This is a genomic window from Desulfotomaculum defluvii (genome assembly GCF_054657375.1).
Genome location: NZ_BAAHYV010000007.1, coordinates 1,557,133 through 1,614,803, shown reverse-complemented (window position 1 = coordinate 1,614,803; position 57,671 = coordinate 1,557,133). Strand labels below are relative to the sequence as shown.

The following is a 57,671-nucleotide window of genomic DNA, read 5'->3' as shown; positions in this document are numbered from 1 at the left end:
ATAGGGAGGACGATCAAGGGAAAATTGTCATTATAGATGGACCTCCAGGAAGTTCTTGTCCAGTGATGGCTGCGGTGGAAAAAACAGACTATTGTGTTTTGGTTACTGAGCCAACTCCTTTTGGTTTAAATGATCTGGCCTTGGCAGCGGAAATGCTAAAGGTACTGGGAGTACCTTGCGGGGTTGTGATTAACCGTGATGTACCCCATAACGATATTATTGATCAATACTGTATGGAAAAGGGTTTGCAAATATTACTACGCATTCCCTATGAGTTGGAAATAGCCAAGGCCTATGCTAAGGGGATACCCTTGGTGGAAATGAGTCCCCAATATAAGGATAAATTTTATCTTCTTTACCAACAGTTGTACCAGGAGGTGCAGCAATGAAAGAGTTAACTATAGTCAGTGGTAAAGGTGGAACTGGGAAGACCAGCATATTGGGTGCTTTTGCCACCCTAACAGGGCATGCTGTAATTTGTGACTGTGATGTTGATGCAGCTAATCTTCATATTTTACTCCAGCCCAAGGTATTAGAAACCTATGAGTATTATGGCGAAAAAAAGGCTGAGATAAATTCGGAACTATGTAATCGTTGCGGAGTATGCGAAGAACTTTGCAGATTTAAGGCAATCAATGGAGGAGTAGTGAATTCCTATACCTGTGAAGGATGCTCCCTATGCTTCCATGTTTGCGATCAGGGAGCAGTCAGACTAAATCAACAGCTTTCGGGTCATTGGTATATATCGGACACAAAATGGGGTCCTATGGTTCATGCAAAACTGGGGATTGCCCAAGGAAACTCAGGTCTCTTAGTTAATGTAGTAAGGAAAAAAGCCCGGGAAACTGCCAAATCACAAAATATCCCCTTAATAATTAGCGACGGGCCTCCGGGAGTGGGTTGTCCAGTAATCTCTTCGTTGGCTGGTACCGATATGGCATTAATTGTTACTGAACCAACGCTTTCTGGAATTCATGACTTGGAAAGAATCGTGAGGGTAACTGCGAATTTTGGCTGTATAACAGCAGTTTGTATTAACAAATATGATTTAGATAAAAATAATTGCAAATATATCGAAGATTTGGCCGCAAAATTAAATATACCGATTCTGGGTAAAATTCCCTATGACCAAAAGATGATTGATGCAGTCCTTCAAGGAACCCCCATTACTACCTTAGGTAAAGGAGAAGCACAAACAGCCATACAAGAGCTTTGGCAGCAGACCAGTAAATTGTTAGAAATAGGTTAGGTTTACCGTCAACCATTGGTTTTACTAATTCTACATTCCGTTCAAGGTTCCACAAGGGGTCTGGCTCACCAGATGAAAGTCCCTAAGAGGGCCAGACCCCTTCTAATTTAATACCAAAACTAAAGAATGACTTAGATAAAATAGAAAATATAGGGTAGCACCGTTCGAGTATGTGAAAAATGGAACTTTACTATCCAAACATATTAAAGTAAACTATGTATACAGGATACAATAGTAGGGAGGGGTGCCCTATGATAGGTAGAGAATATGAACAGTACCTAATTTCAGAGGCATCGTCTAAACAAGAAAGTTTTAGTTTTGGTTTCTTGTTTGTCATAATGGGGATAGGGTTTATTTTTCCACTAATTGGTTTCATACTCAACAATTAAAGATGTGCTCAAACTCGTTCAAAAGGGGACTAGGTTACGACCTAATCCCCTTATTTTATTGCCCTGGCTTAGTTTTGTTCTATCTCAAAATCCTAATCTTAAGCTAACAGTTAATCCAGGTTACTATTTCAAACAGGAAATTAACTACACATAACCTTGATAAGATTAAAAAGTAAAACTATTTTCGCAACTAATAATTATGCCAGCGAAAATAGTTTTAGCGAAAAAACAATAATTTTCCAATATAAAGTAGTATAATAGAAGGAATTAAACGATGCAATGTAGAACAAGAAATCCTTATAAATCAAGGGATTACCCAAATAAGTCATGCCCATAATTAAGCTGACTAAAGTAATGGCGTGAAATAAAATGAATCATAGCGAAACAAGTCGAGAAATGAAGATATTCCCAATAATTTGTCGATTTTGGGACTTGGTCGAAAAATGCAGTAGTTTATTCTAACTATAGCCTATGATAAACTAAACTAAAGTAAAATCGTAATACCAAGGGGGTGGACCTGTGTATATTATAACCGATGATGGTCCGAAGGCACTAGACCTAAATTTCACAAATGAAATAAGTGAGAAAAGTGGTCAAGATATTAAGGCTTGTTTTCAGTGCCAAAAATGTGCCTCGGGTTGTCCCATTGCTGAGTACGGAGAGATGGATACCAACCAGATACTCCGGATGATTCAGTTTGGATTAAAGGATGAATTACTAAAGAGTAAGGCCATCTGGATATGTGTAGGATGCGAGACCTGTGGTGCTCGTTGTCCCAATGGTATTCGTATAGCTGCTGTCACGGATGCCTTAAGGGAGATGGCTATTGAAGAGGGAGTAGCACCGGCTGAAAAAGATGTTTATTTATTCCACCAGTGCTTTTTGGAATCTGCAAAATCCCTTGGTAGAGTACATGAAGCAACTATGTTAATGAAGTACAAGCTAAAAAGTGGTCACTTAATGGATGATATGGGAGTAGGTCTTAAAATGTTCCTTAAAGGAAAGCTAGCCTTATTCCCACATAGTGTTTCAAGCAAAACGGAAGTTCGGAAAATTTTCGAATGGTCTAAGGAAAAAAGAAATGGACATTAGGATATGGTTTAACGGAAAGTAGGGGATAATTTTGAAAGTGTCATATTACCCTGGATGTTCTTTAGAAGCGACAGCCAAAGAGTTCGATAGCTCAGTTCGGGCAGTAAGTAAAGCGTTGGATCTTGAGTTGGTAGAAATACCTGATTGGACCTGTTGTGGTGCTACTTCGGCCCATGCCACTAATCATAGACTTTCAGTTGGTCTGCCGGCTCTAACCATTAAACAAATACAAAAAATGGGTCTGGATTGCGTAGTCCCCTGTTCTGCATGTTTCAATCGTCTTAAAACAACAGAGTATCAAATGATACATAATGCTGAGATGCGTCAGGAAATGGAAAAAACATTAGCTTTTCAATTTGATCAACAACCTAGAGTTTATGACTTGTTGGCCTATATGGTTGAAAAAATTGGCTTAAAAGCTATTAGCCAAAAGGTTCAGAAACCTCTAAAAAATCTGAAGCTTGCCTGCTACTATGGTTGCCTATCTGTGCGGCCTGCTGAGATAACTGGCATTGACAGCACTGAAAACCCTATGCAGTTGGATAATTTAATGAAAACTTTAGGGGCTACACCAGTTAGTTGGTCATATAAAGTTGATTGCTGTGGAGCGGGTCATTCAATAGCTAAATCAGCCATGGTAACGAACTTATCCGGGAAGATATTAGCCAAGGCCCGGGAAGCTGGTGCAGATGCTGTGGTCAATTCTTGCCCCCTATGTCAGACGAACCTTGAAATGCGTCGTCCTCAGGGTGAAGATATCCCAGTATTTTTCTTCACTGAACTAATGGGTCTAGCTTTAGGTATTGCAGAAGCTCGTGAATGGTGGAATAAGCATTTAGTCGATCCTGAAAAAATTGTTAATTCCATTCAAGCTGAGTAATCGTAAAGGGATGGAGGTTTAGTTAAATGAGCAACGTCCAAACCGATAAGAAATTAACCGGTGCGGCAATGGTGGTGGGTGGCGGAATATCCGGCATGCAATCTGCCCTAGATCTGGCTGAGTCAGGTTTTAAAGTTTATTTGTTGGATGAAAAGCCTGCTATCGGTGGTACTATGGCAAGGTTGGATAAAACCTTTCCCACCAATGACTGTGCTATGTGTATTATGTCCCCCAAGTTGGTAGATACTGGACGTCATAAAAACATCGAAATTATTACCGGTGCTAAGGTAAAAGAAGTTACCGGTGAACCTGGTAATTTTAAAGTCAAGGTACACCAAAGTGCTCGCTATATTGATATTGCTAAATGTACAGGTTGTGGAGATTGTGCTAGGGTTTGTCCAGTAGAATTACCAAATGAGTTTAACGGTGAAATTGACACCCGTAAGGCAACCTATAAATTGTATGCCCAAGCTACCCCAAATGCCTTTGCTATTGATAAAAGAGGTGTTGCACCTTGTAAAGCAACCTGTCCGGCTGGCATCAATGTACAGGGGTATGTTCAATTAATAAAGTCAGGCAAATTTATCGATGCTTGGAAAATGATTTACGAGGAAATGCCTTTTCCTGCAATCTGTGGTCGTATATGTGCCCATCCCTGTCAAACTGCTTGCAATAGAGCTAAAGTAGATGAGCCTATTCAAATTGCCACCTTGAAACGACTTGCTGCGGATATAGCTTATCAGAAAGATATTAATGAATTACCACTACCTGAAAAAGAAGTAGAGAGGGATGAAAGGGTTGCAGTTATCGGCTCTGGTCCCGCAGGTCTAGCCTGTGCACACTTTTTAGCCCTAAAGGGGTATAAAGTTACAATATTTGAAGCACTGCCGGTTACTGGCGGTATGATGCGTGTAGGTATTCCCGAATACCGTTTACCTAAAAAATGGGTAGATTTTGAAATTGAATTAATCAAGCGTCTTGGCGTTGAAATTAAAGTTAATACTGCCTTAGGAAAAGATATCACCATCGATGGTTTATTTAAGGAAGGATACAAATCCATTTTTCTGGGTGTTGGTTGCCAAAAGGGTACCAGCATGAGAACTCCTGGGGAAAATTTAGATGGAGTTATTTCTGCCGTAGACATGCTGCGTAAAATTGGTTTAGGGGAAAAAGTAGATGTAGGTCAGAAAGTTCTGGTTGTCGGTGGCGGTAACGTAGCTATGGATGCTGCCCGCAGTGCCCGTCGTGCCGGGGCAGAAGTACATGTATTGTATCGTCGTACCCGGGGTGAAATGCCTGCTGCCCCTGAAGAAGTCGAAGAAGCCATTGAAGAAGGTGTAAAATTCCATTTTAGAACCCTTATTAAAGAAATAAAGGATAACAAAGGAAAAGTTGGTATTGTTGATACCATAGAAGTTGTTAGGATGGAAAAGGATGAGAAGGGTAAATGGATACCTGTATATGGTGATAAGGTGACCCAGTGGCAGGATGTTGACACAGTTATTTCAGCCATCGGGCAAACGGCTGATTTGTCTTTTACGGGTGACAAGCCTCTGACTAATCAGTGGGGCGACCGTATTGTAGCAGATCCAGATACCTTAGCCACCAACGTGCCTGGTATTTTTACCGGTGGTGATGTGTTTACAGGACCGGCCCTACTTATCGATGCAGTTGGAGCTGGTAAACGTGCTGCCGAAAGTATTCATCGTTACATACAGGGTGAGGACATGAAGGCGGGTCGTCAATTTAAGGTGCCAGAAGAGAAAGTCTCACCGATTCCTCGCAAGGTTGAGTCCTATACTCAACAAGCAAAGGTAAAACAGTCCCATGCACCTGCTGAAAGAAGGGCCACCAATACGGAAGAGGTGTGTTTGGGCTTTACACCGGAACAAGCTCAGGAAGAGGCAGCCCGCTGCTTAAATTGTGCCATCTGCTCTGAATGTATGCAATGTGTGGATGCCTGCTTGCCAAAGGCCATTGATCATCAGATGCAGGACCGGGAATTTGAGCTTGAAGTGGGTGCCATGGTGATGAACCCTGGCTTTAAACCCTATGATCCGGAAGATCTAAAACTTTATGGTTATGGTAAGCTACCCAACGTAGTTACCAGTATTCAGTTTGAACGTATCCTCTCAGCCAGTGGTCCCTATGCGGGGCATATGGTTCGCCCTTCTGACCATAAAGAACCAACCAAGATTGCCTGGATTCAGTGTGTAGGATCTCGAAACGAAAGAATAGGTAAAGGTTATTGCTCGTCGGTATGCTGCATGTACGCCATTAAGCAAGCCATTATTGCCAAGGAACATAGTCACGATCCATTGTCTGCTAAGCTATTCTATATGGATATGCGGACACCGGGTAAGGACTTTGAACGGTACCTTAACCGGGCTAAGGACGAGCAAGGAGTAGAGTTTATCCGCTCCCGTATCTATGGAATTGACCCGGCCAAGGATGGCAGTGATGATGTGATGATTCGTTATGCCGACGAAGATGGAAATGTATATACAGAAAACTTTGACATGGTAGTTTTATCCGTAGGTCTTTCGGCACCGGATAGTGCTAAAGAACTGGGGCAAGCCTGTGGTATTGACCTTGATAAATATGGTTTTTGTCGTACCGAGACATTTACCCCAGGCTGTAGCTCCAAAGAGGGTATTTATGTCAGTGGTGCCTTCGGTGAACCAAAGGACATCCCAGATACAGCCGTCGATGCCAGTGCTGCTGCAGCCATGGTTTCTCGTCTGTTAGCACCTGCCCGTGGCACCATGACCGAAGTTCAGGAATTTCCACCTGAAAAGGATATTACCAATCAAATACCCAGAGTAGGTGTGTTTGTTTGTAACTGTGGTATTAATATTGGCAGTATTGTCAGAGTGCCTGAAGTTGCAGAATTTGCCAAGACACTACCTGGCGTTGTTCATACAGAAGAATTCCTGTTTAGTTGTTCTCAGGATAATATTATTAAAATTAAAAACCGCATTCAGGAGCACAGTCTCAACAGGGTGGTAGTGGCCTCCTGTACACCCAGAACTCACGCCCCACTGTTCCAGAGCAGCTTGAAGGAAGCTGGGTTAAATCCCTATCTTTATGAGCATGCCAACATCCGTGAACAGTCCTCTTGGGTACACAGAGAACAACCAGAAGATGCTACGGAAAAGGCCAAGGATCTGGTAAAAATGGCAGTAGCCAAAGTAAGACTGCTGAAACCTGTACAAACATCCTTTATTGATGTCAATCAGAGAACCCTTGTGGTGGGTGGCGGTGTAGCAGGTATGACCAATGCACTGTCCCTGGCGGAACAGGGCTATCCAGTTACTCTGGTAGAAAAATCAGACCAAATGGGTGGCAGAGCCACAGAGTTGCGTTACAGCCTGAAAGGGGAAGATATCCCTAGCTTTATTGCCAAACTTAAGGCTGATATCGAAGCTAACCCCTTGATTGAAGTTGTTCTAACTGCGCGGGTGGAACAAGTTTCTGGCTACCTAGGTAATTACAGAACCACCCTTGTTAAAGCTGATGCAAATAAACTAGAAATAGATCATGGTGCGGTAGTGATTGCCACTGGTGCTGACGAAACTTCACCAACTGAATATTTGTATGGCAGTCATCCTGCAGTACTTACCCAGACTCAACTGGAGCAAAAAATTGCCGATCATGGAATGGGTGACGCTAAAAACTATGTCATGATTAACTGTGTGGGTTCCCGTATTCCTGAAAGACCCTACTGTAGTAGAGTTTGTTGTACCCATGCCATAAAAAATGCCCTGAAGGTAAAAGAAATGAATCCCGCTGCCAATGTAATTATCCTTTATCGAGATATTCGTACTTACGGCTTTAAAGAGGAATATTACACCGAGGCAAGACGTAAGGGTGTTATTTTTATCCGTTATAGCGTGGATGATAAACCACAAGTAGTGGCCAATGGAGATAAGGTCACAGTAACAGTCACTGACCATGTGTTAAAACAACCGATAAAAATCGATGCAGATATATTGGCCTTGGCCAACGGCATTAAGCCCAGACCAGATACTGAAGCTCTTAGCCAACTCTTTAAGGTACCTCTAAATGCTGATGGCTTCTACCTGGAAGCCCATATGAAGCTGAGACCCGTTGATTTTGCAGCGGATGGACTATATCTCTGCGGATTGGCCCATGGACCTAAGAATATCACTGAAACCATTGCCCAGGCCAATGCAGCTTCGGTTCGTGCAGTTACCCTTCTTTCTAAAGGAAGATTAGAGTCTTTGGGTAATACTGCTGAGGTAGACCTGGAACTTTGTAAGGGTTGTGGAATCTGCGTAAGTGCCTGTGCCTATGGGGCTAGGGTTTTTGACGAACGCAGAGGAGTAGCCTATGTTCGGGAAGTGCTCTGTCAGGGTTGTGGTGCTTGTGTGGCCGCATGCCCCAGCGGTGCTACTCAACAGAAGGGTTTCGAGAAAGAACAGCTGCTGGCCATGATGGATGCGGCTCTGGGATAGGAGGTTGGAAAACCTATGACGGATAAAAAACAAATTGGAGCTGTTTTGGTTGTGGGTGGTGGCATCTCAGGGATGCAGTCTGCCCTGGACTTGGCCGAGTCCGGCTACCGGGTCTATTTGGTGGAGAAGAAACCCGCCATCGGTGGTACTATGGCCAGACTGGACAAAACTTTTCCCACTAATGACTGTGCTATGTGTACCATGTCCCCAAAATTGGTAGATGTGGGCCGCCACCTGAACATTGAAATAATTACAGGCGCAGAGCTCATTGATTTGGTAGGGGAGCCGGGTAATTTTAAGGCAAAAGTGCTGCAACATGCTAGATATGTTAGCCTGGAAAAATGTATTGGTTGTGGTGCCTGTGCTGAACAATGCCCGGTGAAAGTGGATGATGAGTTTAATGGTGGTTTAGGGAAAAGAAAGGCTGTTTACAAGCTATACGCCCAGGCAACTCCTAATGCCTACGCCATAGACAAGGACAAGTGTTTAAAACTTAAAAATCCTAAGGCCTGCGGCAAATGCCTCAAGGCTTGCCCGGCTGGTGCCATAGATCACAGTATGCCTGATACCACCTTGGAATTAGAGGTGGGAGCAGTGGTATTGAGTCCCGGCTTTGAGCCTATGGAGGGTAATCTAAGAGAAGAATTTGGCTGGGGACGTTATCAAAACGTGGTAACTAGTTTGCAATTTGAACGACTTTTGTCTGCCAGTGGACCCACCATGGGTCATCTGGTACGCCCTTCGGATCATGTTGAACCAAAGAAAATCGCCTTTATCCAATGTGCCGGGTCCCGGGACAGTGCCAAAGGAAATCCTTATTGTTCAGCAGTATGTTGCATGTATGCAACAAAACATGCCATCATTGCCCAGGAACACGAACCAGGTCTGGAGACGAAAATATTCTACATGGATATTAGGGCCTATGGTAAAGACTTTGAAAAGTATTATGACCGGGCCAGAATTCAACATGGTGTAAAATACGAAAAAGCTATGGTATCTTCTGTGAAAGAAGATCCCGAAACGAAAAATATAATTGTTCGCTATCGCAATACAGATGGCTCCTTTAATGAAGAAGAATATGAAATGTTAATCCTCTCCGTTGGTTTAAAACCATCCTCGGGTAATGCAGACCTTGCCAAGGCTACGGGGATTGAATTAGATCAGTTTGGGTTTTGTAAGACTTCTGAATTTATTCCTGGTCAGACCACCAGAGAGGGAGTCTTTGCTGGCGGTGCCTTCTGTGGACCTAAGGATATTCCTGAAACTGTCATGGATGCCAGTGCAGCAGCAGCCAACGCTGCACGGTTCTTGAGTGATGTTAGGGGCACCATGAGTAAGGTTAAAGAATTTCCGCCGGAAAGGGATATTACCCAGGAAGAACCAAGAGTTGGCGTATTTGTTTGTAACTGCGGAATTAATATCGGTAGCGTAGTTCGGGTGCCAGAAGTGGCCGAATTTGCCAGAACAATTCCTGGTGTTGTTCACTCTGAGGAATTCCTCTTTAGTTGTTCCCAGGATAGCATTGAGAAAATAAAGGAACGTATTAATGAGCATCAACTAAACAGGGTGGTAGTGGCCTCATGTACACCGAGAACTCACGCACCTTTATTCCAGAGTAGTTTAAAGGAAGCGGGATTAAACCCCTATCTCTTTGAACAAGCCAACATCCGTGAACATTCATCCTGGGTACATAGAGATTACCCCGATGCTGCAACAGAAAAAGCTAAAGACCTGGTAAGCATGGCAGTTGCTAAGGTTAAGTTGTTAAAACCAGTTTACACCTCCTTTATGGATATCAATCGGCAGGCACTGGTTATTGGCGGTGGTGTCGCTGGTATGACTAATGCTCTAAACCTGGCAGGTCAAGGCTTTAAAGTAATCTTGGTGGAACGGACTGAAAAACTTGGCGGTAATGCCCTGGAAATTAAATATACCATGAAGGGTAATAATCCTGCTGAGTTAGTTGATCAACTTATCAATGATGTCAATAATAACCCTAATATTGACCTGAATTTAAATTCCTCAGTGAAAGAAGTTGCTGGTTACCTGGGCAATTACAAAACTACCTTGACTACCCCTGGGGGGGATAAAAAGATAGAGCATGGTGTAGTAATTATTGCCACCGGTGCTGAGGCAGCCACTACCACAGAGTATTTGTATGGACAGCATAGTGCGGTATTAACCCAAAGGGAACTTGAGAATAAATTAGCTGGACCAGGACTGGGTACTGCCCAAAACATTGTCATGATCCAGTGTGTGGGCTCTCGCAATAGTGAGCGTCCTTACTGTAGTAGAATTTGCTGTTATAGTGCGGTGAAAAATGCTCTCAAAATTAAAGAGCAAAATCCTGAGGCCAATGTGTTTATTATCTACCGCGACATTCGCACCTATGGCTTCTATGAAACCTACTATGCTGAGGCCAGAAGAAAAGGTGTTATCTTTGTCCGGTATACCTTAGATGAAAAACCCCAGGTGGAAGCTGCTGGAGACAAGATCACCGTTAAGGTAAAAGATCCCATCTTAAACAAGTACTTGCAATTAGATGCAGATCTACTGGTATTAAGTACCGGTATCATTCCCGCTGCGGGAACAGATGCCCTTAGTCAAACCTTTAAGGTCTCACTAAACGCAGATGGGTATTACTTGGAAGCCCATATGAAACTACGCCCGGTGGATTTTGCTGCGGATGGTTTATATCTTGCTGGCTTAGCTCACTCGCCTAAGTTGATTGAGGAATCCATTGCTCAGGCCAATGCCGCTGCGGTTCGTGCTGTAACCATGTTGTCCAAGGATAAATTAGAGTCCCTTGGTAACGTGGCTCAGGTTAATCCCAAGTGGTGTAAAGGCTGTGGCTTGTGCGTAGAAGCCTGTGCCTACGGTGCCCGGGTTATGAATGAAAACACCAGGGTAGCAGAGGTATTGGATGTACTTTGCCAAGGTTGTGGTGCCTGTGTGGCTGCTTGTCCCAGTGGTGCCAGCCAGCAAAAGGGATTCGAAAAGGCTCAAATTCTGGCCATGTTGGATGCCAGTAACAGTTAAGCTGAAAAGGAGGGTTATGGAATGAGTGTTCCTGAAGAAAAAGTAAACAGCAACAGTGAATATGAACCCAAGATCATCGCCATACTCTGTAACTGGTGTTCCTACACGGGTGCGGATTTGGCTGGTACTAACCGTGTACAGTATCCCCCTAACGTACGGATTATTCGGGTAATGTGCAGCGGTTCCGTGGATCCCCTGTATATGATTAAACCCATCCTTGACGGCGGCGACGCTGTTCTGGTGGGTGGCTGACACGAAGGTGACTGCCACTATGGTAGTGGCAATTACAAGGCACGTCGTAAAGTGGCCGTTGCTAGAAACGTACTCCAACAACTAGGTGTACCGGAAGAACGGTTATGGTTACGTTTCATCAGTGCTTCTCAGGGTGCTTATTTTGGTGAAGTTATTACTGAAATGACACAAAAGCTCAAAGAGTTAGGACCTAACCCGCTGCGTAAGAACTGGGAAATCTAAGGTGGGAGGCGTTAGCGCATGAAAACTTACATGATAAAATCCGGCGACACCCTGAATGCCGCCCGGGGATTTTTAAAATCTCTAATTACTTCGGGGAAAGTAGGGGCCGTTTTGGTTCCTCAGGAAGTTACGGCAAAAACCAACGTAGTTCCTACCTTAATTAAAGACCCTGAAAAGTTTGGGGCAGTGAATCCCTTTGCACCGGTTAACGGTCTTAATGCTGCCAGACTGGTGGCTAATCTTTCTCGAAACTTGCCAGAAAAGGTTGCCGTAGTGCTTCGTTCCTGTGAAGTACGTGCTTTAATTGAGTTAGTTAAACTACAGCAAGCAAAATTAGATAACCTGTTGATCATTGGTGTTGATTGTGTTGGTACATTTCCTGCCAGTGATTATGCAGAGATGATTAAACAAAATAAAATAGATGCTGACAAATGGGTAAACCAAGCTGCTGATGGTAATAATCCCACCGGCATGCAACTGCGAAGGGCTTGCACAGTGTGTGCTTATCCCGAAGCTAATAATGCAGACATTGTTCTGGGTTGGTTAGGTATGGCTGGTGGTTTACTGATATCCACTAAGGATGATGTGGATTTAGCTGGTATTGATGGTTTAGAAACTGCTGCAGTACCAGAGACTCGCTCCAAATTGATAACAAATATTAGCGCAGAAAAGACCCAGGCTAAAGCTCAAGCCCTAGCCGAATTTAAGGGTTCCGTCAGTTCTATGGAAAAGCTGGCAGAAGTCTTGGCTACCTGTATTAAATGTCAGAACTGCCGTCAGGCTTGTCCCATCTGCTTCTGCCGTGAATGTGTATCGGCTGGTCCGATATTTGATCATAACGGCGATAGATATATGCAATATGCCCAGAGAAAGGGCAGCATTGAGTTACCCACCGATACAATGCTATTCCATTTGACAAGGGTTAACCATATGGGCTTATCCTGCGTCGGGTGTGGCCAGTGTGAAAATGCTTGTCCCATGAACATTCCTGTTGGTTTGATGTTCCAAGCCCTTTCCCAAGCCAACCAAGATCGTTTTGAGTATGAACCAGGACGTTCCTTAGATGAGCCTATTCCTTTGACTGTATATAAGGAACACGAGCTGGAAGAACTAAATACTGGTAAACACTAGTATAAGAGGGAGTGCCGCAACTACGTTATAGTAGCCAGCGCACTCCCTTTTTCATAGGGCCGTGGGCCATGAGTCATTAGCTATTAGCTTTTAGCCATTGGCCATTAGCAAACTAACCTTAACGAATTAGTAAGTGCTATCTATATCCCTCTGAGCGACTTTGGCGGAGCGCCGTTAATAACCCTTAATAACGATAGCACCCCCCGCTGATGCAATACCCCCCTATACAACCCTTGAATTTTACCAGTGATTTGTAAGTGATGGTTAGGGGCTATTAATAGTGTTAATTATTTGGGGGATTTTTTCTTCTGGCTGTAATTTTATAGGTTTTACCGTCATGACTGCCAATGGGTTGAAAATCAAAATCCTTTTTTGCAAGAAAGTCCGAAATCTCATCAGAATGATGGGCATCAATGGCATCCATGGTAATATTTAGCTCTTCACCGAAACCTACCCCATGCATAGCCTGTTCTATCTTCTCCAAGGCATTTGCTCCATCCACCCGATCTAAATGTAGTGAAACTTCAGCCATTAAAACTCCTCCTTACTTTTTATTGGTAAGTTATCCTAATTCCATCCTAAATATTCAAAGGGTGACAAATGGTAATCTATCCACCTTTTGTGTGTTTATTGTTAGGGTAAATTATGATACTTTTATAAGCGTATCTCCCTAGGTATAAATTTTGAAATTTTGAGGTGAACTCCAGACAATACATTGCCAAATGAAATTGTTGAAAGGAGTGTTTACCATTGAAAAGTAAGAAGGCTTTGACCAGGTTATTAGCGTTTTCTCTAATTGTATTAATGTTGTTGCCCATTTCTCAATTAATTATCAGCGAACACCAAAGGAATCAATTAATTAGCGAGAAAAAAATTACTGAAAATATGATTTTAAATAATAACAAAGTAGCATATTCTGGAGCAAAAAAACTGGATATTTCACCTCAAAAAAATAGGCCGGCGGATTTCCAAGTGTCCCGTGGCAATGTGGATAGAGATGAACTAGCCCTGATGGCTAGCATTATTGAAGCTGAAGCAGCCAATGAACCCTATGATGGGAAAGTAGCAGTGGGGGCGGTTATTCTTAATCGTGTAGAAAATAGTGAGTTTCCAAACACCTTGTCAGATGTTATTTATCAAGAAAGTGCCTTTGAATCCGTTGCAAATAACCATTATAAACGACCCTTTAGTGATGCATCCCTAGAAGCTGCCCAGGCCGCCCTTGCAGGTCAGGATCCAACCAAGGGAGCACTGTATTTTTGGAATCCAGCGGTAGCAACCAGCGGCTGGATTTGGTCGAGACCAGTTACTGGGCAAATTGGTCGACATGTTTTTGCTAAATAATTCATAAAAAGAGTTTCAATAGACATAATAAAGGCTTTCGCATAGTTTTATTTTGCGAAAGCCAATTTTATAAATTAAATTACCCAAACAACAAATATCACCTGTATAACTCCTATGATAGGGATACCTAGAAAGAAAATAGTTTTTCTAGTTTTATGATGAGCGTATTTCATACCTAAATACCCACCAAGAGCACCACCGGCAAGGCAGAACAACAAAAGAGTTCTTTCGGATATTCGCCATCCTCCAGTGCTGGCATACCACTTGTCGAGGTTAAACATAATGAATGTAAGGATATTAACTGCAAAAAGGTAGCTAATTAATACTGCCATCATAATAGCCCTCCTCACTTATCCATTAATTAACTGTTAATTATAGTATAAAGGAATACCGTTAAATTTGTCTAATAAATTTTAATAAAGTAAAATATAGGCCTTGAAAGGGTGAAAAAATTGAAACGTCTATTTAGATCTCGTTCCCAAAGAATGATAGCTGGTGTTTGTGGAGGAATTGCAGAATATTTTAATGCTGATCCTACAATCGTAAGAGTTATATATATACTAGGTTCGCTTTTATCAGTGGCCTTCCCAGGAATTATTATTTACATAATTTTGATGATTATTATTCCATCTGAATATTAGACGATAAAATACCACATATTGTTCTATAATTTAACAAGTTTATAGTTTCCAAATGTTTATCAACAAAAATTTGTTTGACATATGTTCATAACAAGGTATAAAATGGTAATGAACGGATGTCAATAAAGGGTGGGTTTTATGGCAAGACCTCCAAAATGTAGGCAGGTTGAAAGGTTACCAATAGTTACGTATTTTAAGCCTCAGGGTATTCCTATGAGTCAGCTCTCTGAAGTGATAATAACAGTTGAGGAACTGGAAGCAGTACGTTTATGTGATCTTGAAGGAATGGAACAAGAAAACTGTGCAGAGAAAATGGCAGTTTCAAGGCCAACATTTCATAGAATTATATCCGCTGCCAGAGGAAAAATTGCAGACGCCCTGATAAATGGTTTGGCAATCCGTGTTGAGGGAGGTAACTACCAAGTTACCCTATCCAAGTTGAAATGTAAAGAGTGTGGCTTAAAATGGGAAGGTACCTTTTGTAAGCGTCATACCAAATGCCCCAATTGCAGCTCAAAGGACTGGTATAGTCTAGAATGATTACATAAGAGTATGGAGGGAAAAACATGAAAATTGCAATGCCTGCAAGAAATGGCCAAGTAAACGAACACTTCGGAACAACCCAGGAATTTGCTATTATTGAGTTGGAAAATGGCAAGGTTAAGGAAACTCGTATTTTATCAAATGAAGGGTTGCAACACAATCATGGTGGAATTGCTAATATGTTAAAGAATGAAAAAATTGAAGTGATTATATGTGGTGGAATTGGTGGGCACATGATCACAGCATTGGAACAATTAGGCTTAAAAGTTGTGAATGGTGCCTCTGGTCCACTTGAAAGTGTAGCAGAAGCCTATGCAGCAGGTACTTTAGTAACCCGTCCAGTAAGTTGTGGTTGTGGTGGCGGCGGTCACCATCATCACCATCATGGCGGTGGTTGTGCCCATTAAAATAGTTTTTACTATTTTTTCACATCATAGAAGAAAAGCATCCTCTTGTGAGGGTGCTTTTATATTTATATACATAAATTTTAGTGTAAATAGGCAAATTGAATACTAAAAATACCGTATCTTACGATCAAAAACTACTGATGAAAATACCGTGGGCCATGGGCTGTACCCTTAAGCAAAACATTCACCCTAAAGTCCAAGGCTCATGGCACAAGTCCTTTCTCCAGCTATCTTAAAGCTTAATGCAAAGATATTCTAATCAAGAAAGGTGATAATTAAATGCCCTGGTTTATAACAGCCATTGTTTCCTGGATAATTTTTTATTTCTTAGTGGACGTTCGATATCTCAAAAGAACAATTTTGGGGGGATTATTTGCCTTAGCCTTAGGGTCATTGGTAGACTGGGGAGGACAACAACTTAATTTCTATAAATTTTATGATGTTATTATACCCTGGGCAGGATGCTCAATCTTTTATAAGTTTGGACCCATATTTATCATGGGGACACTTTTTATACAATATTTGCCCCGAAAAAGATACTTACAGATATTAAACATCTTTGTCATGTCACTTTTATATTTAGCCATGGAAATCCTAATTCTACAAACCCATGCTGCCGAATATATACACTGGCATTTATTAGCTAGCTTTACAGTGGATCTCGGTGCATTCACAGCCATAACCTGGCTAGGTCAGACCTTTCATTTAGCACCTGCTTATCGAAGAATCGCTTAGCGCAAGTAGCTATTGGCTAAGTATATACTAATAGACCTACATACCGTTAACGGCACCATCAAGGAATAAAAATACAGGGCCAACTCCCCCTGTCACTATCGTGACGTTCCCCTCAAAGAAGGGGATTTATTCAAAAAACTATCTTCCCAGAGGAGTGTAGCAGCGAAGCTGATAGGGGAGTCTTCCTAAACATGCCACTAATAACTACCCTAAGATACTATTTTCGGGGTAACTAATGCCTAACCGCTAAAAGCTAATGGCTAATAAATTGACAGTGGATCAATCTCATTGATAGAATAGCTTTGTTAATCAAATTTCGGAGGTATCTGTATGCAAGATTATTTGGTCAGAGGAGTTGCTTCGGATGGCAGCTTTCGCATATTTGCCGCTAGAACCACTAACACCGTGGAAGAGGCAAGAATCCGTCACAATTGTTGGCCGGTGGCCACGGCTGCACTGGGAAGAACAATGACAGCTGCTTTGTTAATGGGAGCTAACTTGAAAGGGGAAGATATTCTCAGTATCAGAGTACTTGGGGATGGTCCTTTGGGTGCTGTGCTTGTAACTGCCAACGCAAAGGGACAGGTAAGAGGCTATGTTCAAGAACCCCAAATTCACCTGCCTAGCACCCCGGAGGGGAAATTACCTGTGGGTGCTGCTGTTGGCAAAGGACACCTTCATATAACCAGGGACTTGGGACTTAAGGAACCCTTTACTGGTAGTGTAGAATTAGTATCTGGTGAAATTGCAGAGGATATCGCCCACTATTTAACTACTTCAGAGCAAACTCCTTCAGCGGTATCTTTAGGGGTCTTAGTTGACACAGATAATTCTGTTTTAGCTGCCGGAGGACTCTGGCTTCAATTATTGCCCGGTACCAGTGATGAAGTACTAGATATATTGGAACGTAATCTAAGCCAATTACCACACCTCAGCTCACTGATTAAAGATGGGAAAACACCGGAAGATATTATCCAGCGTGTTACCCAAGATATTGAAATTAAAATTTTAGAGAGTATGCCCGTCGGTTTCTCCTGTCAATGCTCCAGAGAAAGACTAGAAAATTTATTGATTGGTATTGGCAAAGAAGAAGTTTCTGCTATGTTAGAAGAAGAGGGACAAGCTGAGATTAACTGTCATTTTTGTGCCGAGCAATATCATTTTAACAAAGAGGATTTGCAAGAAATATTAAAAAGAATAGATCAAAAGCAAGCTTAAGTTAATAAACCTTAAGTTAATAAACATAGAAAAAAAGGAGCAGTGAACATGATCACCCATATAGTTTGTTTTAAATTTAAAGATCCCGCCAGTAGTCAGATAGTAAGGGAAAAACTAATGGCCTTAAAGGGTAAAATTCCTGAGTTGCGTCACTTGGAAGTTGGCGTTGATGTAATTAGATCCCAAAGATCCTATGATCTGGCATTGATAGCCAGGTTTGATAATTTAGATGATTTGAATACTTATCAAGTACATCCAGATCATCAGGAAGTGGTAAAATACATAGGCACTGTTGTAGAATCAAGCGTGGCAGTAGACTACGAATGCTAAACTAAAAAAGGAGCAGTAACTTTTGAAAGTTACTGCTCCTTTTTTAGTTTAGCATAGGTTAGATAAGAATATATCATAGTAAAGACCATAGGTAAAAAGATGCCTAGCATAAATATTACAGCTCCCAGGGTTCCAGAGATAAATACGGCAAGAAGTGATACACAACCCCCAATAACCATAAGTTTACCGCCCAATCTGTGGGTTTTATTCCAGACAGTTTCATTGGCTAAGGTCCAGGGAAGACGAAAACCGACTAAATAATTATATTTTATTTTACTCATGTAATTTCCCATGACGATGATCAATAACGAAACTGCCATTTTAACAATGAATTCAACATTTACCTGATAGCCCAGTGCTGACAAGATAGGTAAAAAGGTTACTACCATCATAACTCCTACGGTAGCTAACCGCATTTTTTCATAGCTAGGGGCAAATTTAATATAGTTTTGTTTTTTAGGATCAATTTTGGGCACAAAGGTCATTAAGAGATAAATTCCCAATGGAATCAGGGGCATTATCATTGTAGCAGTTAATTTGTGAGAATAACCATCTACTTCTCCATGGATGTTCCAGTGGGTTGGTACTTGCTCAGGTAAGGATGGGTAGAAAGAGGCACATAGGCCCCAAAAGGCCACTAGGATTAAGCTGGTAATCCAGCTAAACTTAATATCAGGGTTTTTATTCATTATTTATCACCTTCTTTATTAATAAAAGCTGCAAACCAAGACATTACGTCCTCTAATACCGAGGTGTTTAAAGAGTAATAAATGAACTGACCCTTACGTTCATCCAACACCAAGTCGGCATTCTTTAAAATATTTAAATGATGAGAGATACTGGGTTTTGAGATATTAAAATGATTGGCAATATCACCGGCTGTAAGGTCGTTTTCACGCAGCATTTTTAATATCTCTCTTCTGGTAGGGTCTGATAATGCTTGAAAGGTACGATTAATGCCTGCCATAAAGTTTCCTTTCTTAGATATTTATAAATTTATCTAACTATCTACAATATAACTTTTTTATAGATTAAAGTCAACGAAAAATCACCTAGGAATAAAAACAGCACCGTACTCTAAGAAGTAGGGTGCTGACCAGGTGTAAATTGCCTGCAGGGCAATTTGTGCTTTAACAGGGATCAATACGACATAGGCAATCATAATAAGGGGTTCCTAAACCCATATCTGGGATGTACTGGGGAGTAAGAGTATTTACGTTGTTACCATGGCTTGACCAGAAACCTTGATATATCAAAACTGTATCTCGTCGTAATTTATTGCTTAAAACAGTGGTAAATTTAGCTTGTCCCCTTTGGGTGGCTACAGTAACTTTTTGGCTTTCTTTAATTCCCAGCAGGCCAGCTGTTTCTGGGTGTAGATAAACTGGCTGAATTAGCTTACTTTTCTCTGAAAGATTCCAAAATTGTGAGTGTAAGTATTCCGGGTGATGTGCTGTGATTAGATGAAACGGGTAAACCTTTGCTAAATTGGGATCATTCAGGGGGCTTTCAGTGTTTTCCACATACTCTGGTAGGGGGTTAACTCCATCTGCTGCCGCCAATTGTGAATACAGCTCAAATTTGCCACTGGGGGTAGAAAAACCTCCCCCCTGCCAGGGTACATCAGGAGACAAAGGATGCCTAACAGGGCCATCCTTTAGTTTTTCCAGGGTGATACCAAATTCACCCAAGGGACTTAAGGATTTTTTCAACCATTGCTCAGCAGTCAGATTAGGAAAACCAGCTAAGCCCATATATTGCGCCAACCTGGAAAAAATATGATGGTCGGAGCGACACTGGCCTAGGGGTTCAATAATCTGGGGCGAATAGGACAAATAATGATTCCAGGAGGAATATATTACATCTTCTTCTTCCAGAAAGGTCGTACAAGGTAAAAATAAATTAGAATATTGAGCAGTATCGGTGAGAAACATATCAACCACAACTGTAAATCGAGATTGGGAAAAGGCCTTGCGAACTTCCGTGATATCTGGTAACTGGGTCAAGGGATTAGAACGGGTTACAAAGATACCTTTAACAGGTGGAGAGTCAGCCTCCGACAGTGCTTTACCTAAAATTGGCCAGGGCAAAGAACGACTCCTGTGGGGGAGTTCATTACCGGAAATGGAATTAAAAAAGCCTTTCCAATGTCCACCGGCATAATTGGCCCCACCGCCAGATTTACCAATGTTTCCTGTAATGGCAGCTAAAGCATCGATGGAGCGAATGGTTTGGCCCCCATTGGTATAACGTTGTAATCCGTAGCCAAAGAAGATACTGGCAGGTTTAGTGGTAGCATACATCTGGGCTAACTGGCGAATTGTCTCAGCTTCTACCCCTGTAATGGTAGCAACCAATTCCGGCGTGTAGTTCTGAACCATTTGGCTAAATTTACCATAACCATAAACATGCTTATGAATGTATTCTTGGTCAACCCAGTGGTTATTGATAATTTCCCTAGCCAATGCAAGGGCCAGGGCTCCGTCTGTACCCGGGCGAGGGGCAATATGAAAATCGGCTAAGGCACAGGAGGCAACTTTGATCGGATTAATTACAACAATCCTACAGCCATTTCTTTTAGCTTCCTTTAATAGAGGTAGCATTTGAATGTTGGTGGCAGCAGGATCACGACCCCAGAGAAGGATCAAACGAGAATGCACCATATCCTCCCAACTGTGTAACTGCAGATGCCCAAAATCATATTTTTGGGCCTGATGACCACTTCCCCAACAAATACTACCGGCAGGCTGGGTACAGCCGCCGAGGGCATTAAAAAAGCGTTGTGAGAGTGTCTTTAAGATCCCCTCAGAACCGCCGCTATCATGGTGCAGTAAGGCCAGTGGTCCGTAGCTATTGATGATTTTTGTCACTTCAGTTGAGATTATTTCGTAGGCATTTTCCCAGGTTATTGGTTGCCACCCACCGTCAGTTTTTCGTAATGGCGTAGTAATACGTTCTGGGCTATAAAGTCGCTGAAGATGTTTGTGGCGTCCCTTGCTACAAATTAAGCCCTTATTAACAGGGTGATTTTCGTCACCGGAGATATTAACTATCTTACCGTTTTCAACACTTGCCACTAGGCCGCAATGGGCGAAACAATCCAGTGGGCAATTTGTTTTTATCTGCATAGGCTGCTCCCTCCCTAAGCCATTTTAACATAAATATACAGTTTTCTACGACAGCCAAAAATGCGACACTGGGGACGGTTCTCGCTGTCGCAAAAAATGCGACAGCGAGAACCGTCCCCAGTGTCGCATATAAGAAAGACCCCGGTCAGTAAGACCGGGGTGATATAGAAGTCTTATTCGTAAGTTAATTTTTGTAATTCCTCTGTTAAACGTTTAAATTCTTGCATGTTTTTATCATCTAAGGATTGGTCGATTTTCAATAAAAGTGCTTTCCTTTTAGCTTCTTTTCGATTGACACTTTTTATGGCTTCAACCAACATTTTGTGGGCAATGGAAGCAGGGCTAGGTTTTGCCTTTATCTGTCTTTTGCTTTTTCGGAAGCAAAGATGACAGCCTGGAGGACTTGCGAAAGATAACCACATAAAAAGCTTTTGAGGAGGGTTATTTTTTAACTGGTAAATAACCTCATCTATGGAACCATAAGTGATATTATTAAGGCGGAAGTCCAAGGGGAAAGTATTGGTATATACCGCGGAAACTAGTAGAGCATCTTTTTTGTCGTGCAGTTTGTTGGTAAACTCAATTCTGGACAACAGACTCTTATTATCCTTGATTAACTCAAGAATTCGGGCTGCTTCAGGCTTTTTTAACCGGTTGGTACGTAGAAACCAGACGATCATTTCCCTTTTTTCGGCCAGATTATTGACTAGCATGGCGGTCCCCCCTTATTAAATTTTTTATGATGCAAACAATAATTAATTTGACTTTAAGGCCCTTAAATCCTGCTTTTGCGTTTTCGGTAAAATGTGTTATTTTACTTGCATAGGGGTATCTGTTTTATCATATTTAAGTTAGAAAAGATTATTGCTTAAATTGTATTTGGCAATTTTAACATAATGGGTTTTTGTGAAATAGGAGGACAATATTGATGGAGGGCAAATCAATTCCTTTAGGGAAGATAAATATCGTGATATCGAATTCTATGGCAGGGTGGACCGTTCAAAAGGTATTAAGACAGGAATTGAGAGTTTCCCGTACTCTTCTACGTGCCGCCAAAAGAAATGGGGATATTTTATTAGATCGCTTACCCGTTAAAACCAATGTGCTAGTTAAAACAGGCCAGGTTTTGGAACTCCGTATGAGAAACCAAGAAACCAAAGTTATACCAGAAAGGATGGAGCTTAATCTGCTTTTCGAAGATACTCATTTGCTGGCGGTTAACAAACCACCTGGTATGCTGGTTCATCCTTTAACCACTGAACCTACGGGAACCCTAGCTAATGGAGTTATCTACCACTGGCAACAGCAGGGCATCACGGATCATTTTAGACCTGTACATCGCTTAGACCGGGATACTTCAGGAATAATTTTAATAGCTAAAAATCCCTATATGCATCAACAACTACAGCAGCAAATGATGCAGGGGAAATTTGTTCGGCGTTACCTGGCATTGGTAGGAGGAGAAGTATGCCCGAGGCAAGGTGTTATTAATGCACCCATCGATTTGGCTGCTGGCAGTTATATAAAGAGAGTTATTACCCCCAGAGGAAAGCATGCTGTTAGTCATTACAAGGTTCTTCGCTGTGTCAAAGGAGCGAGTCTAGTATGTGTTGAATTGGAGACTGGCCGAACACACCAGGTGAGGGTACATCTGGCCCATTTGGGATATCCTTTGCTAGGAGATTCTCTTTATGGAGGAGATACTGTGAAAATAAAACGCCAAGCATTGCATTGTGCATACCTGGCTTTCATTCATCCCGTAAAAGGAACCTTAACCAAGATTGTCTGTCCAATTCCTGAAGACTTTAAAGATATTCTATGGGGCCGAGCTATTAGTCGTTAGCTATTAGCCATTAGCTATCCTGAAAGAACTTGTGTTTAGGTAGCTGTTAGTGACTAGTGACATGGGTGGGAAGATTCCCCCCGTTAGCTTCGCTGCCACCCCCTCCCAGAGGTGATGTCACGATAGCTGAACTAAAGGCTAAAAGCTAACAGCTAGTGGCTTAAGGAAGTTTGAGCTGGGGACTCTTTAATGGTATTAATCCGAAGGGCTATCACAAGATTTAATAGGGCAATGACCGCTGCGGCAAGGAAAACATATTCGTAGCCGAATTTCATCCACAATAGACCGCCAAAAAAAGGTATGGTCATAGATACAAGATGGTCTATGGTTAATCCCATGGACAGAGTGGGTGTTAAGTCTGCGGGAGTGTCAACAATCTTGTTAAGATAAGTTGCCCGGGCCATGTTGCAGGCAAATAGAAGTTGGTCGCCGACATAGCATAAGAATACTAACCAGATGGCATAATCACCTAAACCAAAATGTTCAGCATAGCCATAACCAATACATACTAGTATCAAAAAAATGGACTCTGCAGCAATAATAATCCTTTCACCAAAGATGTCGATGGCTTTTCCTAGCAGTGCACGGAAAGGAATACCAGCCACTGTACCAACAAGGCCGAGTACAGCAAAGGTTGTTACTGGTTGTTGAAATATTTTAATTAAAACCCAAGGGGCAAAGGTCAGAAAAATTTGCTTACGAGCCCCAAAAAGTATATTTAAAACATAAAATAAAAAATATTTCCTTTTAAAAACTATTTTTTCCCTTTTCACACTACTTTTGCGAGGCTCCATCAGCAGTAGGCAGATGGAGGCAACAATTACACTTAATCCAGCCAGTGCAAAGATAGCAGTATAGCTTAGATGAAAATAACGTATGCCAAGGTACACCACTAAAAATCCAACTAGGGATGCAGCTGTTTTAATGGCGCCAAGCTGTCCTAAACATTTTCCTTCTTCACCTGGTTTTGCCAGGGCCACACCAATACTAGATTCCACAGGCATATATAGGTGAGCTCCAATACTCCATGTTATCATCCAGACAACTGCCCAACTAAAACTAGGTGAAACAAAACCAAGTCCCAATAACCCTAATGCCAAAATGAGGTTGGCCACCAAGGCTATGCGAACATCTGGAAGAAATATTAAAAGTCCGGTGGTAAAAACCACTAAGAATCCCGGTAACTCCCTAGGGAATTCCAGACCACCCCTGGCTACTTCACCTATATGAAATACATCATTTAAAAAGTTATTAAAGGATGGGTCATACAGCCCCGAATAAAGACCAAGAAAAGCACCTGCTAAAATAAAAAGAAAAAAGTCCCGCTTCCTACGGGCCTCATGCTTGTCCATAAGTAAAACCTCACTTTTGAGCTATTAGCTTTTAGTCTTTAGCTATTAGCCATTAATTTTCTTGTAAATTCTGAACATATTACAAACTCCAAAGCCTCTACACAACCCTAAACCAAAATATGCACAAAGCTCAAAGCTGACGAGAGCTAACAGCTAATGGCTAATGATTAATAGCTAACTATCATTTTAACACCTACGTCTAAAAAGGCAATAAAAAAAGGCCCCTTAAGCCTGTTGTAAGGTTCGGATTGCCTTTTGCAAATCCTTGTTTAATCTTGTAAACCAATCCCTTAATTCGCCCTGCTTTTGCAATCGGTCTTCGTTTTGTTTAATCATTTCTGATAAAGCCTTGACTGCTTTTTCCTTTTCAGACATAGATTTAATCCTCCTTCCTAAGACTATTGTACCAAACAATGATTAAAGTTATGTTAATGTTGTATTAAGTTTAAAAATTATGGGTATTTGTGTCAAGTGTAAAAAAAGTCATACATTGGTTAAACAGAGTGCTATAATAATAGTAATAGGTAAGTGTTTATTTCTAAGGAGGTCTTTGGTTGTGGAAAGAGAACTGGCTCTAGAAATTGTGCGGGTTACAGAGGTGGCAGCCCTGGCATCTTCCCGGTGGATGGGCAGAGGTAAAAAGAATGAGGCAGATCAGGCGGCTACAAGTGCCATGCGGGCAATGTTTGATTCAGTTAATATAGATGGTACAGTTGTAATAGGCGAAGGTGAAATGGACGAAGCCCCGATGCTGTATATTGGCGAAAAGGTAGGCAGCGGACACGGTCCTGAGGTGGATGTAGCCGTTGATCCCCTTGAGGGAACCAATATTGTGGCTAAGGGCTTAACTAATGCTCTGGCTGTGGTTGCAATATCGGACAAAGGAAATTTACTTCATGCACCGGATATGTATATGGAAAAGATTGCTGTGGGTCCCAAAGCTGCAGGTCTTATTCATATTGATGATCCCATTCCCAGAACCTTAGAAATTGTCGCCCGTGCAAATCGAAAAAGAATCCAGGATTGTACGGTTATGATTTTGGAACGAGAAAGACATAATCAAATAATTGAGGCTGTTCGCCGTACTGGTGCTAGGGTAAGATTATTTAGTGATGGTGACGTAGGAGCAGCCATTGCTACCTGTTTTGAAGATACAGGTATTGATCTTTATATTGGAACAGGTGGTGCACCGGAAGGGGTTATCTCTGCTGCTGCTATTAAGGCTTTGGGCGGAGAAATGCAGGGACGTTTGGTACCTGATAATCAGGAAGAATATGACCGTTGTGTAAAAATGGGTCTTAAGAATCCTAGGCAAATCCTACTAATGGATGATATGGTTCGGGGGGAAGATGCAATCTTTGCTGCCACTGGAGTTACCGATGGTGAACTGTTGCGTGGGGTTCGTTTTGTTGGTAATGACCGAGCAGAGACTCACTCTCTAGTTATGAGAGCCCATACCAAGACCGTTCGTTGGATAAAAGCTTTACACAGTATTCCCAATAAACCTCATCTGGTGATGGAATAAGTTTGCGCTGTATTTTCATTGATTACCAAATATTAACTAATAGGAAGTCCGCCCCAATATTTGAGGCGGACTTTTTCTGTATTTTACGTTACATAAAACCATAAGAAGACGTCTTTAAATATGAGTACTCTAAATTGTGTGTTTGAAATGAGGTAGTAGAATGACTCCGGCAACCCATAATCGTCACCCAGATGGTGACTTGCCCTTTGAAGAACTTTACGATCGTTATTTTGAGCCAGTTAACAGGTATTTGCGGTACCGAGTTGATACAGCTTGGGACGCAGATGATCTGACGACTACGGTTTTTATGAAGGCATTAGAGAACTTTAGCAAATACAGAGCGGAAGGTCCATTTTCTGCTTGGCTTTTTCGTATCGCCCACAATGTATATGTGGATTATATACGAGGCCGACGTGAATATGTAACCAATGATGGTTTTCTGGAGTCAGCCGTAGGATCTGATGATGGGCCAGAACAGGCGGTATTGCAGGGAGAAGAAATAATTAGACTCCGTAAACTCCTTATTGAACTGGCTCCCGACTATCGTGATGTTGTGGCACTTCGTTATGCTGCGGAGCTTCGGTTTGCACAAATAGCTGAAGTGCTTGGGAAATCCGAGTCAGCAGTTCGGATGCTTCATCACAGGGCTCTCAAGCAGTTAAGGCAAAGGTATGTTTGTGAAGGGGGGAATGTCCGATGACAGAAGAAAGATATGATAACCATGAAAACAATGTTCTTCCCATTGAAAATTTCCTAAAGGCCAAAGAAGAAGAAGAAAATGAAATATCTCAACTGCTAATACATATGAGACAGGTAAGAGAAGCTGTTCCAGTAAATCGGCGGCTGCAAGTGGAATTACGGAAAAAACTCCTTGAAAGACAGAAAGAACTAATGAACCCAAACATGGTGAAGCATTCTTTGCCAGAAGTCAGCAAAGCCAAAAAGCATTCGCAGTACCGCTGGCATCCTAAGTCAGTAGCAATAATAGGAGTTGCGGTAGTAATATTAATGGTCTTTATCTTTGGGTTAGGTCAAATCACCAAGGACCAATACCATCTAGAAGCAGCAGGTTCCCCGCAGGAACTTACCCGTTTTTGGACTGAAGATGTTCCACTGCAGCCCGCCATTAGTCCAGATGGCTCAAAGATATTAGTTGTAAGAGGTGGTGGATTAGTTCTTCTTTCCAATACAGGGACCCAACTGGCTTCATTAGAACCCCCAGTAGGAGCAACGTTCCGATCTCCTGCCTGGTCACCAAATGGAACCCAGGTATCCTTTGTTTTGAGTTACCAGGGTAGTGAAGAAATTAAACATATTGCAGCAGCGGAGTTGACCTCCTCTAGTAATATAAATAGGACCTATTCGGAACCAGAAGCCCTTAAGCAGAGAACAATGGTTTCCTTGGATGGTGCATCACTTAAGGAAGCTAAGGGCACTGAACAGCAAAAAAATTTACACTATTCAAACTTGGTTTACTCCCCGGATGGGCAAAGCTTAGCCTATGTAGTTAATAAACTAGGAGAACCAACTGAGGTTTGGGTCAGGTCTGCCGATGGACATGAAAAAAAGATTATCAATGGAGATGCTCCTACCTGGTCACCAAATGGTAAATTTTTAGTTGTACAACGACCGGGCAGATCTAAAATATATGATCTTTGGCTGGTCAATGTGGAAAGTGAAGATGCAGATCTCCTAGGCCCCGGTGAAAATCCGGTCTGGGGCAAATCTGGCTATCTAGCCTTTTGTACCGAAACCATTCAAGAACGGGTATTAACTTTCCTGCCCAATGGAGAACCCCAATATAAAGTTCGTCAACAGATGGCTGAGATGCGTTCAATATATTTGGGGAAGGATGGCTCTCCAATGTTGAAAAAATTACAAGCAGGTGAAGGTTGGTTAGCCAACAGCCATTTATTGGTTGCACCAGAAACTCGAATCTCTGGAATTGAGATTAACTGGTTAAGGCAGCAAGAAATGAATGGCTCCTATGAACCGAAGACACTGATACTGAATGAGATTTTCAAATGTGAAGGGCAGGTCTTTGGGCCGGAGGATCAATGGTTATTATATGCCCGTCGAGACGGTGACACCGTTGCTTTGCTAAAAGTTATGGTCGAGAAACAGTGGGAGAAAGAGAGGAACTAAGGTATGAGGAGCATACTCAAGGGCTGGTCGAAGTATAGGATCTTCTATCTCTTTTTTATATTTATTTTTTTAATAGCTCTGCCACTGCCTAATTTGGCAGTGGCTAATGATAAGGGGTCCTTCCGTTTGGCCGTGCAGCCTGGTTTAGGCGGTATATACAAAATGGGTTTTTCCACAGGTCTTACAATTAGTGTCTCCAATCAAGGCCAAGCATGCCAAGGCTTGTTAGTCATTGTACCAGACAAAAATTCCCTTCAATTTAAAGAAGCGGAAAATTTACCAGCGCGTTATCAGAAGACCGTTAATATTCCCGCCAAGGGCTTGGTCAAGACAACCCTTATGGTACCTAGCGAATTGATTAATAAGGGTTCTTTGGTAGTACTTCAGGTTGATGGTAAAACTGTGACTGCTGCTCCAATCCAAGGGACAGTTGTTAACGGTGGATTAATAGCTCTAACACTGGGAGAGAAGCCTCTTCAAGGTGGTTTATCTACTTGGTTAGATCAAACCTTTGGTGGTCAAACTGCCATCAAATATATCAAACCAGCCTATTTACCCAATGATGCTATGGAACTTTTGCAAGGGGACCTAATCATTGTGGATGATGTTGCAGTAAAGGAATTAACAGAAAAACAAATTACTATCTTGAAGGACTGGGTATCCTTGGGTGGTATTTTGCTGATTTCTGGCGGGGCAGGTACTTCTCCTGGTGAATTATTGGCCGATATATCACCTGTCATGGCTGAAAAACAAACAGTTATATCTTCTGATCTAGGTGGTCTACAAGTTGTCAATGGGGACATGACTGTTACCACTGGTAGACTACAGGATGGTGAAGTTTTGGCCAAGATAAATGATACAATCCTGGTCGCAGCAAAGGAAATTGGTAAGGGAAGAGTTATATACAGCGGCATACCTCTAGAAAAGTTGACATCAGAATCCGCTAAGGTTTGGCCTTTGATTTTTAGCATGGCTGATGGTTCAAATAGAGCAGATATGAAAGTGCAAATGGCAAGGGAAAAAAGAACTATGGGTAGTGATATGCTGGTTCATGCATCAACATATCTGCCCCAGATAAAAACCCCTCCGGTACCCCAAGTAGCCTTTGCCTGGGGTGTATATGTCATTATCATAGGACCGGCGCTTTATTTCATTTTAAAACGTTATGATCGGCGAGACTGGATGTGGTGGATAATACCCCTCTGTGCAATGGTTACTACTGCTGCAGTTTATTTCATGTCACCGGCCCAAAGGATAAATACTCCTATCAGCCAAACTTTGTCAATAGTTGAAATACTAGATAATCAAAGAGCTGAAATTAATTCTACTGCATCTTTTATTACTCCCTACGGGGGGGATTTAAAAGTAGAGGGGGCCAGTGGAGCTGTCATATTACCAACAAACTACTATCAGGGATATTCACAAAAATCCCCCATCATTCAATACCATATGGATGCAGCTCCAAAGATCACCTTTCCTAATGTAGAATATTGGTCCATGCGTCAGGCTAAAACAACTGTGTTTAAAAAGAACGTAGGAAGTATTGAGGGAAACTTAACCCTAGAAAATGGCTATCTTACAGGTAAAATTGAAAACAAGACAGAAATGGCCCTGAGGGATTGCAGAATATTATTGGGAGGACGTTCCTTATCATTAGAAGATATTCCGGCAGGTGGATATATTACAGTTAAGCAGTCACTGAGCAAATGGCCTAATAGTCTTGGACCTAATGAATTCAGAGACTTGCTTGTGGCTCCCAGTAAGCCAGGCCAAGAAGATAATTTTATCAGGGAGCGACAGATGGTAGATGCCATTCTTGGAACTTCAATGTCTGGACGTAGTAATCAACCTGTGTTTTTTGGTTGGACTGATCAATCCTTAGACATGTTCAAGATTGTATCTAAGGAGGGAGATACTAGAAGTTATAATCTAGCATTGGTCACACAACAACTTAATTTAAATATTTTGGAAAACGGAAAAATCCAACTACCATCCGGTATGTATAGACCGAAAATGATCGAGGGCAGAGGTGCCTATAATGAAACACCTCTAGGCTTTACTCTATATGAAGGAAAAATTGTTTTGGGAATCGACTTAGTATGGCCGTTAAATGGACAAAAACTTCAGGTAATAGAAATTTCCTTGCCTGCACAAAGCAATAAGAACTTTGTCACCCAAATATACGACCAGCGGGATAACAAATGGGTCGAGGTACCCACCAATGGACTTAAGCTTGAAGCAAACCAATTTACACGTTATGCAACTTCTGGTCAAATCCGTGTGCAGATAGAGAAAATCTCTAGCCTGGGGCAGCCTGACCGTGTTGATCTACCTGCAATTTCGGTAATAGGAGGGGAGTCTCGATGAATTCAGTGGAAATAAAGGGTCTCACCAAAATCTATGGCAGTAATCATGCCCTGCGAGACTTCTCTTTAAATATCCCAAAGGGTCAGGTCTGCGGCCTAATTGGACCCAATGGAGCAGGGAAAACCACGGCCATGTCTATCCTAGCTACGCTGCTGGCACCGGATGGGGGATCAGCCACTGTAAATGGCTATGATGTAATGAGTGAGCAAGCTCGGGTACGTCGGCAAATTGGTTATATGCCAGATTTTTTTGGTGTGTATGATAATCTCAAAACTACAGAGTATCTGGAGTTTTATGCTGCAGCCTACCGGATTCCTGTGTCAGAACGATCTCGTTTAATAGGGGATCTGCTAGAACTGGTTAATCTTGCTGACAAGTTCAATAGCTATGTCGATTTACTATCCCGCGGCATGAAGCAAAGACTAGCCTTGGCCCGTTGTCTAGTGCATAATCCTGAAGTATTAATCCTAGATGAACCCGCTTCGGGCCTCGATCCAAGGGCCAGGGCTGAAATGAAAGAAATTATTCGTCATTTACGTCGTATGAATAAAACAATCTTAATTAGCTCCCACATTCTACCTGAATTGGCAGAGATGTGCGATAGTATTGCCATATTAGAACAGGGAAGACTGGTAACCTATGGTCCAGTTGAAGAAGTTACCGCTGCCCGTCAAGGAACAAGGATACTGAAGGTTGACGTAACTGATAAACTCAGCGAACTGCTTGAATTTATTAACCCCAAGCCCGGGGTTGTTAGTGTTGATGGCGAGGCTGGTTGGGCCAGAGTAACCTTTCAGGGTAACAAGAACGACCAGAGTCAACTACTGAAAGAGATTATTGAAAAGGGTTGGTATGTGATAGAATTTGCCGAAATTAAAGGTAATTTAGAAGATGCCTTTATGGCCATGACCGGGGAGGGTGAATAATATGAGAGAGTTAAACCCGGTGCTGTTGAAAGAATTGCGTCAACGATTTCGCACCTACCGATCACCTTTGGTGGTAGTACTGTATTTGCTGGTACTTGGTGGTTTTTCCTTAGGTTTTATTTATTTAGAGTGGCGAAATGCTGCCTATTTCCAGCCGGGGAGCAGCAAAGGTATTTTTACTGTAATTAGTATGGCTCAACTGGGCCTCTTGGCCTTTGTGGTGCCCGGTTTAACGGCCGGAGTTATTAGCGGGGAAAGGGAGCGACAAACATTAAATGTCCTTTTAACAACGGAACTAAGTCCCCTAGGCATTGTAACAAGTAAGTTAATTTCAGCTTGTTCCTTTACGGCATTACTACTGGTTTCAACACTACCACTTTACAGCCTAGTGTTTATGTTCGGTGGTTTGGCCCCAGTACAAATAATTGGTGTACTCAGCTTCTTTTTAGTTTCTATGTTTTTATTTGCAGCCATTGGTGTAACCTGTTCAACATACTTTAAAAGAACCGGCGTGAGCACCATTACGACCTATGGTATTGTCTTTTTCTTGGTTGCCGGAACTGGCTTTTTGGCAGCATTTTTCTACGCACTATTCCAACAACAAGCCCGTATAGCCATGGTTAATTTACATGAAACACCTTTAATAGTACAACTGCTGCAAGATACCAACCCCGTGATCGTCATGCTGAGAATATTGGGTGAAAGTGCCACCATTGGTCCGGGACGAGAGATGTGGTTGCCTTACTGGGGGACCTTTGCCCTGACCTATCTTGTTTTAGGTCTTGTTTTAATACTGTGGAGCGGCTGGAAGTTAAACCCAATTAATCAAAAACGCAAACTGTTTCGCTAACAAAACAGGCACTGGAGGATTATTCCAGTGCCTGTTGTATTGCCAGGTCACAAACCACTGTCTGAAGAATCTAGTAGTTATTAGCCCTCAGCCTTTTTGCATGTTTTGCTTAGGGGGTACTTTAGGACAATGGCTCAGGGCACACGGCCAGCCTCTAAGTCTATCCCATAAGCTGATGGCAGAGGGCTAGAATTTAAGTGCTTTACCATTTAGATAATTGCATTTTTTACCCTGCCAGGTGTCTCTTTCTGCCAATGTCTGTTCTATGGAATGTTTAATCTTCCACCAACTGGTGCTCCAATTAGAAAACAATTGGTTATTTTGAGGACCTTTACCTACCAAGCGTTGAACTACAACTTTGGGGTCTAAATACTCCAGAAAAGTCACAACCCGTGCGATGTATTCCTCGAGGGGGATAATGCTAAATTCCCCGCGCTCATACATGTTAGCTAGTACGGTACCCTTTACTACATAAAGTGAATGTAGTTTTACGTAATGAATACCAAGGGCGGAAAGGATTTTTGCATTTTCAATGACATCAAGAAGATTATCCCAAGGTAAGTTTAAGATAATATGTACGCAGATTTCAAAATTTCTTTGTTTAATTCGCTGAACTGCATCTATAAATTCTGCCAGGGTATGTCCTCGGTTGACCTTTGCTAGGGTGTGATAATTAACTGTTTGCAGTCCCAGTTCAATATTAATATCCAAGCCCCGCTGGAGTTTTACTTCATTTAAAAAATCTAAATAAGCATCATTAATACAATCAGGACGTGTAGAAATGGATATACCCACAATATCTTCCTCATCTACGGCTGCTAGTATGTTTTCCTTAAATTGGGCCAAAGGCAGATAAGTATTTGTGAAGGCTTGAAAATAAACAATAAACTTCTTTGCATTAAAACGTCGAATAAAAAACCCTTTGTTTTCATGTATTTGTTGTTTAATACTCATAGTATTAGGTAGGCATTCAAAACCAGCACCTTTCTCATCACAGAAGATACAACCTCCACGGCCTACGCTGCCATCCCGATTTGGGCAAGTGCCGGGAAGATTTACTGGTAATTTGTATACCTTTTGACCAAACTTTTTAATCAAGTGATCTGAATATTGCCGGTAGCGAATTGATTTTTCTATCATGTTCTAACCTCAAATCCATATTATAGATTAGCTGTCAACCGTCAGCCTTCGGATAGCCTTAGAAAGGCCTGTGCCCCAAGGGTCTTTAGCTCAGGGCCCATGGCTGGTTGTATCTGCCAGATAGTATATCACAGTAATTGTAGTATTAAAATAATTTAGCTCATGCCATCGGCTTTATGATAAATCCATGGGCCATTGCATTTGATACTTCAGGACGGACAATGTATTACTGTGGTTACTCCAGTGACAGGGGGATAACCTGTGTCACCACCAGCTGTCAGCTTTCGACTGCCAGCTTGGAGAGAGGTCTTGTGTCATGCATTGGGCTTTTTTACATGGTTTTAAAGGGGGTTTTTAGCCCCTTGCCTACCGACTATGGTATAGTGTTTATTCAATTGTTAGTGACGCCTTCAGTGTTGAAGAAAAAGTTGAATAAAAAAACTTGGCTTAGGCCAAGTTTTTTTAATGAGTTATTTTACTTTAACATATGAAATACTTGCTCTACATCCTTATCCCCACGACCGGAGATGTTTACGATAATAATTTGGTTAGGTGTAAGGGTAGGGGCAATTTTAATAGCATGGGCTACAGCATGAGCACTTTCCAGGGCTGGAATAATACCTTCAGTTTTGGATAATACCTGAAAAGCATCTAACGCCTCGTTGTCATTAATGGCCACATATTTAGCTCTACCAGTAGCTTTCAAATTACTGTGTTCCGGGCCTACACCGGGGTAATCTAAACCAGCAGAGATAGAATGTGTCATTAAGGGTTCCCCATTTTCATCCTGCATAACGTAGCATTTAAAACCATGTATTATTCCCGGTTTACCTGCACATAATGGTGCGGCGTGTTGGCCTGTTGCTAAACCTTTACCGCCTGGCTCTACACCAATAATATTAACTTCTTTATCTTCCACAAAGGGATAAAATAAGCCTATGGCATTGCTACCACCGCCTACGCAAGCCATTATATAGTCTGGTAAACGCCCTTCGATTTTTCTAATTTGGTCTTTGGCTTCAATACCAATTATCGACTGAAAGTATCTAACAATCAGTGGATAAGGATGTGGGCCTACGGCAGAGCCTAACATATAATAGGTATTATCACAATTTTCTACCAAGTCTTGTAGAGCTACATCAACGGCGTCTTTAAGGGTTTTTGTGCCAGTGGTAACAGAAACTACCTTAGCACCAAGGAGTTCCATACGAAAAACATTAAGGGCTTGGCGTTTAGTATCTTCTTCACCCATATATACTGTGCATTCCATATTAAACATGGCGCAGGCCGTAGCTGTGGCTACGCCGTGCTGGCCGGCACCAGTTTCGGCAATGACTCTTTTAACACCCATTCTTTTAGCCAATAAGACTTGACCAAGTACATTGTTTATTTTGTGGGATCCGGTATGATTAAGGTCTTCCCTTTTTAAATAAATCTTGGCTCCGCCTAATTTCTTTGTTAACCTTTCAGCAAAATACAGAGGGTTAGGTCGTCCTACATATTGCTGATTGTAGTAATTAAGCTCAGAAATAAAATCAGGATCATCCTTATAGCGAATAAAAGCCGCCTCTAGATCATCCAATACTCTATTAAGTGAATCAGGGACAAAGGCTCCCCCAAATTCACCATAAAAACCTGTTAAATTACTCATCTCTTCTCCTCCTCATATTTAAAACTAAGCTCAGCTAATCTTATAAACTGAATCTATATTAACATGTATATGATTTCTATACAACCATTATTAGCTAATTAGAACATTTTTAATGTTTGATTGGTATTATTGCACTTTGAAATATCAGGTAATATAATACAATAAAAAACGGAGGGTATTATTTTGTCCGCAAAAACTTGTCCATCTGTTTTAGAAGCCATTGGTGATACACCATTAATAGAACTAGCCCGGCTTGGAGTTGATTTACCAGGAAAACTATACGCTAAAGCAGAGTTTATGAATCCCACCGGAAGTATGAAAGACAGGGTAGCCCTAAAAATGATTGAAGATGCTGAGAGAGAAGGTAAACTTCAACCTGGTAGCATTGTCGTTGAAGAAACCAGTGGTAATACTGGAATTGGCTTGGCTATGGTCTGTGCTATCAAAGGATATAAATTTATCGCGGTTATGTCAGAGGGAAATAGCCCTGAGAGAAGGCAGATATTGCAAGCTATGGGAGCTAAGGTTGAATTGGTACCGCAAGTACCTGGTGGTAAACCAGGTAAGGTAACCGGTGAGGATTTGGCTCTGGTGGAGAAAAGAGCAGAAGAATTAACGACAGAACTTAAGGCTTTTTGGGTTAATCAGTTTCACAATCCTAGCAACTGCAAGGCCCACTACGAAACAACTGCCCAAGAAATTTGGCAGCAGATGGATGGGAAAATTGATTATTTTTTAGATGTGGTAGGCACTTCTGGTACCTTTACAGGAATTGCCAGTGCACTTAAAGATAAGGATCCTAAAATTCAATGTTGGGCTGTGGAGCCTGCCACTGCACCGGTGCTGGCAGGAAAGCCCATAACTAGTCCGCAGCATGTGCTTCAAGGTTCTAGCTATGCTAAAGTTCCGGATCTCTGGGATCCAAAAATTTGTGACGGGTATATTACAGTAACAGATGGAGAGGCTATACGTGCAGCAAGGCGTCTTGCCACTGAAGAAGGTTTGTTCTGTGGCTTCACAGCGGGGGGCAATGTTGCAGCGGCCTTACGTATGGCAGGTTGGTGTGATCCCGGTGTAAGAATTGTGACCATTCTTTGTGACAGTGGCATGAAATACCTTAGTACGGATTTGTATAAATAAATAGCCATCAGCCTTCAGCTTAAGGATGACATTTATAGTAATACAAAGGACCCCTAAGTTAAGTCCTGCATAAAAACTGAAGGTTGATGGCTAATTCTACGTTATAATATTGTAAAAATATATTTTAGGGGGATTGTCATGGAACAAATCAAATTATCCATTGAGTACTGTACTTCTTGAGGTTATTTACCAAAGGCAGCCGGTCTGGCTGAAATACTATTACGCATGTATAAAAATAAGATATCTTCCTTTGAGTTAATACCTTCCAGTGGAGGTGTATTTGAAGTCAGATTGAATGGGGAACTAATTTTCTCAAAAAAGACCGAAGGGAGATTTCCAGAAAAAATCGAAATCACTTCAAAGTTAGGGATATAATTCTCGGCAGATATGTCGGGAATTTTTTTTGTTAGATAGGAAAATATAAACTTAGTCATGTCTATTTACAAGTTTAAATAATAGTTGCTTAGGCTTAGGGGGGAGAATATGTATTTTTTTCGCACAATAACAGTCAACCCGACAATTCCTGCTCGAATTGAAAGGTTAAAAGAGTTATCCTATAATTTATGGTTTAGCTGGAACGCTGAAGTAATGGAACTTTTCAGGAAGATTGATGAAGAAAAATGGCAAGCCTTAAACCATAATCCAGTAAAGTTCTTGTTGGAAGTTAAACAGGAAAATTTACTCAGGGTAGCAGAAGACCCTAATTACCTTACTTTATATGATAAAGTAATGGCAGACTTTGATAGTTATATGAAGGGTGATTCTTGGTACAAGGAGAAATTTCCTGATTTTATGGATCGGACTGTAGCATATTTTTCCGCCGAATTCGGTCTTCATGAGTCTTTACCAATCTATTCTGGTGGCCTTGGGGTCCTAGCGGGAGATCATTGTAAAGCTGCCAGCGATATAGGATTGCCTCTGGTTGGAGTAGGACTTTTGTACAAACAAGGATATTTTACACAAAAAATAAATCGGGAAGGATGGCAAGAAGCTCACTATCCCTATCAAAATTACAACCAGATGCCGGTCAAACCCGCCTTAGATCAAGAGGGAAGAGAAATTATTATTCCAGTTCAACTACCAGAAAGAGTTGTCCACCTTAAAATTTGGCAAATTCAGGTGGGTCGTATTAATATTTACCTAATGGATGCTGATATTACCCTAAACAATAATGATGACCGTCAGTTAACAGCACAGCTCTATGGTGGTGATAAGGATACACGGATATCACAGGAAATGCTGCTAGGAATTGGTGGGGTAAAGGCACTAAGGCAGCTTGGTATCAGTCCAGCAGCCTGGCATATCAATGAGGGACATGCGGCTTTCTTATGTATAGAAAGATTACGTGAATTGGTGGAAGGTGGCGTACCACTTGCTACAGCAAAGGAGGTTGTTAGGGCAAGCACGCTCTTCACCACGCACACACCAGTGCCCGCAGGCCATGATGTCTTTGATTCTGATAAGGTAAACCACTATCTAAGTCAATACTACGGACTTTTAGGTGTTGATCGGAACAGTTTTATATCTTTAGGTTGGGATGCTAAACGCAATAATTTTAATATGACGATATTAGCTATGAATTTTGCGTCGTACTGCAATGGTGTTAGTATGTTGCATGGTGATGTCACAAGAAAAATGTTTCATTATCATTACGATAACATACCTGAAGAAGAAGTACCAATCTATTCAGTAACGAACGGTATTCATACACTAACGTGGCTTTCAGATGATTTAAGGGATTTATTCAGTGCTTACCTTGAACCAACCTGGGATAACAACATTTGTGACCAGAATTTATGGCAAGCCATCGATAAAATACCGGATCAACAGCTTTGGGATTTGCATAGAGATTTAAAAAAGAAGGCCATTCAGTTTATGCGAGAAACACTCAAAAACCAAAAGTATCGCAATCAGGAAGCTGCTGAGAGCATTGATGAAGTGGAGGAGTATTTAAATCCTGAGGCCTTTACCATTGGTTTTGCCAGACGTTTTGCTACCTATAAAAGGGCAACTCTATTATTTAGAGACCCGGAAAAGCTTTCTAAGTTATTAAGTGATCCGGAAAGACCAGTACAAATTATTTTTGCTGGAAAAGCACATCCAGCTGACCGACCGGGTCAAGAACTAATTAAAGAAATTTATGAAATGTCACAGCAATACCCATTCAAGGGCAAAATTGTATTTGTAGAAAATTATGATATGAATGTGGCGAGGCACATGGTTCAAGGCGTGGATATGTGGTTAAATACACCTCGTTGGCCTATGGAAGCCAGTGGTACAAGCGGCATGAAAGCAGCAGTAAACGGTGTTATCAACTGTAGTGTTTTAGACGGCTGGTGGCCAGAAGCATATAACGAACAGAATGGATATGCTATTGGTAAACAAACAGGTTACCGTACTGAAGAAGAACAGGATAGCGATGATGCTTATCATTTGTATTCATTACTAGAGAATCAAATTATCCCGACATATTATAATCACAAAGATGGTTGCCCTCTAGGTTGGATTAAAATAATGAAAAATTGTATCAAGACTATAGCACCAAAGTTTAGTACTGAAAGAATGGTTAAAGAATATACCGAACGTTTTTATAGTCAAGCTATTCTTAGGGAGGAAAAGTTTTCTAACAACAATTATCAAGCAGCTTTCGAAATTCAAAATTTTAAGCGTTTCATAAAAGAAAATTGGCATCATGTAGCAGTAAAATCTGTTAAAACTGAAGGTGTTTCTGAAGGACATCTGAAAGTTGGTGATGAGCTTAATTTAACAGTTGATATTTACTTGGGACCAATAAAACCAGAGGATGTGGTGGTGGAAATTGTCCATGGCTGTGAGAGTGGCCGTTCTTTGATAAATATAAAAACAACTCCTCTTCAGGTTCAAACTAAAGGAACAGAAGGGATTTACCATTATGAGGGTAGATTTAATCTAGAACAAGGAAGTTATGGATTTTCTGTAAGAATAAGACCGCATCACTCTCTTTTTGCTACGAATTTTGAACTTCCCTTAGCCAGCTGGGCAAAGAATTTTTAAATAACCAAAGCAAAGCCCGCCATTGGATATGGCGGGCTTTGCTTCAGCCCTAGCCAGGAGCTAAGGACTAAGGGTAAAACTGTTTTTATATTATCTGATTACCTCCAAATTGGGATTGCCGCAGCTTTTTCTTCCAATCTTGGCCATGGGGTACCAATGACCACCTATGGAAATCCGAACTATGTCAGCCGTAAAATCATTGCTCGTGCCGTGGTAACTACAATTTTCTAGCAGAGAGGAACCAACACCATAGATGTCCACGGGAACCTGGAGTTTCTCAAACTTTTTGATTTTCTCTACATTAAAACCGCCAGTAACGACTATTTTAACATCCTTACACCATTGTATAGCAAGTTTTCTAGCTTTATCCGGAATGTTCCAGTGGAAGTAAGCATTATTGATAGCCTTACGCATGTTCCATACCAGTCTGGGGTTAACACCAAGGTCAAGGTTTTCATCCCCTAGGGGTTCAACGGAGACATCTCTCATGCTACTCGATGTATCCGTTCTTACAGCGAAAAGTTTATATTTTCTGGCTTCATCAAGGTTCCCCGCTGAGTAATGTTCCCAGTATTTTTCAAACATCTTTTCCATAGTTTTCAAGGTGTCACTAACACAGTTATTGTGAAAATCAACCAAAGCTATTCTTGGGACTTCAACGGGAATAATTCTAGAAAACTGGATCATTGTTTCAGCTGTGTCGCCTAAAAAACAAGCGATGGATGAGTGGGCAATGGTTCCGCCTCCTTTGCCACCCCACCAATCCCCTTGATCATCCGTTGAAACAAAGGTAGAAGAATTTTTATTATGTTTGTGATTGTAGGCTTGTACAGCTAGGGAATAGGCATAACCGTGTAAAGCCTGGAGTTTATAGTGGGCAAACCTAGCAGGGAAAAACAAAACGTCTTTACCTTTGGTAGCTTCCAGCACATTGTAAACATTCGTTGCCACCCTTGAGGCTTCCGTTAGGGCACCTAAAATAGGAGTTTCTAATTTAGCAATATCTCGGTAACGTCCTCTTACCTTTATTACAGGTTGTACATTTTGTGGATCACCGTCATAGAAGGCAAAGGTACCGTCTTGGACCGCTTCAACTTCTAATTGATCGTAAGTATTTATAAACTGATTGTTTTCATTAAAGTAGCCTGTACACTCTTCAAGAATGGCCAATGATTCGTCAACACCGGCTATAAGACTAAAGGGTTTTCTACGGGTGAAAAATTGCATTTCTACCACTAAGTCTCCGGTTTGAACTAACTGTTCGTTAATTTCTTTAATATCACTGATCCCTTTAAAGGTATAATTTTCTCGAGATAAAACCTCGAGTATTTTAAAGATATTTATAAAATAAGCATCTGAATACCAACCCAATCGCATTCTATCTACGTCGATGGCAAATAATTTTTTGTCCAATCTTTTATTGTTAAATAAGGTCATTATGAATTCACCTAGCCTGTTATATTTTTAATTTTATTTTAACACATATAGTTAAGAAAATTTAAAATATAGCAATATATTTTATGTTCATCGGAATAACTCTCTATTTACTTTACTAAAGTAACAGGACAATGAGATAAGTGCAGAATCTTATGACTAACACTACCTAAAACAATACCTTGTAAATCATTCAGACCCCTGGAACCTAATACAATATGGTTAAAATTATTTAGTTTGGCAAATTCCGTAATCATAACAGCTGGGTCTCCGTTAACCAACTGTTTTTTTACCTGAAAGCCTATTTTATTAAATTCTGCTACCTGTTCATTGAGAATTTGCCACCCACGATCAATGGACTCTTTTTCTATTATGGAAATGTCCGTTGAATTATTGGAAAACCTGTTAACTTCTTTTCTTATATTTATGGCATGAATAACTGTGATATCCAAGTTGTTTCTTAATTGAGTAAGGTTAGCCAAGTACTCTGCTGCTCGTTTGGCATTATCCGATCCATCAACTGCTAATAAATATTTATTCATAAAGCTCCTCCTATCAGTAAGTTATAGTAGTTTAGTCTTCTATAATACTATTTTATTTTAACTAATATTTATCTGATGTGATATCTATCACCGGTAGCATAAGGAAAAAATGGGGAATGGAAAAAGAAATATGTGAAAAAATTCTTAAGTTTATATCATAAAAAGAAGGTAAGGCAGGAATGGTGTCGAATCTTTATTTTCAAATAGATAATCCTTTCTGGAAAAAACGAGGTTATACAAGCCTAATTCCAAGTGGAGGTAATTATGATGAGCGAGGAAGGTAAAGATATTCACCCTAACCTGCAAGTATTAATTCCAGTTGCTCGAGGACTGGCAAAGATGCTGGGGAAATACTGTGAAGTTGCAGTACATAACCTTTGTTCTTCACCAGAAACCTCTTTGATTTTTTTAGCTGGCAACATTACCAAACGACCGCTCGGCGCACCTATAACAAATATTGTATTAGAAAGTATTCGTAAACATGGTGACTATTGTCCAGATATTATAGGATATAAAAACGTTACAAAGGATGGGCGGACATTAAAATCATCGACTATATTTGTTAGAAATGCCGATGGTAAAATTATAGGTTGTCTATGTATTAATTATGATATTACAGAATTAATTACCTGTAATAATCATATTGAAGAATTTATATCTATAGGTGACAAACAAAACTTAAACGATAGAAGCACTGAACTTTTTGCCTCTGATATAACAGAAGTTCTTAGTGGGATGATTGATCTAGTCATTAATAATCTTAATATTCCTGTAGTTATGATGCAAAAAGAAAATAAAATGCAGGTTGTTCGTGAATTAGATTTAAAAGGTGCATTTATGATTAAAGGATCAGTTGATAAAGTGGCTGCAGTACTTGGTGTATCACGCTATACAATATATAACTATCTTGAAGAAGATCGTGCCAACAGAAGCAACAACGTTATCTAATCAGGGCCTACGGGGTCCTGTTTTTATTTCTAATTGTACATTTTATCAAATAATGCTTTTAAACGAAAGGTTTTCATCAATGGTTTGTGCCTGATGGGCATTGGGGTTAATATAAATAACAGTGAGGTTTGATTTGCATAAATATTATACGAGGAGTACTAATATATGAAGGTAATCATCGATGCTGATGCTTGTCCAAAGGAAGTATTGTCCATTGCCCGAAGGGTTTGTTTAGACTATAATTTAGAATTGTGGACAGTTGCTAACTTTAACCACAATATAAAATCAGAACATCATATAACCGTAGGCAACTCATCTCAGGAAGCGGATATTCAAATTATTAACACTACAAAATCTGGTGATATAGTGGTAACACAAGACTGGGGATTAGCTGCCATGGTCCTTGGAAAGGAAGCTGGTGCCATATCTCCAACTGGAAGAGTATTTCGAGCCGAATCTATTGATTTTTTATTGGAAGAGCGAGAAATAAAGGCCAGATATCGCCGAGGGGGAGGACGCACCAAAGGTCCTCAAAAAAGAACCCATTTGGATGACTTACAGTTTCAAAGGGAGTTTGTCAGACTAATTGAAGAGTTTAGGGGAAAATAAAAAATTTTCTCATAAAGAAGGAAATATGTTGGATTTTGTCGAAATAATTTGGCATATTGGAGAATTCGTTTTTTTGTGTATTCTGAGTGGTCAGACCAACCTACCATCAAATAAACAAATGGTCTGCTAAGTCGACTGGTCATCCCATGCCCCATCTTTCTCTACCTTAAAGTTAAGCCAAGCTGAAGGCTAAAAGGATGACGGCTAACAATTGACATACGGAGGCGATAATGAATGTCTAAGGCAGAAGCAATTGAAGCATTAGTTAAGGCACTGGGTAAAGAAAATGTAACAACTGAACACGAAGAACTAGTATGTTATTCCTTTGATGCTACCGCAGATATGCCAAGCCAAATGCCTGATGTAGTAGTTACACCCACCAGTACCAAGGATGTAGTGGAGATTTTAAAGATTGCCAGCCAGTATAAGATGCCTGTCTACCCCAGGGGTTCCGGAACTAACCTGTGCGGCGATACCATACCTCTTAGGGGTGGTATTATTTTAAGAATGCAGAAGATGAATAAAATTATTGAGGTTGATGCAGACAATTTAGTTGCAGTGGTACAACCAGGCGTTGTTATAAATGAACTAAATATTGCCGTAGCTCCCTTTGGTTTAATCTACCCTCCGGATCCCGGTACCGTAGCCACCGCAACCATGGGGGGTAGTGTTTCTGAGTGCTCCGGTGGTTTAAGGGGTTTAAAGTATGGAGTGACCAAAAACTATGTCATGGGACTGGAAGTTGTTATGATTGATGGAACTGTTGCTAAATTTGGTGGCAAAACCGTTAAGAATGTAACTGCCTATGACATGGTGAAATTGTTTACCGGTGCTGAAGGCACTTTGGGTGTGATTACAGAAATTACTGTAAAATTAATTCCTGCACCGGAAACAAAGAAATCTATGTTAGCACATTTTGAAAAATTAGAGGATGCTGGTAATACTGTAACAGAAATTGTACGTAGTAAGGTAATTCCTGCTACCATGGAAATCATGGACCAGGTAACCATTCGTACTGTGGAGAATTTTGCTAAGGTGGGTTTGCCTACGGATTGTGAAGCTCTGCTATTGATAGAAGTTGATGGTATTCCTGAGGTAGTTGAGCGTGAAGCCGCAACCGTTGTTAATGTGGTAAAGAAAAACAAAGGTAAAATTAAAGTAGCCAAAGATGATAAGGAACGTGATAACCTGTGGGCTGCTCGCCGTGCAGCATTACCTGCTCTGGCACAGATGAAACCCACCACAGTTTTGGAAGATGCTACTGTGCCCCGAAGTAAATTGACCGAGATGCTGGTGGCCTTGCAAAAAATTGCTAAAAAATACAACTTGCATATTGGCACCTTTGGTCATGCTGGGGATGGAAATTTGCATCCTACTATCCTAACTGATGAGCGTGATACAGAGGAAATGAAGAGAGTTCATCAGGCCGTTGATGAAATATTTAAGGTTGCCTTAGAACTGGGAGGGACCATCAGTGGTGAGCATGGCATTGGCATGGCCAAAGCCAAATACCTGCCCATGGAATTTGGTGAACAGGGTGTAGAGATCATGCGTAAGGTTAAAGGGGCACTGGATCCTGAGAATTTACTGAACCCAGGAAAAATGATGGGCTAAGGGAGGGCAGTTAATGGCTATCTATGATAATATCAAGGAAATTGAAGAAGAGATTATCAAATGTATGAAATGCGGCAACTGCCAGGCTGTGTGTCCTGTATATAAAGAAATTCTTTCAGAATCAGGAGTTGCCAGAGGTAAAATTCAATTAGCGGCAAAAATTTTAAAGGGGCAGGCAAGATTTAGTCATGAACTTTATAAAAAGTTTGATCTGTGTTTACAATGTCAAGCATGTTCTGCCAACTGTCCCTGCGGTGTCAAGGCCCATAAAATTATTATGGCTGCTAGGGCCGAATTGGCTAGGCAGAATGTTATGCCCTTTGCTAAAAAGGCCGCATTTAGTGTAATTAAAAAACCTGCCTTATTTGATTTTGGTCTTCGTTTGGGTAGTACCATCCAGGGCCTGGCCTTTCGAAAAAATGCTACTGGGATGAGTCCAAGGTTTCCTATTGGTTTAGAAATGCGTCGAGTTATTCCTTCTTTAGCTAGTCGGCCCCTGCGTTCGGAACTGCCAGAAGAAAATAAAGCACCGAACTCCCAGAGGAAGGTTGCATTCTTTACAGGTTGTGTAACCAACTATATATATACTAACGTTGGTAAAGCCGTGGTAGATGTATTAAATCGTAATGGTGTTGATGTTATTATCCCCAAGGAGCAGCATTGTTGTGGAGCACCAGCTGCCATTAATGGTGATATTGAAACAGGTAAAGCCATGGCTAAATCCCATGTTGATCTTTTTAGCAAATTGGATGTGGAAGCCATTATAACCGTCTGCGGCACCTGCGGTGGTACTTTTGAGCAAAAGTACGTTGAAATGTTGGCAGACGACCCTGTCTATGCAACAAAGGCAAAGGCAGTTGCTGTAAAAATACGAGATATTTCTGAGTATCTAGTTGATGAATTAAAAATTGATTTCAGTAAGTTAGGTAAGGTGGATATGACCTTCACTTATCATGAGCCCTGTCACATCGGTCGGGGTATGGGTCTAACACGTCAACCCCTAGAAATGCTAACCAAGATTCCTGGCATTACCTATAAAGCCATGCGAGAGCCTAATCGTTGTTGTGGTGGAGCGGGTTCATTTAGTTTAACTAATTATCCTGTATCTTTTCAAATTCTTAAAAAGAAATTAGCTGACATTAAGGGTACTGCTAGCTCAGTTGTGGTTACAGGTTGTGGCTCCTGTCGTATGCAAATAGAGGACGGCCTGATCCAGGAAAAAATGCCTCATAATGTGATGCATGTCATTGAAGTGTTACAAAGGGCTTATCAAAACGGGAAATAAGTACTTTGTATATGTGATATAAAACATTGACAAAATTTAAATTGAAATTGACAGTGCACGTAGGTTTCATAATTGTAGATCTTATGGTTTAAAATAAATGACATAAAGTAGCTTTGGCTTGATATATGACAAATTATTATTTTTATATCAAGCCAAAGCGTTGTAAATTATGCATTTAACCATTTAACAATGATGACAAATAATTAATATCCTTACTAACAAAGCCCATCTGTTGATGGGCTTTTTGTTTTGCAATTAATATTTATTTGTATTAAGTATGTTATATATATATTAAAATTATATGATATAAGAAATATTTAGGTTAAAATATTATAAACTGTTGACCAAATTATTTGCCTTTGCTAGCCTCCAAAGTATAAAGCTTCTGAACATATAAACCTACATAAAGGACATGGTAAATTTTCACTAAATGAGGTGATGGACGTGGAATTTATCCCCAATGTCAGGAAGAATACCTTTCTTATAATTACTACTCTAATCATGGGATTACTATTGTTATTTGTGATCCAAGCTGCAACCAATTACTTTATTCAAAGGGATGTATTGGAAAGAATTGAAGAACGTCGTCAAAAAATTAACGAAATTAACGAGGCAGTTAAACTTTCAGAGCAAATATTTAAAGATGGGCAGGCTTCTCATAAATCAATTAATGAACTTGAACAAATTGTTAAGCAACTATTACCCATAATGCATACTTCAGAGGGGAAAAGATTAGTACAAAATTTGCAATTAACCATTGAGAGTATAGAAAAAGGTGGGGAACCAGCAAAATTAGTCTTAGCCTGCAAGAAACTAAGTGCTTTTCAACAAACTCGTTTAGGTGATGACTTGCTTATTCTACAAAATGAGATTATTAGCCGGGGAGTTAATAACCTTATAAGTTCCATAATTATTACTGTTATACTGGGTATTGCCATGTCCTGGGGTTTACACAGGTTAGCTAGGGAATATTTACTGACAAAGGTAATACTGCAAGGCACCACTAATGGGATTATTGTTGGGAGCCATAAAGGACGGGTTTCCATACTAAATGATAGTTTTTGTAGGCTACTGGGGGGCTGTAAGAGTAAGGATATGGTTGGTGTACCTTTGGCTGAAGTAGGTGAACCTGGTAGGTTGTTGGCCATGGCCATTGAAGAAAATAATTTTAAACAGGGGCAAGAAGTATGTTTCCTCGATGCCAATAACAACCAAATTTGTATACTAATTGATACGATTCCTTGGCAGGATGAGCATGGAAAAATCCTTGGTGGAATGGCCATTATTCGAGATTATACCAAACAATGGATGGAAAAGCTAAGAGCCAACACAGAAAATGAAGAACTGCGGCAAAAAGCAGAAAGGGACTCAATGACTGGCCTTTACAATTATAGAGCCTTTATAGGTCATATGCAGCACTTGGTGATGCAAAATGATCAACGGCGTTTTTCATTATTAATGATCGATTTAGATAATTTTAAGGTCTACAATGATACTTTAGGTCATTTGGCAGGGGATCGTTTGTTGAGTGAGTTAGCTAACATTATGACTGAAACTGTTAGAGATGACGATATGGTAGCTAGATACGGCGGAGACGAGTTCGTCATCGTGCTTCTGGGGGCCAATCTAAATAGGGCCATTGACGTGGGTGAAAGGCTCAGGCTTAATATAGCTAATCATCCTTTTCCCAATCAAGAATGCTTACCTGGAGGAAGAGTAACTGTATCAATAGGTGTTTCTGTGTACCCAGAAAATAGCTTAAATGTTGAAGGGTTAATCTGGTGTGCCGATTCAGCACTATATCAGGCCAAAAGATCATCTCGTAACAGGTTGGAGTACTACCAACAGTGAGGTGCAGATAAGAAAATTGCCAGAGATATATTTAGTTAATGTTTGGTGGTGTATATTATGAAATTGCCTGTCCGTTACCTGCTACCCGGGATGGTGCTTGTCAGTCCTATTTTCAGCAATAATAAACAACTACTCCTAGGTAGGGGAACAATATTAACTACTAAACTTATTTCATCCCTGAAAAAGTATGGTATTATCGTTGCTGATGTTAATATTTTGGGTAAGGAATTTGCCCAACAAAAGAATGAAATTGACTATGGTGTAAGCCTAAATGCTGTAAATATAGTGGAAGAACTGGTGAAAGGTGGTGGGTCAGTCGATTATAAGAGTATCCTGTGCACCGTGGATTCGATAATTGAGGAAATACTTGAGGGAAAAGCAATTATTGGAAATTTAACTAACCTATGTTCAGTTGATATGTATACCTTTGCCCATTGTGTAGACGTTTGTATTCTTGCCATAGCAGCCGGTGCTCTGCTTAATTATGATAGAAAAAAGCTTTTAATCCTTGGTATAGGAAGCCTGCTACATGACATTGGTAAAATCAAGGTACCCCAAAGTATATTAAATAAACCGGATAAACTGACACCCGAAGAATTTGAAGAGATGAAAAGGCATTCATGTTACGGTTATAAGATGGCTAAAGGAATATATGATATTACTGCCCTAAGCAAAGAAATTATCCTTAACCACCATGAAAAATATGACGGATCCGGTTACCCCCATGGCCTTAAGGGTGAAAGAATATCAGATATGGCTGCCATATGTTCGGTGGCAGATGTTTACAATGCCATAACAACAGACCGTATTTATAGAAAAGCACTGCCGCCCCACGAAGCCTATGAGATGATTATGGCTGCGGGAGACCTTATGTTTAAAAATGATATAGCCATGGCCTTTCTCAAGCTTATCAAACCCTACCCGGTGGGATCTGCAGTAACCTTAAGCAATGGATATAAAGGGATTATCATTGATTTAAAAGAGGAATTAATCTTTAGACCTGTTATCAAGATTATCGAAACAGAAGAAATTATTGATTTAAAAAATCATCATAACTTAGTTATTACAGGCCTACTTAACCACGAGGAGGTACAGAAACTGGCCTTACAATAGTAGGTACGGTTTTAAGAAATGGGGAGTCAAATAAGGCAAGCCCGTTTGGGCTTGCTTTTTATCTTTATCTTGTCATTTAAGTATAGCGTAAATAGACTTGTACTATATGAAACATCAAAGGCTTAAAAAGGAAGAAAAACCAAAAAGCCAGCAAAACAAAGGAATTTCAAGCAATCCAGCATATATATTTTATTTTTATAAAAAATGAAAAGTATATTGACTTATAAGCTAAAAAATCTTAAAATTTTATCGTTCTGCGTATATTTTACACAATTTCAGTTGCAAACGACACGAAAGGTAAAAGGGCAGAAGTCCCGTCCTACGATGGGAATAAATTCGGGGGTGTTATAACGAAACACATTTGCCTGATATAGCTGTCAGGTACGGAAGGAGAAATGAGAAGTAATGGAAAAAGAGGAATTAAAACCTGGAGGGGTGACCAAAGAAGATGGGTTGCAAAGGGGTCTTAAATCTAGACACCTGCAATTAATTGCTTTGGGGGGCATTATTGGCAGCGGCTATTTTCTTGGTACTGGTTACGTAATTGATTCGGCTGGTCCGGCAGCTTTTCTTGCCTATTTACTTGGTGGACTTATTGTCCTCTGTGTTATGCTCTGCATGGGAGAGTTAGCAGTAGCGATACCCATTTCCGGTTCATTTGTAACCTATGCTAACGATTTTATTTCACCGTCATGGGCCTGTGGAGTAGGGTGGTCCTACTGGCTGACTTGGGTATTTTATGTACCGGCAGAAATGATAGCAGCGGGAATTATTATGAATAACTTTTTCCCGGGTATTGACACAATTTATTGGGCCATTGCTTTTGGTCTTATTATAACTTATATTAATTTATCTTACGTGGGTTCCTTTGGTGAAATGGAATTTTGGTTGGCAATTATAAAAATTATTGCCATTATAATGTTTATCGTAATGGCAGTGTTGATCTTCTTTGGAGTAATTGGTGGAGAAGGCATTAAAGGCACCCGCATTCTACTAGGTGATGGTGGTTTTACTCCCAAGGGGTCCTGGGCTATCCTTTTGACTATGGTCATTATTTTAGTTAATTTCCAGGGATCAGAAATTATTGGTCTGGCCGCCGGAGAAAGCAAAGAACCGGAAAAGACAATACCTGTTGCTATTAAAAGTGTTACATGGCGGATCATAGCACTTTATATAGTGCCCTTGTTCTTACTGGTAAGTATCTTTCCTTGGCAAGAGGCTGGTCTGCAGGAAAGTGTATTTGCTGCAGCTCTTAATTCCTACGGTTTTCAATGGGCTGGTGGACTATTCTCCTTTGTAGTACTGACAGCAGCCATATCCTGTTCTAACTCTGGCCTTTATGGCTGTACCAGAGCTCTATACGCACTGGCTAGGGAGGGCATGGCACCGGAATTTTTGGGGAGAGTAAATAAAAATGGTGTACCTCAGAATGCAACATTGCTCTCCATTGCTGGATGCTGGATTTGTGTTTTAGCTTATACCTTTGATACTAGTGAGATTGTATTCACCTACTTGTTAGCTTTATCTGGTTTTGCTGGGGCCATTGCTTGGATTTCTATATGCTGGTCTCAGCTAAATTTCCGTCGTAAGTTGGAAAGGGAGGGGTTTGATATTAGTACTCTAAAATACCGTACACCTTTATTCCCTTATCTAACTCATTTTGCCATCTGGGTTCAGGTGGCCTGTCTAGGAATTATTGCTTTTAACGAGGACCTTAGAGTATCTTTGTATATCGGTATACCATTATTATTACTACCGATTGTTTGGTATAAAATATGGGGTCATAAGATAAAACCTGGTGAAATATCCAGAGCTAAGTTTGAAGATGTCTTTGTAAAATAATTAAATGAGAAGCAGCTGCGTTAATTAGCAGCTGCTTTTTCTAATTTATTGTAGGTATAGGTGATCTTTTATTACATAATATGTTATTCTACTGTTATTTTAAGTATAGGGTAAATATCTTCATTATATACATTGTGCTTTAGGTACTTATTAAAATATATAGTATAAATGTAGTTGTTTAATAAATAAAAAAATATTACTATAAGTAGCGTAACAGATGTCAGAGCCTAATCTTGAAAGGAGTAAAATAATGAAAAAAATTCTAAAAGCGTTCACAGGACTCACAGTGGGAGCCTTTGCTATGTTAGTAGCAATGACTATGCCAGGTGCTGGTACTGCAGAAGCCTACACTTCATACAACTATACCAGTAAAAGTAATTACACCAGCTACAACAATTATAGTGGTTATAACTACAGCAATTATCAAAAACCACAAACAACTCAGCCTGCACCAGTACAACAGACACCTACAACTACTCAACCAACTACACAACCTACTACTCAACAAATGAATGTAAGTGTTGAAGATGAACAGGCTATGTTAAATCTTATTAATAAAGAACGTGTTGCTGCTGGACTGAAGCCCTTGGCTTATGATGCCAAGCTTACTGAACTGGCAAGAATGAAGGCACAGGATATGATTACCAATAATTACTTTAGCCATACTTCTCCTACCTATGGTTCTCCCTTTGATATGATGAAGAAATATGGTGTAGTATACCATTATGCTGGGGAAAACTTGGCGGGAGCAGCAGATGTTAATACTGCCCATGTGAATCTCATGAACTCCCCCGGACACAAAGCCAATATTCTAAAAGCAGAATATACCAAAGTAGGTATTGGTGTTGTAAAGGGTGGAAAATACAGTAAGATCTTTGTACAGTTATTTAACGGCTAAATTCTAGATACTATCAAACAATGCGACAGCGGGGACGGTTCTCGCTGTCGCATTGTTTATAAAAAAACTATGCAAGAATAGGATTAAAACAAAGGGCCAGGGTATTCCTGGCCTTTTTCTGTTTAGGATCTCTTTGTAGTTGTTTTAGTAGTAGTAGTTGTTGTTGCAGTTCTGTTAGCCTTGGGGGTTGTAACTTGTGAAGTCACGCCCAGTTCGGAACCCATTTCTTGCATATACTTGGAGCTAGCTTGTTTGTTCATCTTTGATTTCATAATGTAACCTCCTTGTATAATTATATTTGGTTCCCATAATAATTTACCCGGTAAAAGCAGAATTATAGCCTGAATTATATGTGAAAAATGACAAATTATTAAGTCTAATAATTTATAATGCGACACTGGGGACGGTTCTCGCTGTCGCATTTTTTACCTAGGTTATAAGATTTTTTGCGACAGGAAGAACCGTCCCCAGTGTCGCACATGAAAAAAGCACCCTATCCTACTTGTGGATAGGGTGCTTTTTCATAACCCCTTATTACACTACTTAGAAACTCTTTGGTTCTTGGATGACGTGGTGTTGAGAAAATTTGCTCTGGGCTACCCATCTCTACAATTTTTCCTTCATCCATAAAGATAACCCGGTCTGCAACTTCACGGGCAAAGGCCATTTCATGTGTTACGATGAGCATGGTCATTCCTTCAGTAACCAATTTTTTAATAACTGAGAGAACTTCACCAACCAACTCTGGGTCTAGGGCACTGGTAGGTTCATCAAAGAGCATTAATTTAGGCTGCATAGCCAGTGCTCTAGCGATAGCAACCCTTTGTTGTTGACCGCCTGAAAGTTGGCTTGGGAAGTTTTCCGCTTTATTTGCTAAGCCTACCTTACCCAGAAGTTCAAGGGCTAGGTCACGGGCTTCTGGCTTTGATTTACCCAGTACCGTTAAAGGACCTTCCATGACATTGTTTAGGGCAGTCATATGAGGAAACAGGTTAAATCTTTGAAAAACCATGCCCATCTGGCTACGTAGTCTACATAAGTCCTTTCCCTTAACAGGCACCATTTTACCATCTGAGGTTTGATTAAAACCAACTGGTTGATCCTCGAAGAGAATGTTACCGCTGTTGATAGATTCTAGGTGGTTTAGGCAACGTAGAAAGGTACTTTTTCCGGAACCGCTGGGCCCAATGATGACTACAACTTCACCTTTTTTGACTTCCAGGTTAATTCCCTTTAGTACTTTCAGTTTACCAAACTCTTTGGTAATGTTTTGTACCTTAATCATTTTGTACCCCTCCTAATTACCCTCAGAAACCGCCAATATTTTCTCTAGACGGTTTACCACCATGGTAAAGAATGTTGTCATTATTAAATAAAGAAGTCCCGCAGTAACATAGATCTCTATTGGACGGAAAGTTGCATTTTGAAGTAGGTTGGCCGCCCTTAATAATTCAGTCATACAGATTACGGAAACCAGTGCACTGTCTTTCATTAGTGTTATAAATTCGTTTCCCATGGGAGGTAGCAGTCTTTTATATGCTTGGGGCAATATTACCCGTCGCATCGCCTGCGTGTAGGTCATTCCCATGGAGAGGGCGGCTTCCATCTGCCCTTTATCAATGGACTGAATACCAGCACGAATAATCTCGGCGATGTAAGCACCACCACAAATGGACATGCCGATTACTGCCACGGTAAACTCATTTAGAGTAAGTCCCATAAATGGTAGACCGTAATATAAAAACATTAATTGAAGGAGAAGGGGGATACCCCGGATAACCCAGGTGTATAGCCCCCCAAACCACTTTAAAATCTTAAAGCTAGATATTTTGGCCAGGGCGACAAGCAAGCCAATTAGAGTCCCAAAGGTAATGGCAAAAAAAGTTAATTTAATTGTCATTACGGCACCTAGTAATAAATTGGGAAGAATTTTTATGACGAAGTCTATGTCCAGTGGGCCTAAATACATGTTGTCACCAACCTAACCAGTTTTTTATTCAGCCGGAACGGTAATATCTCTGTTAAACCATTTCATAGAAATTTCGGTTAGAGTACCGTCTTTTTTCATTTCATCGAGAACCTTATCAATCTCTGCTTTTAGTTCGGGATCAGATTTACGAATACCGATGGCCAATGGTTCTTTAGTAAGCTGTTCTCCGACAATTTCAAAGGTATCAGTACGCTTACTGATGTAGTAGCTGGCTGTAATGCGGTCACAGACAACTACTGGGATACGGCCAATTTGCAAATCTGTGAAGGCTTCAGGGTAAGTTTTATAGAGTTTAACTTCTTTAGTACCTTCAATTTTTTTAGCAGCTTCTTCACCAGAACTACCTGCCTGGGTTCCCACAACTTGATCCTTTAGATCTGCCGCAGTGTTGAAACCAGTTGCTCCTTTTTTAACAACCATTATCTGACCGTCACCAACATAGGGAACAGAGAAATTTATTGATTTTTGACGTTCTTCTGTAACGGTCATACCTGAAAGAATGATATCAAAGCGTTTGGATTCCAAGGCCATAATAACCCCATCCCACTGGGTAGGCTGCCATTCAATTTTAATACCTAAGCGCTTAGCAATTTCTTCACCCATATCAATATCAAAGCCGACCAATTTATTATTTTCATCGCGATATCCCATTGGAGCAAAGGTGTCATCCAAACCAGCCACGATTACACCCTTTTCTTTAATCTGCTCAAAGGTGTTTTTCTCTGTTTGTGCTGCAGGTTCCTGATTTGTGGCCTGTTCTTTCTCGCCACCGCCACAGCCTACTGCTACCAGAGCTAAGGCTAGGACCATAATTAAAAACCATAAACTCCTCTTTTTCACAGCAATAATCTCCTCCCATTATGTATTAAATAGTTCTACTACTTTGATATTTTAACTAACTAAAGCAAAAAGGTCAATATGGATTACTTAAATAGAAAATAAATATATCAGATAGCTGTTAGTCATTAGCTATTAGCATTTAGGCAAAAGTCATACTCTAAAAGACTCACATGCCGCTGACGTACTATTCAAGAATGAAAAAAGTGTCCTTACGTATTTACCTATTTTTTAGAAGCTAAGGTAAATAACACTTGTATTAATTATATATATTACATATTCTTATGTATATTAATATTTAACCTGTGATTCGAAGTAGAGGTGATGGTAATGCAATGGCAAAATTCATTGCTTAATATGATTGGTGGAGTCGGGTTATTGTTGTATGGTATGTCTTTGATGAAAGATAACCTACAAAAAGTTGCAGGAAAACGGTTTCGTGATATTTTAACTTTACTCACTAAGAACAGGTTAGTTGGTTTAGGATTAGGTGCCTTTATTACTTTGCTCTTTCAAAGCAGCACAGCCACCACTGTGCTACTAATCGGATTAACTAGTGCATCTATATTAACACTTCGTGAAACTCTGGCAGTGGTTTTAGGGGCAGACATTGGTAGCACTATTACGGCTCAACTGATTGCACTTAAAGCAACTGAAATAGCGTTGCCGGTGATCTTTCTAGGATCATTTATTTTTCTGTTTTCCAAAACTAATCGAAGAAAACGTATGGCCTTGGTCCTAGTAGGTTTTGGCATTTTGTTTTTAGGGCTAAAGATGATGGCTGATACCATGTACCCTTTAAAGAATGATCCCTCCGTTGGGAGAATTCTGACGCAAATTAGTAGTAACCCCTTGTTGGATATACTTGTGGCTGCTGTCTTTACTTTTTTAATTTCCAGCAGTGCTGCTTCCATAGGTATTATCATGCTCTTAGCAATGCAGCACATGATAGAAATAAGGCCAGCCATCTATATGCTCCTAGGGGCCAACATCGGAACTACTTTTACACCAATTCTTTCTAGTATAGGTTCATCCCGTGAATCACAAAGGGTGGCAATGGCCCATTTTCTTTTTAAAACTATGGGAGTACTATTGGCCTTTCCAATGGTAGATTATATAGTTGAATTTATCAAACAGGTAACTAATTCACCAGGTTTCCAAGTTGCCCATACCCATACCCTATTTAATATAGTCTTGGCCCTTTTGTTTTTGCCCATTATTAAACATGTGGCTCATTTTTTAGAGATACTACTACCAAATAAAAAGGATCCTGCCGGTGAGTTAAAACCTAAATATCTGGATGAAAACTTGCTAACTAGTCCCGATCTTGCTATGGGAATGGCAACTAAGGAAATTATTGTTATATCAGATTATATTCATGAGATGGTAAAATCAACAGCCACCTTGTTTGCCAATTATAATCAAGATAAGGCAGATAAAATCCTTGAAAAAGAGGAAAAGGTAGATTTGTTGTCCATTGCTACTAATCAATATCTTACAAAACTTTTAAGGCATAGGTTGACAAAAGATGAGTTCAAACGGGCAATGGGTTTGATAACTATTATTAGGGAATATGAGTTTGTTGGTGATGTGGTAGAAAGTAATATGCTTGGTAAAGCTGAGAATATGAATATTCGTAATCAAAGTTTTTCCGCTGAGGGCTTGCGAGAAATACAAACCCTAAATGATCGAATAGTTTATCTATTACATTTAGTCAATACATCCTTTGCCACCAACAATTGTGTCTTGGCCGAACAGTCAAAGGCCCTCTATGAAGAAATTGTAGATTTACTATTTCGCATGCAGATGAGTCATATTATTAGATTAAAGGAAGGAGCCCGTGAAACAGAAGAAACTACCTTTGCTCATATGGAATTAATCAACTGCTACGGTCGAATTAGTGAACATTTAAAAAATATAGTTATGGTTTTGACAGATGATTTACCCTACCTTTGGCAGCAGGAAAACATGCAGTTAGAGGTTCCAGTTAGCAATTAGTCATTAGCAATTAGCAAAAACAAATAAAAATCCCCCAGCAGGACTTGATGCTGGGGGATTTATCTTTAACCAAGTAAAATTTCTTTGACTGCCTTACCAATTTCATCTTTACCAATAACCCTTTGGTGCAGCACTTTAAGGTGATTCAAATCCCTTAGGCCTTCGGGAATAGGCCAGTTTGTATAGAAAGATAATTCTTTCAGTAATTCAAACTCACTTTTTTCTGCTACTATTTTCTCATCAAGGATCGCTTGTGCTACGCTGCCGTTAAACTTAAAGGGGCTGGCAGTGGATACAACCACGGTATAGGAATTATCGCCAGTGGTATTCCTGTATTTTTCCAGGACATTCATAGCCACTGCAGTATGGGTGTCCATTAAATAATTAAGATCACCCCAAACCTTTTGAATGGTTTGAAGAGTTTCTTCATTCGTGGCAAAGTCAGACCAGAAATGCTCTTGAATAAAACCCACTAGCTCTGCATCAACAGTATAGGACCCATTATTCTTTAGTTCAGTCATCCATTGGCTGATTTTTTCAGCTTGGTGACCGGTCAATTCAGCTAACAAACGTTCCAAATTGCTGGAAATTAATATATCCATGGAAGGTGAATTTGTTTTATAAAATTCACGATTACGGCTATAGGTACCGGTTTTAATAAAATCTGTTAGAACATTATTGGCGTTAGAGGCACAAATCAATCGATTTATCGGTAATCCCATCAATTTAGCGTAATAGCCAGCCAAGATATTGCCAAAGTTGCCAGTGGGTACCACAAAATTAATGGATTGACCGTTTTTTACCCGACCGTCCTTAACAAGATCTGCATAGGCAGAGAAATAATAAACGATTTGTGGAACCAGGCGACCCCAGTTGATGGAGTTGGCTGAAGAAAGTTGAAAATTATTTTTGGCCAGTAGGGCAGAAAAAACTTCATCACTAAATACTTCCTTAACCCCGCTTTGGGCATCATCGAAATTACCTTGTACTCCCACAACCTGAACATTTTTTCCTACTTGTGTGACCATCTGCAATCTTTGAACTTCGCTAACACCTTTTTCTGGGAAAAAGACAATTATTTTTGTACCCGGAACATCTGCAAAACCTTCCAGGGCGGCTTTACCTGTATCACCTGAGGTAGCAACCAGAATAACAATTTCAGAAGTTTCACCTGTCTTAGTAAGGGATCGCACTAGAAATTGGGGTAGAATTTGTAGGGCCATATCTTTAAAGGCACAGGTTGGTCCATGCCAGAGCTCAAGTACTGCCAAGTTCCTAGTCAATTGTTTAACCGGTGCAACCTCCAGGGATGAAAATTTTCCACCACCATAGGCCTTTGCTACACAATCTGTTATTTCTGCTTCATTAAAATCAGTTAGGAAGTATTTTAATATGTAGGCAGCCCTTTCAAGATAGGATAATGAGCATAGGTTTTCAATTTCTGCAGAACTCAAATAGATTTTTTCAGTGGGTATAAATAAACCACCGTCAGGGGCGATTCCTTTTTTAATTGCTTCAGCAGCTGTAACAATGGGTGATTGACCACGTGTGCTTTCGTATCTCATACATTTGCCTCCTACCAGTGTACATGGTTAATTATATCATACATTAAACACTAAAATAATCACCAAGTAAAGATGCTTTATTCACAGGAACAGTA

Annotated in this window: 52 protein-coding genes (1 of these 52 running past the window's edge); 35 read left to right on the top strand and 17 right to left on the bottom strand. The window is 40.5% G+C overall.

The features are described from left to right. The 9 genes from ACYQ03_RS14890 to ACYQ03_RS14850 form a co-directional block, all read left to right on the top strand. A protein-coding gene (locus ACYQ03_RS14890; RefSeq protein ID WP_459910711.1) for an ATP-binding protein crosses the window boundary here: on the top strand, positions 1-389 show its 3' end. 463 nt of this gene lie to the left of the window's left edge; 389 of the gene's 852 nt are visible here — the last part of the coding sequence; its start codon lies off the left edge, out of view; its stop codon occupies positions 387-389. Continuing rightward, positions 386-1,249, top strand: a complete 864-nt coding sequence (locus ACYQ03_RS14885; RefSeq protein WP_459910710.1) for an ATP-binding protein — start codon at positions 386-388, stop codon at positions 1,247-1,249. Before ACYQ03_RS14890 ends, ACYQ03_RS14885 begins: the two co-directional genes overlap by 4 nt. Before the next feature lie 251 nt (positions 1,250-1,500). Continuing rightward, positions 1,501-1,638, top strand: a complete 138-nt coding sequence (locus ACYQ03_RS14880; RefSeq protein WP_459910709.1) for a hypothetical protein — start codon at positions 1,501-1,503, stop codon at positions 1,636-1,638. Between the two features lie 519 nt (positions 1,639-2,157). Then, positions 2,158-2,730: a 4Fe-4S dicluster domain-containing protein gene (locus ACYQ03_RS14875; protein WP_459910708.1), complete on the top strand. Its 573-nt coding sequence runs from the start codon at positions 2,158-2,160 to the stop codon at positions 2,728-2,730. A 31-nt stretch (positions 2,731-2,761) separates the two neighbouring features. Further along, the gene (locus ACYQ03_RS14870) at positions 2,762-3,610 is read left to right on the top strand and encodes a CoB--CoM heterodisulfide reductase iron-sulfur subunit B family protein (RefSeq protein WP_459910707.1); all 849 of its coding nucleotides are present in this window, start codon (positions 2,762-2,764) and stop codon (positions 3,608-3,610) included. A gap of 26 nt (positions 3,611-3,636) precedes the next feature. Beyond that, positions 3,637-8,088, top strand: coding sequence for an FAD-dependent oxidoreductase (locus ACYQ03_RS14865; RefSeq protein ID WP_459910706.1), 4,452 nt, complete (start codon positions 3,637-3,639; stop codon positions 8,086-8,088). A gap of 15 nt (positions 8,089-8,103) precedes the next feature. Next, positions 8,104-11,127, top strand: a complete 3,024-nt coding sequence (locus tag ACYQ03_RS14860) for an FAD-dependent oxidoreductase (protein WP_459910705.1) — start codon at positions 8,104-8,106, stop codon at positions 11,125-11,127. A gap of 21 nt (positions 11,128-11,148) precedes the next feature. Then, a complete protein-coding gene (locus tag ACYQ03_RS14855; protein WP_459910704.1) occupies positions 11,149-11,601 on the top strand; it encodes a hydrogenase iron-sulfur subunit in 453 nt (150 codons plus the stop codon). A gap of 18 nt (positions 11,602-11,619) precedes the next feature. Continuing rightward, on the top strand, positions 11,620-12,732 hold the full coding sequence (locus tag ACYQ03_RS14850) for a 4Fe-4S dicluster domain-containing protein (RefSeq protein WP_459910703.1): 1,113 nt from the start codon (positions 11,620-11,622) through the stop codon (positions 12,730-12,732). A gap of 283 nt (positions 12,733-13,015) precedes the next feature. On the opposite strand, the gene ACYQ03_RS14845 is transcribed toward ACYQ03_RS14850, so the two are convergent. After that, entirely contained in the window at positions 13,016-13,264 is a 249-nt protein-coding gene (locus ACYQ03_RS14845; protein WP_459910702.1) for a hypothetical protein, read from the bottom strand. A 218-nt stretch (positions 13,265-13,482) separates the two neighbouring features. On the opposite strand from ACYQ03_RS14845, the gene ACYQ03_RS14840 reads away from it, so the two are divergent. Then, positions 13,483-14,076 (top strand): cell wall hydrolase, encoded by a 594-nt coding sequence (locus ACYQ03_RS14840; RefSeq protein WP_459910701.1) that lies wholly within the window; start codon positions 13,483-13,485, stop codon positions 14,074-14,076. 74 nt (positions 14,077-14,150) lie between these two features. On the opposite strand, the gene ACYQ03_RS14835 is transcribed toward ACYQ03_RS14840, so the two are convergent. Beyond that, entirely contained in the window at positions 14,151-14,411 is a 261-nt protein-coding gene (locus tag ACYQ03_RS14835) for a DUF1294 domain-containing protein (protein ID WP_459910700.1), read from the bottom strand. Between the two features lie 108 nt (positions 14,412-14,519). On the opposite strand from ACYQ03_RS14835, the gene ACYQ03_RS14830 reads away from it, so the two are divergent. The 6 genes from ACYQ03_RS14830 to ACYQ03_RS14805 all read left to right on the top strand — a co-directional run bounded on the left by ACYQ03_RS14830 (position 14,520) and on the right by ACYQ03_RS14805 (position 17,950). Then, the gene (locus ACYQ03_RS14830) at positions 14,520-14,717 is read left to right on the top strand and encodes a PspC domain-containing protein (RefSeq protein ID WP_459910699.1); all 198 of its coding nucleotides are present in this window, start codon (positions 14,520-14,522) and stop codon (positions 14,715-14,717) included. Between the two features lie 138 nt (positions 14,718-14,855). Next, complete coding sequence (locus ACYQ03_RS14825; RefSeq protein WP_459910698.1) at positions 14,856-15,257, top strand: DUF134 domain-containing protein; 402 nt, start codon at positions 14,856-14,858, stop codon at positions 15,255-15,257. Between the two features lie 26 nt (positions 15,258-15,283). Next, on the top strand, positions 15,284-15,667 hold the full coding sequence (locus ACYQ03_RS14820) for a NifB/NifX family molybdenum-iron cluster-binding protein (RefSeq protein WP_459910697.1): 384 nt from the start codon (positions 15,284-15,286) through the stop codon (positions 15,665-15,667). Between the two features lie 279 nt (positions 15,668-15,946). After that, positions 15,947-16,402 carry a CBO0543 family protein gene (locus ACYQ03_RS14815; protein WP_459910696.1) on the top strand — a complete coding sequence of 152 codons (456 nt, stop codon included), beginning with the start codon at positions 15,947-15,949 and terminating at the stop codon, positions 16,400-16,402. Positions 16,403-16,732: 330 nt separating this feature from the next. Next, a complete protein-coding gene (gene hslO / locus ACYQ03_RS14810) occupies positions 16,733-17,620 on the top strand; it encodes an Hsp33 family molecular chaperone HslO (protein WP_459910695.1) in 888 nt (295 codons plus the stop codon). A gap of 48 nt (positions 17,621-17,668) precedes the next feature. Further along, the gene (locus ACYQ03_RS14805) at positions 17,669-17,950 is read left to right on the top strand and encodes a Dabb family protein (RefSeq protein ID WP_459910694.1); all 282 of its coding nucleotides are present in this window, start codon (positions 17,669-17,671) and stop codon (positions 17,948-17,950) included. A 29-nt stretch (positions 17,951-17,979) separates the two neighbouring features. Here the strand turns inward: ACYQ03_RS14805 and ACYQ03_RS14800 are convergent, their stop codons facing one another. The 4 genes from ACYQ03_RS14800 to ACYQ03_RS14785 form a co-directional block, all read right to left on the bottom strand. After that, positions 17,980-18,639, bottom strand: a complete 660-nt coding sequence (locus ACYQ03_RS14800; protein WP_459910693.1) for an SdpI family protein — start codon at positions 18,637-18,639, stop codon at positions 17,980-17,982. Next, positions 18,639-18,917, bottom strand: coding sequence for an autorepressor SdpR family transcription factor (locus ACYQ03_RS14795; RefSeq protein ID WP_459910692.1), 279 nt, complete (start codon positions 18,915-18,917; stop codon positions 18,639-18,641). Before ACYQ03_RS14795 ends, ACYQ03_RS14800 begins: the two co-directional genes overlap by 1 nt. Before the next feature lie 163 nt (positions 18,918-19,080). After that, positions 19,081-21,078, bottom strand: coding sequence for a molybdopterin-containing oxidoreductase family protein (locus tag ACYQ03_RS14790; protein WP_459910691.1), 1,998 nt, complete (start codon positions 21,076-21,078; stop codon positions 19,081-19,083). A 173-nt stretch (positions 21,079-21,251) separates the two neighbouring features. Continuing rightward, the gene (locus ACYQ03_RS14785) at positions 21,252-21,791 is read right to left on the bottom strand and encodes a YpiB family protein (protein ID WP_459910690.1); all 540 of its coding nucleotides are present in this window, start codon (positions 21,789-21,791) and stop codon (positions 21,252-21,254) included. A 215-nt stretch (positions 21,792-22,006) separates the two neighbouring features. Between ACYQ03_RS14785 and ACYQ03_RS14780 the strand changes: the two genes are divergently transcribed. Beyond that, positions 22,007-22,921: an RluA family pseudouridine synthase gene (locus ACYQ03_RS14780; protein WP_459910689.1), complete on the top strand. Its 915-nt coding sequence runs from the start codon at positions 22,007-22,009 to the stop codon at positions 22,919-22,921. Positions 22,922-23,073: 152 nt separating this feature from the next. Here ACYQ03_RS14780 and ACYQ03_RS14775 read toward each other — a convergent pair whose 3' ends face one another. Beyond that, entirely contained in the window at positions 23,074-24,273 is a 1,200-nt protein-coding gene (locus ACYQ03_RS14775) for an MFS transporter (RefSeq protein WP_459910688.1), read from the bottom strand. 225 nt (positions 24,274-24,498) lie between these two features. Continuing rightward, positions 24,499-24,648: a peptidase gene (locus ACYQ03_RS14770; protein ID WP_459910687.1), complete on the bottom strand. Its 150-nt coding sequence runs from the start codon at positions 24,646-24,648 to the stop codon at positions 24,499-24,501. A gap of 181 nt (positions 24,649-24,829) precedes the next feature. Between ACYQ03_RS14770 and glpX the strand changes: the two genes are divergently transcribed. The 6 genes from glpX (at position 24,830) to ACYQ03_RS14740 (ending at position 32,086) form a co-directional block, all read left to right on the top strand. Further along, on the top strand, positions 24,830-25,798 hold the full coding sequence (gene glpX / locus ACYQ03_RS14765) for a class II fructose-bisphosphatase (protein ID WP_459910686.1): 969 nt from the start codon (positions 24,830-24,832) through the stop codon (positions 25,796-25,798). A gap of 160 nt (positions 25,799-25,958) precedes the next feature. Beyond that, positions 25,959-26,498: an RNA polymerase sigma factor gene (locus ACYQ03_RS14760; protein ID WP_459910685.1), complete on the top strand. Its 540-nt coding sequence runs from the start codon at positions 25,959-25,961 to the stop codon at positions 26,496-26,498. Further along, positions 26,495-27,943 carry a peptidase S9 gene (locus ACYQ03_RS14755; protein ID WP_459910684.1) on the top strand — a complete coding sequence of 483 codons (1,449 nt, stop codon included), beginning with the start codon at positions 26,495-26,497 and terminating at the stop codon, positions 27,941-27,943. The genes ACYQ03_RS14760 and ACYQ03_RS14755 overlap by 4 nt, the downstream gene beginning before the upstream one ends. A gap of 3 nt (positions 27,944-27,946) precedes the next feature. Then, positions 27,947-30,310, top strand: coding sequence for a hypothetical protein (locus tag ACYQ03_RS14750; protein WP_459910683.1), 2,364 nt, complete (start codon positions 27,947-27,949; stop codon positions 30,308-30,310). Then, complete coding sequence (locus tag ACYQ03_RS14745; RefSeq protein ID WP_459910682.1) at positions 30,307-31,236, top strand: ABC transporter ATP-binding protein; 930 nt, start codon at positions 30,307-30,309, stop codon at positions 31,234-31,236. The genes ACYQ03_RS14750 and ACYQ03_RS14745 overlap by 4 nt, the downstream gene beginning before the upstream one ends. Position 31,237: 1 nt before the next feature. Next, positions 31,238-32,086: an ABC transporter permease gene (locus tag ACYQ03_RS14740; protein WP_459910681.1), complete on the top strand. Its 849-nt coding sequence runs from the start codon at positions 31,238-31,240 to the stop codon at positions 32,084-32,086. Positions 32,087-32,272: 186 nt separating this feature from the next. On the opposite strand, the gene mnmL is transcribed toward ACYQ03_RS14740, so the two are convergent. Then, positions 32,273-33,226, bottom strand: a complete 954-nt coding sequence (gene mnmL, locus ACYQ03_RS14735) for a tRNA modification radical SAM protein MnmL/YtqA (protein WP_459910680.1) — start codon at positions 33,224-33,226, stop codon at positions 32,273-32,275. A gap of 475 nt (positions 33,227-33,701) precedes the next feature. Further along, positions 33,702-34,877 carry a tryptophan synthase subunit beta gene (gene trpB / locus ACYQ03_RS14730; protein WP_459910679.1) on the bottom strand — a complete coding sequence of 392 codons (1,176 nt, stop codon included), beginning with the start codon at positions 34,875-34,877 and terminating at the stop codon, positions 33,702-33,704. 183 nt (positions 34,878-35,060) lie between these two features. Here trpB and ACYQ03_RS14725 point away from each other — a divergent pair, with 183 nt between their 5' ends. The 3 genes from ACYQ03_RS14725 to glgP all read left to right on the top strand — a co-directional run bounded on the left by ACYQ03_RS14725 (position 35,061) and on the right by glgP (position 39,050). Beyond that, entirely contained in the window at positions 35,061-36,017 is a 957-nt protein-coding gene (locus ACYQ03_RS14725; protein WP_459910678.1) for a PLP-dependent cysteine synthase family protein, read from the top strand. Between the two features lie 138 nt (positions 36,018-36,155). Continuing rightward, entirely contained in the window at positions 36,156-36,392 is a 237-nt protein-coding gene (locus ACYQ03_RS14720) for a SelT/SelW/SelH family (seleno)protein (protein WP_459910677.1), read from the top strand. Positions 36,393-36,500: 108 nt separating this feature from the next. Further along, a complete protein-coding gene (gene glgP, locus ACYQ03_RS14715; RefSeq protein WP_459910676.1) occupies positions 36,501-39,050 on the top strand; it encodes an alpha-glucan family phosphorylase in 2,550 nt (849 codons plus the stop codon). A gap of 90 nt (positions 39,051-39,140) precedes the next feature. Here glgP and ACYQ03_RS14710 read toward each other — a convergent pair whose 3' ends face one another. After that, entirely contained in the window at positions 39,141-40,487 is a 1,347-nt protein-coding gene (locus tag ACYQ03_RS14710) for a nicotinate phosphoribosyltransferase (protein WP_459910675.1), read from the bottom strand. A 107-nt stretch (positions 40,488-40,594) separates the two neighbouring features. Next, entirely contained in the window at positions 40,595-41,026 is a 432-nt protein-coding gene (locus ACYQ03_RS14705) for a universal stress protein (RefSeq protein WP_459910674.1), read from the bottom strand. 264 nt (positions 41,027-41,290) lie between these two features. Between ACYQ03_RS14705 and ACYQ03_RS14700 the strand changes: the two genes are divergently transcribed. From ACYQ03_RS14700 to ACYQ03_RS14665, 8 genes are all read left to right on the top strand, one after another. Next, complete coding sequence (locus ACYQ03_RS14700) at positions 41,291-41,974, top strand: helix-turn-helix transcriptional regulator (RefSeq protein ID WP_459910673.1); 684 nt, start codon at positions 41,291-41,293, stop codon at positions 41,972-41,974. A gap of 165 nt (positions 41,975-42,139) precedes the next feature. Then, positions 42,140-42,583: a YaiI/YqxD family protein gene (locus ACYQ03_RS14695; protein WP_459910672.1), complete on the top strand. Its 444-nt coding sequence runs from the start codon at positions 42,140-42,142 to the stop codon at positions 42,581-42,583. 234 nt (positions 42,584-42,817) lie between these two features. Beyond that, complete coding sequence (locus ACYQ03_RS14690; protein WP_459910671.1) at positions 42,818-44,197, top strand: FAD-binding oxidoreductase; 1,380 nt, start codon at positions 42,818-42,820, stop codon at positions 44,195-44,197. Between the two features lie 13 nt (positions 44,198-44,210). Then, positions 44,211-45,482 carry a (Fe-S)-binding protein gene (locus ACYQ03_RS14685; RefSeq protein WP_459910670.1) on the top strand — a complete coding sequence of 424 codons (1,272 nt, stop codon included), beginning with the start codon at positions 44,211-44,213 and terminating at the stop codon, positions 45,480-45,482. A gap of 444 nt (positions 45,483-45,926) precedes the next feature. Next, a complete protein-coding gene (locus ACYQ03_RS14680; RefSeq protein ID WP_459910669.1) occupies positions 45,927-47,333 on the top strand; it encodes a sensor domain-containing diguanylate cyclase in 1,407 nt (468 codons plus the stop codon). Between the two features lie 57 nt (positions 47,334-47,390). Then, entirely contained in the window at positions 47,391-48,446 is a 1,056-nt protein-coding gene (locus ACYQ03_RS14675) for an HD-GYP domain-containing protein (RefSeq protein ID WP_459910668.1), read from the top strand. A gap of 405 nt (positions 48,447-48,851) precedes the next feature. Continuing rightward, positions 48,852-50,288, top strand: coding sequence for an amino acid permease (locus ACYQ03_RS14670; RefSeq protein ID WP_459910667.1), 1,437 nt, complete (start codon positions 48,852-48,854; stop codon positions 50,286-50,288). Positions 50,289-50,538: 250 nt separating this feature from the next. Further along, on the top strand, positions 50,539-51,186 hold the full coding sequence (locus tag ACYQ03_RS14665; RefSeq protein ID WP_459910666.1) for a CAP domain-containing protein: 648 nt from the start codon (positions 50,539-50,541) through the stop codon (positions 51,184-51,186). A gap of 122 nt (positions 51,187-51,308) precedes the next feature. On the opposite strand, the gene ACYQ03_RS14660 is transcribed toward ACYQ03_RS14665, so the two are convergent. The 4 genes from ACYQ03_RS14660 to ACYQ03_RS14645 form a co-directional block, all read right to left on the bottom strand. Beyond that, positions 51,309-51,458, bottom strand: a complete 150-nt coding sequence (locus ACYQ03_RS14660) for a hypothetical protein (protein ID WP_459910665.1) — start codon at positions 51,456-51,458, stop codon at positions 51,309-51,311. A gap of 221 nt (positions 51,459-51,679) precedes the next feature. After that, positions 51,680-52,471 (bottom strand): ectoine/hydroxyectoine ABC transporter ATP-binding protein EhuA, encoded by a 792-nt coding sequence (gene ehuA, locus ACYQ03_RS14655; RefSeq protein WP_459910664.1) that lies wholly within the window; start codon positions 52,469-52,471, stop codon positions 51,680-51,682. Positions 52,472-52,483: 12 nt separating this feature from the next. Further along, entirely contained in the window at positions 52,484-53,155 is a 672-nt protein-coding gene (locus tag ACYQ03_RS14650; protein WP_459910663.1) for an amino acid ABC transporter permease, read from the bottom strand. A 24-nt stretch (positions 53,156-53,179) separates the two neighbouring features. Continuing rightward, complete coding sequence (locus tag ACYQ03_RS14645; protein ID WP_459910662.1) at positions 53,180-54,016, bottom strand: amino acid ABC transporter substrate-binding protein; 837 nt, start codon at positions 54,014-54,016, stop codon at positions 53,180-53,182. 327 nt (positions 54,017-54,343) lie between these two features. Here ACYQ03_RS14645 and ACYQ03_RS14640 point away from each other — a divergent pair, with 327 nt between their 5' ends. Next, on the top strand, positions 54,344-56,011 hold the full coding sequence (locus ACYQ03_RS14640) for a Na/Pi cotransporter family protein (RefSeq protein WP_459910661.1): 1,668 nt from the start codon (positions 54,344-54,346) through the stop codon (positions 56,009-56,011). A gap of 65 nt (positions 56,012-56,076) precedes the next feature. Here ACYQ03_RS14640 and thrC read toward each other — a convergent pair whose 3' ends face one another. Continuing rightward, positions 56,077-57,576 carry a threonine synthase gene (gene thrC, locus ACYQ03_RS14635; protein ID WP_459910660.1) on the bottom strand — a complete coding sequence of 500 codons (1,500 nt, stop codon included), beginning with the start codon at positions 57,574-57,576 and terminating at the stop codon, positions 56,077-56,079. Positions 57,577-57,671: the final 95 nt, after the last annotated feature.

What these genes read in the sequence shown, in the direction of transcription:
- ACYQ03_RS14885 (WP_459910710.1), top strand. Translation starts at nt 386, where the DNA reads ATGAAAGAGTTAACTATAGTCAGTGGTAAAGGTGGAACTGGGAAGACC.
- ACYQ03_RS14880 (WP_459910709.1), top strand. Translation starts at nt 1,501, where the DNA reads ATGATAGGTAGAGAATATGAACAGTACCTAATTTCAGAGGCATCGTCT.
- ACYQ03_RS14865 (WP_459910706.1), top strand. Translation starts at nt 3,637, where the DNA reads ATGAGCAACGTCCAAACCGATAAGAAATTAACCGGTGCGGCAATGGTG.
- ACYQ03_RS14860 (WP_459910705.1), top strand. Translation starts at nt 8,104, where the DNA reads ATGACGGATAAAAAACAAATTGGAGCTGTTTTGGTTGTGGGTGGTGGC.
- ACYQ03_RS14850 (WP_459910703.1), top strand. Translation starts at nt 11,620, where the DNA reads ATGAAAACTTACATGATAAAATCCGGCGACACCCTGAATGCCGCCCGG.
- ACYQ03_RS14845 (WP_459910702.1), bottom strand. Translation starts at nt 13,264, where the DNA reads ATGGCTGAAGTTTCACTACATTTAGATCGGGTGGATGGAGCAAATGCC.
- ACYQ03_RS14835 (WP_459910700.1), bottom strand. Translation starts at nt 14,411, where the DNA reads ATGATGGCAGTATTAATTAGCTACCTTTTTGCAGTTAATATCCTTACA.
- ACYQ03_RS14825 (WP_459910698.1), top strand. Translation starts at nt 14,856, where the DNA reads ATGGCAAGACCTCCAAAATGTAGGCAGGTTGAAAGGTTACCAATAGTT.
- ACYQ03_RS14820 (WP_459910697.1), top strand. Translation starts at nt 15,284, where the DNA reads ATGAAAATTGCAATGCCTGCAAGAAATGGCCAAGTAAACGAACACTTC.
- ACYQ03_RS14815 (WP_459910696.1), top strand. Translation starts at nt 15,947, where the DNA reads ATGCCCTGGTTTATAACAGCCATTGTTTCCTGGATAATTTTTTATTTC.
- hslO (WP_459910695.1), top strand. Translation starts at nt 16,733, where the DNA reads ATGCAAGATTATTTGGTCAGAGGAGTTGCTTCGGATGGCAGCTTTCGC.
- ACYQ03_RS14805 (WP_459910694.1), top strand. Translation starts at nt 17,669, where the DNA reads ATGATCACCCATATAGTTTGTTTTAAATTTAAAGATCCCGCCAGTAGT.
- ACYQ03_RS14800 (WP_459910693.1), bottom strand. Translation starts at nt 18,639, where the DNA reads ATGAATAAAAACCCTGATATTAAGTTTAGCTGGATTACCAGCTTAATC.
- ACYQ03_RS14795 (WP_459910692.1), bottom strand. Translation starts at nt 18,917, where the DNA reads ATGGCAGGCATTAATCGTACCTTTCAAGCATTATCAGACCCTACCAGA.
- ACYQ03_RS14790 (WP_459910691.1), bottom strand. Translation starts at nt 21,078, where the DNA reads ATGCAGATAAAAACAAATTGCCCACTGGATTGTTTCGCCCATTGCGGC.
- ACYQ03_RS14785 (WP_459910690.1), bottom strand. Translation starts at nt 21,791, where the DNA reads ATGCTAGTCAATAATCTGGCCGAAAAAAGGGAAATGATCGTCTGGTTT.
- ACYQ03_RS14780 (WP_459910689.1), top strand. Translation starts at nt 22,007, where the DNA reads ATGGAGGGCAAATCAATTCCTTTAGGGAAGATAAATATCGTGATATCG.
- ACYQ03_RS14775 (WP_459910688.1), bottom strand. Translation starts at nt 24,273, where the DNA reads ATGGACAAGCATGAGGCCCGTAGGAAGCGGGACTTTTTTCTTTTTATT.
- ACYQ03_RS14770 (WP_459910687.1), bottom strand. Translation starts at nt 24,648, where the DNA reads ATGTCTGAAAAGGAAAAAGCAGTCAAGGCTTTATCAGAAATGATTAAA.
- ACYQ03_RS14760 (WP_459910685.1), top strand. Translation starts at nt 25,959, where the DNA reads ATGACTCCGGCAACCCATAATCGTCACCCAGATGGTGACTTGCCCTTT.
- ACYQ03_RS14755 (WP_459910684.1), top strand. Translation starts at nt 26,495, where the DNA reads ATGACAGAAGAAAGATATGATAACCATGAAAACAATGTTCTTCCCATT.
- ACYQ03_RS14750 (WP_459910683.1), top strand. Translation starts at nt 27,947, where the DNA reads ATGAGGAGCATACTCAAGGGCTGGTCGAAGTATAGGATCTTCTATCTC.
- ACYQ03_RS14745 (WP_459910682.1), top strand. Translation starts at nt 30,307, where the DNA reads ATGAATTCAGTGGAAATAAAGGGTCTCACCAAAATCTATGGCAGTAAT.
- ACYQ03_RS14740 (WP_459910681.1), top strand. Translation starts at nt 31,238, where the DNA reads ATGAGAGAGTTAAACCCGGTGCTGTTGAAAGAATTGCGTCAACGATTT.
- mnmL (WP_459910680.1), bottom strand. Translation starts at nt 33,226, where the DNA reads ATGATAGAAAAATCAATTCGCTACCGGCAATATTCAGATCACTTGATT.
- trpB (WP_459910679.1), bottom strand. Translation starts at nt 34,877, where the DNA reads ATGAGTAATTTAACAGGTTTTTATGGTGAATTTGGGGGAGCCTTTGTC.
- glgP (WP_459910676.1), top strand. Translation starts at nt 36,501, where the DNA reads ATGTATTTTTTTCGCACAATAACAGTCAACCCGACAATTCCTGCTCGA.
- ACYQ03_RS14710 (WP_459910675.1), bottom strand. Translation starts at nt 40,487, where the DNA reads ATGACCTTATTTAACAATAAAAGATTGGACAAAAAATTATTTGCCATC.
- ACYQ03_RS14705 (WP_459910674.1), bottom strand. Translation starts at nt 41,026, where the DNA reads ATGAATAAATATTTATTAGCAGTTGATGGATCGGATAATGCCAAACGA.
- ACYQ03_RS14700 (WP_459910673.1), top strand. Translation starts at nt 41,291, where the DNA reads ATGATGAGCGAGGAAGGTAAAGATATTCACCCTAACCTGCAAGTATTA.
- ACYQ03_RS14695 (WP_459910672.1), top strand. Translation starts at nt 42,140, where the DNA reads ATGAAGGTAATCATCGATGCTGATGCTTGTCCAAAGGAAGTATTGTCC.
- ACYQ03_RS14690 (WP_459910671.1), top strand. Translation starts at nt 42,818, where the DNA reads ATGTCTAAGGCAGAAGCAATTGAAGCATTAGTTAAGGCACTGGGTAAA.
- ACYQ03_RS14685 (WP_459910670.1), top strand. Translation starts at nt 44,211, where the DNA reads ATGGCTATCTATGATAATATCAAGGAAATTGAAGAAGAGATTATCAAA.
- ACYQ03_RS14675 (WP_459910668.1), top strand. Translation starts at nt 47,391, where the DNA reads ATGAAATTGCCTGTCCGTTACCTGCTACCCGGGATGGTGCTTGTCAGT.
- ACYQ03_RS14670 (WP_459910667.1), top strand. Translation starts at nt 48,852, where the DNA reads ATGGAAAAAGAGGAATTAAAACCTGGAGGGGTGACCAAAGAAGATGGG.
- ACYQ03_RS14665 (WP_459910666.1), top strand. Translation starts at nt 50,539, where the DNA reads ATGAAAAAAATTCTAAAAGCGTTCACAGGACTCACAGTGGGAGCCTTT.
- ACYQ03_RS14660 (WP_459910665.1), bottom strand. Translation starts at nt 51,458, where the DNA reads ATGAAATCAAAGATGAACAAACAAGCTAGCTCCAAGTATATGCAAGAA.
- ehuA (WP_459910664.1), bottom strand. Translation starts at nt 52,471, where the DNA reads ATGATTAAGGTACAAAACATTACCAAAGAGTTTGGTAAACTGAAAGTA.
- ACYQ03_RS14650 (WP_459910663.1), bottom strand. Translation starts at nt 53,155, where the DNA reads ATGTATTTAGGCCCACTGGACATAGACTTCGTCATAAAAATTCTTCCC.
- ACYQ03_RS14640 (WP_459910661.1), top strand. Translation starts at nt 54,344, where the DNA reads ATGCAATGGCAAAATTCATTGCTTAATATGATTGGTGGAGTCGGGTTA.
- thrC (WP_459910660.1), bottom strand. Translation starts at nt 57,576, where the DNA reads ATGAGATACGAAAGCACACGTGGTCAATCACCCATTGTTACAGCTGCT.